The following is a 57671-nucleotide window of genomic DNA, read 5'->3' on the forward strand; positions in this document are numbered from 1 at the left end:
TTACCGTTCTCGGAACCATCCAGCTCCTGCTTATCGGCCAGACCATCGCCATCGGTATCAGCCTTCGTCGGATCGGTACCAAGCTCCTTCTCCTCGCCGTCGCTGAGGCCATCACCATCGGAATCAGCGTTCTTCGGGTCGGTGCCGTTCTTTACCTCGTCGCCATCATTGACGCCGTCACCATCAGAATCAGCCTCGAGAGGATCGGTACCACGCTCCTTCTCCTCACCATCAGTCAGGCCATCACCATCAGAATCAGCCTTATTCGGATCAGTACCGTCCTTGGCTTCCTGCTCATCGGAGACACCATCGTTGTCGGAGTCCTTCGCAGGCTCAGACTTGTTGTCGTCCTGATCCTTCTCGTGACCATTAACCGCAACCTCAGCAGTAACAGGCTGGTCCAAGGAGGGATCCTCAACAGTCACGGTAATCGGACCATCAACACCCTCACCCGGCGTCACCAGAACCTCACCGGTTGCCGGATCAATCTTGGCCGGAACGGCCTTGCCGTCTTCGTCCCTGGCAGTCACCGTGGTCTTACCCGTCGGGTTCTCCACCTTCACACCAGTCGACTGCTCATCATCAGTCGGCTCAACAGTGTTCGGTGTATCAGCACCGTCAATGGAGACCTTCGGCCGCTCGGGAGCATCCTCGTCCTCCGCGGTCGGGTTAGTGCCGGCCTTGACCTCATCACCATCATTGACACCGTCACCGTCGGTATCAGCGACGTTCGGGTTGGTACCAATCTCAATCTCAGTACGGTCAGTCAGACCATCACCATCAGAGTCAGCCTCCTTCGGATCCGTCGGCTCATTGCCGTACTCACCGTTCTTCGAACCGTCAAGCTCTTCCTTATCGGAAAGGCCATCACCATCGGTATCAGCCTCGGTCGGGTCGGTACCCAGCTCCTTTTCCTTGGCGTCAGTCAGACCGTCACCGTCGGTGTCAGCCTTGGTCGGATCAGAACCAAGCTCCTTTTCTTCACCATCGCTTAGGCCATCGTCATCAGAGTCAGCCTTGAGCGGATCACTGCCATCGGAGACTTCCTGGCCATCCTCGACACCATCGCCGTCGGAATCAGACTTCGTCGGATCGGTACCACGCTCCTTCTCCTCACCATCAGTCAGGCCATCACCATCGGAGTCGGCCTTGTTCGGGTCAGTACCGTCGGCAGCCTCCTGCTCGTCGGAGACACCGTCACCATCCGAGTCCTTCACAGGCTGTTCAGGAGTCTCCTCCTCCGCGGTCGGGTTAGTGCCGGCCTTGACCTCATCACCATCATTGACACCGTCGCCATCGGTATCAGCCTCATTCGGGTTGGTACCAATCTCAATCTCAGTACGGTCAGTCAGACCATCACCATCGGAGTCAGCCTTGGTCGGATCCGTCGGCTCGTTGTTGTACTTACCGTTCTCGGAACCATCCAGCTCCTGCTTATCGGTCAGACCATCACCATCGGTATCGGCCTTAAGAGGATCAGTACCCTTCTCCTTCTCTTCACCGTCGCTGAGGCCATCGCCATCGGAATCAGACTTCAGCAGATCGGTGCCATCCTCGATTTCCTGGGCGTCATTGACACCGTCACCATCGGAATCAGCCTTGTTCGGATCAGTACCGCGCTGCTTTTCCTCACCGTCGCTCAGGCCGTCACCGTCGGAGTCAGCCTTATTCGGATCGGTGCCGTCGGCTTTCTCTTGCTCGTCGGAGACACCGTCACCATCGGAGTCCTTCACAGGCTCCTCAGGGGTCTCGTTTGCGACAGTCGGGTTAGTGCCGGCCTTGACCTCATCACCATCATTGACACCGTCACCATCGGTATCAGCAACGTTCGGGTTGGTACCAATCTCAATCTCAGTACGGTCAGTCAGACCATCACCATCAGAGTCAGCCTCCTTCGGATCCGTCGGCTCATTGCCGTACTCACCGTTCTTCGAACCGTCAAGCTCTTCCTTATCGGAAAGGCCATCACCATCGGTATCAGCCTCGGTCGGGTCGGTACCCAGCTCCTTTTCCTTGGCGTCAGTCAGACCGTCACCGTCGGTGTCAGCCTTGGTCGGATCAGAACCAAGCTCCTTTTCTTCACCATCGCTTAGGCCATCGTCATCAGAGTCAGCCTTGAGCGGATCACTGCCATCGGAGACTTCCTGGCCATCCTCGACACCATCGCCGTCGGAATCAGACTTCGTCGGATCGGTACCACGCTCCTTCTCCTCACCATCAGTCAGGCCATCACCATCAGAATCAGCCTTATTCGGATCAGTACCGTCCTTGGCTTCCTGCTCATCGGAGACACCATCGTTGTCGGAGTCCTTCGCAGGCTCAGACTTGTTGTCGTCCTGATCCTTCTCGTGACCATTAACCGCAACCTCAGCAGTAACAGGCTGGTCCAAGGAGGGATCCTCAACAGTCACGGTAATCGGACCATCAACACCCTCACCCGGCGTCACCAGAACCTCACCGGTTGCCGGATCAATCTTGGCCGGAACGGCCTTGCCGTCTTCGTCCCTGGCAGTCACCGTGGTCTTACCCGTCGGGTTCTCCACCTTCACACCAGTCGACTGCTCGGCGTCGGTAGCTTCCACCGGGGTCTTGGAGGACTCGTCGAGCGCTACCTGCGGCCCAGCCGGCTTATCGTTCGCGTTATTCGGATCGGTGGGGGCAGAGTTGCCGTCGGCATCGGTGTTGTTGACCTCGTCGCCGTCGCTAACACCATCATCATCGCTGTCCGCGTTGGTCGGATCGGTCGGCACGCCGTTGTTCTTGGAGCCGTCGAGCTCTTCCTTGTCGGTGAGGCCATCACCATCGGTGTCCGCCTTCTTCGGGTCGGTACCCTTTTCAGCCTCTTCCTTGTCAGTCAAACCGTCATTGTCGGAGTCAGCGGTTGCATCCTTAACGACGAGCGGGAAGGTCTGGGTACCAGTGCTGTCACCGTCGGTCACCTTGACGGTGACGTTGTATACAGCGTTGCCGTCCTCAGTTACGAGGTCCGCGGCGTCCTTTTTGTATGCCGGAGTACCCGTGATCTGGCCATTGTCGTCGATGGAGATTCCCTCCGGCGCACCAACGAGCTCGTACTTGGGGTTGGAAAGCTCGGCGCCGTCTGCAGTCTTAGCTTGAACCTTGATCGGAGTGATGTCCTCATCACTCCAAGATTCCTGGCCCTTAATCTTGTCGACTACCAGGTCCTTCGGAGCTGGCTTCTCGTCGCCAGCTGGTACCTGAACCACGATGGTGTCGGTGTATTCCTTGCCATTGATGGTAACGGTGACCGGCAGCTCGAAGGCCTTAGCTGGAGCACCAGGCTCTTGCTTTGGCACAGAAATGGAAGCAACACCCTTGTCATCGAAGGTGACCTTGGTGCCCTCAGGAGCATTGGAGGTATCTGCCGTGAACTTGGATCCCTCAGGCAAGGTATCCACGGGCTCACCGTTGAGGGTCAGCTTCGGAGAAACCTTAGAGGTGGCATTCTCGCCGTCGACGGCAAGGTTCTCCAGTGCTGGGTAATCAACGCCGTAGTTCTCCTCAGCACCCGGGGTCTCCGGATCGGTAGGAGTCTCCGGCTCCGATGCGTCCGCAGCCGTAACCTTTACGGTTGCCGGCTTCGACGGCTTCTTGCCATCCTCAGTTGCCACGGCCTTGATCTCATCATCGGCCTTGAGTTCTTCGCCCTCAGGAATATCTGCAGTGAAGGTACCCGGATTATCCGGATCCTCCTTTGCGGTGACTTCCTTACCAGACGGCAGGGTTACTTTCACCTCGCTGCCTGCAGGAGCCGTGACAGTGACCTTGGTGTCATCAGCCTTCACCGGATCGATGGTCGGGGTCTCGGTTACTTCGGTCGGGGCATCCTTGGTGGCCTTGAAAGTACCACCCTTGGTGCGCTCGCCATTCGGGGACTCCGCAACAAGGGTGTACTCCGTACCGTCTTGCAGTTCAAGCTTGCCGGATTTGAACTCGCCCTTTTCGATGGCGGCGGCGTCGTCAAGCGATGCAACGTCGATAGCGTCATCAGCCTCATAGTTCAGGTTGCCGTTTTGGTCTTCGTTCAGCTTGTCAGTCGGCACAGCGACAATCTTGACCGGTGCGGCGTCAGCATTCGTGACATCAAGCAGCGGGATGTCCTTGCCCTGAGTGTCCTTATCCTGCTCACGCTTAATGGTGCCCGACAAAGATTCGATCTTCGGGAGGACTTCCTTCTCACCCGGCTGCGGAGCAGCAGGCTTGAAGGACTTCGCGTCTACCGGATCGGTGCCATCGGTAAGGACCTCGACATCGTCGCGAATACCATCGCCGTCGGTATCTACAGCCGACGAGTCGGTACCAAGTTCACGCTCGTAGTCGTTAGTGAGCCCATCCCCATCGGAATCCGCAATGTTGAGGAAGTCGGACTTGAGCGTGTTCCTCAGCAGCGTCGGCTCAGCACCGCCGTCTTGCTTTTCGTCGTTCGGCAGGGTCTTAGGCCACTTGTCCGTAAAGTCCACCGAGATCCAGGAGGTGGTGTCGATACGCTTACCGTACGGGGAATTGGCAAGGTTTTCGGCCCCCTTCTCAAGCTGGTACTCGATGGTAAAGCTGCCGGTGGCGTTAGACGGGAAACCCACGATGTTGCTCGTGTTGACCCACACTTGGTCCTTAGTCTTTGCGTCAATGTCGGTCCCGTGTGGGACGTAGGACAGTTCGGGGCGAGTTGCGGTAGTTGCGAGCCCTGTCTCCTTGTCGAAGTCCATCTTCCACTTCTTCGCGCCCTTAAGTGGATTGCCTTCCATATCAGACTTGTAGACCGTGACGTCGGTAATGTGCTTCGCTACATCAGGGCTGATGTACTCGTTAAGAATCCAGTTCCAGTACCGGTTGCCAGAGTAATCAAAGAACGAGAACGTGCCGGTGGCGGTGGACTTGATAGACCTGTTCTCCTGGTCGTACTTCAGCTGCTTAGTGATACCGTTGTTGCCGAACACACTCTCTCCGGTGCCCTCGAAAGTGCTTGAGGGAATGCCATTCTTCCCCGCAAGCTGACTCTTGCTAACGAGGTTCACGTGCTGGACGGAATTATTGAAGATTCGACCATCCTTACGGACCCAGTAGTAGTCAACCTGCGAACCCTCTGCCGGGAGACCAAGATCCTCAATCTTCTTGCCATTCTTCAAGAAGATCTGAATATAAGAAGCATACGGGACACCAGATGCGCCAGGAAAGTTCCTAGTGTTTTCGAACTTCAGTCCCCACTCAGAGCCCTTCGGATCACGCTTGGTAAATGAACCCTGTTGGTCACCATTCTCACCCACCAGCTCAATGCGGGCGATCTGGGAGTAGAGGGCCTTGTCACGGAATCGGATGTACTGGCCGTTCGCATCCGTATCCCCCTCCGGGGTCTTACCGGTATTCCAAATCGCCTTCCTTAGATGCGGAACCTTGAAGACGTACTGCGGGTTGTTTTGCTGTGCGTCGGTGAACGCGGGCACAAGGCCGGCATAGAGAAGGCCGTCCTCCTCACCGTTGTCATTGATTCGCCCGGAAGCCGCCGGAATGTAGTTGCCGTCGGCGTCGGTAATTTCAGCCGCTTGCGCCATCTGAACGGTAGTCGGTGCAGCGATCGGCTGCGCAAATGGAGCGACAAGCGCAAGCGAAAGCGCTGCTGCTGCGATCGACGTCCCGCGACGGCGGGAAACATTATGCTTCTTCATGCTATGAAATCTTCCTTCCACGAAGATGTTCTGGACAAAGAGAAAGCCCGAGAGTGCGTAGGCAAAAACACCCACGTCAGCTAACAGTGGAAAGCGCCACGCCGACTTTCACACCGGTAAATCTAGTGAAAACACGCGTGTTACGTCCAGGCGTTTCCCGCCGGACGACGAGGCTCTAAGGTACAACTATTTGAACGTTCAATTAACCGTAAAGGGGCAACAATCGTCATTGAACTGCACCTTTAAGGCGAGGAAGCGGATTTGACAAAGGTCCACGAGCAACTTTCTCTCGGCTATCACCTAAGTCGAGTCCCACAAAAATTCTCAGCAAACCGCTCAGCTAGCATTGCAATATTGTTCGACAGGGCTAACCCTATCGTTCACGAGAGGGAAAATATAGCCCGCCTTAACGTTCCCCATACCCCCAGCTTAACTGCCACCATTGCCCACTGCGACGGTCCGCCTCGGACTTCATGGATACACAAATGTAGCAAAAATAGTTTTTCTGAACGAACGCTCAACATAAGAAGACTAGTCGAACTTAAATGTTGCCAATAATTGTCAATTCAGTCGCTGGTTATACCCCCCCCCTAAGGAGGGGGAGCAACGAGAGAATCGAGTGCCACCGCCTCTCTCGCAACACTCCGAAAAGGCGCGAGTTACCGCTCCGCTTCTAACTGCTTCGCCGCCTCTACGGCTCGCGCTTGGGCTTCGTCAATTGTGTCCGCGGTGGCGAGCACTATCACGGTGTCCTCGTGGACCTCGACCGTCACCTCGTCGACGGCCATTGCCTGTGCGATCTGTGCGGTGGTGGGGTTCACGCCGTGGAGGAAGGCGGCGGCGCCGGGTGAGGTGAGCGTGACGTCGATAGGCAAACCCGCGGTGGCGCGCGCGTGCAGATCGAGCTGGTTGACACGCTGGGTCACGCGCGTGAGCAGGCCGTCCGCGTCGGGGCGAGGGGTGGCCTGGGAGAAGTAGACCTCGTCGCCGTCGACAAACAGCTCGATCGAGTACACACCTCGGCCCGCGATCGCGCCGCTAATGCGCGCCGCGATCGAGCGGGCGTTATCAGCAGCGGCCTGCGACAGCGCCGCCGGCTGCCAGGTTTCCACGAGCTTGCCTTCCTCGTGGCGGGTGCCAATCGGCTCGCAGAACCAGGTGGCCAACTCCCCCGTCGCCGGGTCGATGGAACGGGCGGTGAGAATGGTGACCTCGTAATCAAAGTCAATGTACTGCTCCACCGCCACCGGCTCGGAGGCGCGCTCGGGACCGCAGGCCGTCTGCGCCTTGGCAAACGCCTCGCGCAGCTCGGAGGCCTCGCGCACCACGGACTGGCCTTCGCCGGCGGTGGAGCGCCCCGGCTTGACCACCAGCGGGTAGCCCACCTGCTCCGCGCACGCCTCGAGCTCTTCCACGGTGTCGACGAACTTGTACGCCATCGTCGGCAAGCCAAGCTCCTCGGCCGCGGTGCGACGCACGCCCTCGCGGTTGCGGGTCATCCGGCACGCCTCCACCGTCGGGAACAGCTCGCAGCCCGAGGTATCCACCAGCTCACGCAGCTTGGTCAAGTCCGTGCCCTCCCCCGCCACGGTAATGTCCGGGGTCATCGCACCCGGCGCGCCCTGCTCAAACGTGCCCACCTGCACCTCGTAGCCTAAGCGGCGGAAAGAGGTTGCAAGCTCCTCCTCCACCGCGGACGTGCCAAGGATGAGCACCTTCGAGCGCTTCGCCGTATTCATAGGCGCCTACTTTATGTCCCGGCACTGCCCTGGGCAAACAGGCGCGCTGGGGAAACGGTGACGAGTTACCGCGCCATGACGTCGTTGCGCACGATCGTCTGGTCGCGGCCCGGGCCAACACCGATGTAGCTCATCGGCGCACCGGAGAGCTCCTCCAGGCGCAGCACGTAATCCTTCGCCTTCTGCGGCAGCTCGTCGAACGTGGTGCAGCCGGTGATGTCCTCGTCCCACGCGGGCATGGTCTCGAAGATGGGCTCCGCGTGGTGGAACTGGGACTGGGTCAGCGGCATCTCGTCGAAACGCTCACCGTCGACGTCGTAGGCCACGCAGATCGGGATTTCACCAATGCCGGTGAGCACGTCCAGCTTGGTCAGGAAGAAGTCCGTGAAGCCGTTGACGCGGGCCGCGTAGCGGGCCACCACCGAGTCGTACCAGCCGCAACGGCGCTTACGGCCGGTGTTCACGCCGACCTCACCGCCGACTTCCTGCAGGTAGTCGCCCCACTTGTCAAACAGCTCCGTGGGGAACGGGCCCGCACCCACGCGGGTGGTGTAGGCCTTCACGATGCCGAGCGAGGCCGTGATCTTCGTCGGGCCGATGCCCGCACCCACACACGCGCCGCCGGCAGTGGGGTTGGAGGAGGTGACGAACGGGTACGTGCCGTGGTCCACGTCCAGCATGGTGGCCTGGCCGCCCTCCATGAGCACGTGCTTTCCCTCGTCCAGTGCCTTGTTCAGGGTGTACTCGGCGTCAATCACCATCGGCTTGAGCCGCTCGGCGTAGGACATGAAGTACTCGAAGATTTCGTCCGCCTCGATGGCCTTGCGGTTATACATCTTCACCAGCATCTGGTTTTTCACATCCAGCGCGGACTCGATCTTCTGGCGCAGGATCGACTCATCAAAGATGTCCTGCACGCGCAGGCCTACGCGCGCCACCTTGTCGGCGTAGGTGGGGCCGATGCCGCGGCCGGTGGTGCCGATGGCGCGCTTGCCTAAAAAGCGCTCCTGCACGCGGTCCAGCGTCTGGTGGTACGGCGCGACCATGTGGGCGTTTCCGGAGATTCGCAGGCGCGAGGCGTTGGCTCCGCGGGCCTCCAAGCCGTCGATCTCCTCAAACAGCGCCTGGAGGTTGACCACCACGCCGTTGCCCAGGATCGGGGTGGCGTTCTCGCTCAGCACGCCGGCCGGCAGCAGCTTCAACTCGTACTTCTCGCCGCCGACGACGACGGTGTGCCCGGCGTTGTTGCCGCCGTTTGGCTTGACCACGTAGTCAACCTTGCCGCCGAGAATGTCGGTGGCCTTCCCCTTGCCCTCGTCGCCCCACTGGGCGCCCACAATGACGATGGCGGACATGCTCACTCCTTATATCAGGCAGTAATCCGCGCTTATTGTAGCGTGAGCCCTATGCGTCTTATTCATTGCGCGTGCGCTACCAACCTCACTGTGCCGGGTGCTCAGCACCACCAACTCCCCGCCGTACCGACGCGCAAGGACCTGCGCTTCCTCGACGCTGCGGCGAAGCAGTGCCTGCCGGAGGACCCCACTCCGTCGCTCACGGAGATCCAGGCCTCCCCCAACGTCGCGCACCTTGGCCAGCCGGCGCCTGCGCCGCAGCAACCTGACGAGCGCCTGCGCATCGTCGTCTCCGGCACCGACAAGGCGCTCGCCGCCGTCCTCACCCGGATGATGCGTGGCGACTACCTGTGGGCGGAGGTCGCTTACCTCCCCGTCGATCCCTCCTCGCCCGCAGCGGTGTTGTGGGGATTGAGCGGGCTCGACCGCGACTCCCTCATCTCTCTTGCCACCTCTGGGCCCGTCGTGCCGTCGCCGTGCGTGCGCACCGACACCGGCGAGGTGGTCGCGGGGGCAGCCGCGATCTACCACGCCGACGGCGCAAGCGAGTACGTCGGCGAGATCGTCATCGACTCGGAGCGGCTCCTCTACCGCAGCGGCTCCGAGCCCTCGGCGCGCTTCCACGGACAATTTGGCGCGCGCCTGGTACCTACCCCCGGCGCCCCGGGAATTGCGTCCTCCGCCCTGACAACTCCGCTGGTCCCCACCGGGCCTGTCTCCAGGCGCTCACCGGCGCAACTCGAGCGGTTGCGCCGCCTCCCCCTCCTCCGCGGACTCACCCGCAACGCGGGCGTTGCGCCCGGTCAGACGGATTCCTCGCGCGTACTCACCGGCCGCGCCCTGCAGTCCGGCGGAGACGCCATCACCGTCGAGCTCGACGGGGTGGTACGCCCCCGAACGGTGGAGCGGGTGACCTTTTATCGGCACCTCCGCGACATCCAGAGCGTCAAAATGGGGGCAAATACAGAGCTGTGACACATCTCACATTGTCTATTTCTTTACGCCCATACTGAGGTGGCCGTTATCACTTCGAGATATTTATCCAGCGCGCACACAGCACCTTAAGTCGTTCAAACGTCACGTTCTTGCAGGTCACCGTTAGTGGCGCGGGGATTGTACCGATGGTCCGCGAATCCGTCATTAGTTCATTTGTTCGATCTGGCGAAAAAGGGCCGACCTGAGACGGCCGTTCAAGCGAGAATCTCAGATCCGCCCTACATTCGTTCTTGTTCGCAACGCAGCGAAGCGCGAGCCAAGTGCTCGCAGGCTTCGTCGCTAAGCGAGACAGTCCGCACAATGGGCTGAGTTAGATAGACCCCTGAACGAACTCGAATCACGAAGGAGCTTTTCAGCACCATGGCTAACACCAACCGCATCGAAGATCTGGCAAACGCCACCGCATACGACGTTGACGGCGACAAGATCGGCGGCGTCAAGGACGTCTACGTCAACGACACCTCCGGCCAGCCGGACTTCGTGTCCGTGAACCACGGCCTGTTCGGCGCCGGCACCTCCATCGTTCCGCTGCGCGGCCACACCCTGCGCGACGGCGAGCTGCACCTCGCATTCCCGAAGGGCCGCATCGAGGACGCTCCGGATCTGGACGAGAACGGCCACCTCACCACCGAGGACCAGGATGCGTTCTACCGCCACTACGGCCTGACCGACACCAAGGACGTCACCACCTACGACACCGGCCGCCACGCCGCTGCTGGCACCGGCACCGCTGCTGGTGCTGCAGGCGTCGCAGGTGCCGGCGCTGCCGCTGGTGAGCGCGAGGTGACCACCGACGAGACCGCTCGCGCAAACGCTGCTGCCGGCACCCGCGAGAACGTCGCTGACACCGACAAGGACGCGATCATCCGCTCCGAGGAGCAGCTGAACGTGCAGAAGGACCGCGTTGAGTCCGGCCAGGTTCGCCTGCGCAAGTACGTCGTGAACGAGACCGAGACCGTCGAGGTCCCGGTTGAGCGCGAAGAGGTTCGCGTTGTCCGCGAGCCGATCACCGACGCTGACCGTGCCAACTACGACGGCAAGATCGGTGAGCAGGAAGCTTCCGTCACCCTGCACGAGGAGCGCGTCAACGTCTCCAAGGAGTCCGTCCCGGTGGAGAAGGTTGCCCTGGAGAAGGACACCGTTCAGGACACCGAGCGCGTCTCCGAGGAGCTGCGCAAGGAGCGCTTCGACACCGACGGTGTCGAGGGCGTTGTCGACGGCAAGGACACCAAGAAGTAAGCCCCTTCGCCGGTAGGTAACCGGCACACCCTTTCACGAGAGCCCGGTGGGTACCACTCCCCACCGGGCTCTCGCACGTCTTCGGGTGGGCGCTATTCGTCGTAAAGCTCAGGCGGGTACTTGGGCGAGGAGGACGTCGGCGCGAGCACCGACGCCGCGGACTCGTGGGACATGCCGCTGACTTCGAGCAGGTCGACGATGAGCGAGCGCGTCTGCGCCAGGATGGCGTACGCCGAGAGCACCGCATCCTCCGGCACCGCGTCCATCGACGCGCGCTGGCCCGCCACGCGCAGCTCGTTGACGATGCGGGGGATGGCGATTGCCTGCGCGCGGCGCGAATCAACCCCGTACACCTCGGAGAACTCCTGGCAGATGTGCGAGAGCGTGTCGATGAGCTCCACCTGCTGCTCCGTCACCGCATCCCCGTCCTCGCACAGCACGTGCGCGCGGCGCGCCAGCACGCGGGTCGTGCGGACCGCGTTATCCACCGGCGGGATGACCAGCGAGAGCGAATTGATGTAACGGCGCACGCTCCACAGGAACGGGGAAATGCGGATCGACTCCTTGCCGGACTTCACCGCCGACGCCATCTGGTCAATATCCGTCTGCGAGCTACGGATGGCCTCGAAGGCTTCGTCGATGATCTCGGGATCGCGCTCGCGCAGCCCGTTCGCAACGTCGTTAAGCACCGAGCACAAAATGCCCATCACCTTCGAGATCTCCGACCTCGCGCTCTGCATCGGCGCCTGCGGAAGCAGCGCCAGCGTCACCATCGAGACCACGACGCCGACGATCGCGTCGAGCGTCCTATCAATGCCGGTGACCTCCGCGCCCGGCGGCATGATCGTGGCAATGAGGACCGAACCGATCGCCACCTGGTTAATTGCCAGCTGCGACTTGGTAAAGAACGACGCGATCGCGAGCGATCCGGAGACAATCAGCGCGATCTGCCAACCGCCCTCGCCCAGCCGGTAGAAGAGAAGGTCCCCCACCAGCACGCCGATCGTGCCGCCGATAGCCAGGTCCCACGCCTTGGAGAGGCGCTCTCCGCCCGTCATGCCGATCATGATGATCACGGAGATCGGGGCGAAGAACGGGCGCTGGTGGCCGAGCAGGTCCTTGGCAATCCAGTACGCGAGGCCCGACGCGATGCCGATCTGCAGGATGGGCAGTAGGCGCTTCCGCACGCGCAGCAGGCGCGACTGCACCGACTGGTCGACCTGTTTCAGCCGTTCTTTCGTAGTCAGCCGGTGCTTCGCGCTCCCGGCGTCCTTCTGTTCCTCCATGGTGCCTACATTAGCCACCGGGCGGGCGCACGCACGAGAAAACGCCGCCCCACCGCGACGAATCAGCGGGGACGGCGCTACTGGTCTGCGAAAGCCTTACTTGGACACGGTGTGACCCACGGAGCGCAGGTCCTGGCAAGCCTCGATGACGCGCTGGGTCATCGCAGCCTCTGCCTTCTTCATGTAGGAGCGCGGGTCGTAGACCTTCTTGTTGCCCACCTCGCCGTCGATCTTCAGGACGCCGTCATAGTTCTCAAACATGTGCGACGCGACCGGGCGGGTGAACGCGTACTGGGTGTCGGTGTCAACGTTCATCTTCACAACGCCGTAGCCCAGCGCCTGCTCGATCTTCTCCTTCTCGGAGCCGGAGCCACCGTGGAAGACGAAGTCGAACGGCTTGGAGCCAGCATCCTGGCCCAGCTTCTTCGCGGCAACCTTCTGGCCCTCGTCCAGGACCTCGGGGCGCAGCTCGACGTTGCCCGGCTTGTACACGCCGTGGACGTTGCCAAAGGTAGCGGCCAGCAGGTAGCGGCCCTTCTCGCCGGTGCCCAGGGCATCGATGGTCTTCTCAAAGTCCTCCGGGGAGGTGTAGAGGTTTGCACCGTGCTTTGCCTGCACGCCGTCCTCCTCGCCGCCGACGACGCCGATCTCCACCTCGAGGATGATGTTGGCGTTGTGTGCCTTCTCCAGCAGCTCCTGCGCGATCTCCAGGTTCTCATCGATCGGGATGGCGGAGCCGTCCCACATGTGGGACTGGAACAGCGGCAACTCGCCGCGGTCGACGCGCTCCTGCGAGATGGCAATCAGCGGACGGACGTACTCGTCCAGCACTTCCTTCTGGCAGTGGTCGGTGTGCAGCGCGATGTTCACGTCGTAGTGCTTCGCAATCTCGTGTGCGAATGCTGCCAGGGCCTGCGCACCCGCGACCTTGTTCTTCACGCCCAGACCGGAGCCGAACTCAGCACCGCCGGTGGAGAACTGGATGATGCCGTCGGACTCAGCCTCAGCAAAACCCTTGATGGCTGCGTTGATGGTCTCGGAGGAGGTGCAGTTGATGGCCGGGAATGCGTACCCGCCCTTCTTGGCACCGTCCAGCATCTGGTTGTAGATCTCGGGGGTTGCGATTGGCATGGGGAATGTCCTCCCTTGTTGCTCTTGGTAGTACGTAGCCCAGTATGCACCTTTTACAGTCCGGTTGCACGAGAAATTCTCGCAGCTGCCTCGAGCAGCATCCATCCCGACAGTTGCACGGAGAGATCGCGCTCGTCGATACGCACTAAGCCCACGGCCTCGCTTATCGACGCCGGCCCAAACCCATAGTTATGCGGCAGCAGCGCATCCTCCGTCCACTCCGCAGCGAACACGGGCAGGCCATCGACTTCCAGCCGGTGCTGCCACAGCGATTCCGCCGAAGCGCGGACCAGCCGCGCGGCGATCTTCCTCGTCGCAATGTTCTCCCGGCTGTCCCGCGGCAGGCGCACCGCCACCTCCGCCAGGTAGCGGGCGAGGATCCCCTTGAACAGGCCGCCGTCGCCGTCGCCCGACTCGTACTTCGGGCTGATGATCACGCCCTGCGGGGTGGCCAGGTGCAGGGCGATGGCCTGCACGATCGCGCGGATGTGCGTGATGTAGAACACGGAGGCGTCGGCGCGCTCCGAGTTGGCAAAGGAGTCGATCGGTTCGTCGTGGTCCAGCCCCGCATCGTCGCGAAGCGCAAGGGCGACCTCGAGGCTGGCGCCGAGCACCGTGCCCTGGTTGTAGGTGTAGATTTTCTCCACGACCTCGGGGCCGTGCATGCGCATACGGATCCCGTCCTCAAGCAGGCCGTTCTCGCGCACCAGGTTGTCAAAGATCCAGTCCAGGATTTCCCGCGACTTGTCCAGCCGGCCGGTGCGCGCGAACAGGATCGCTGCCGGGCCGTTGGACGGCACGTTGTAGAAGGTTTCGGCGCGGCGCCACGGCAGGACACCGGTGACGGGGTCGATGCCCTCGAGCAGGTCGAACTCGAGCTTGTCCAGCGCCTTCGACCGGTGAATGCCGTCGAGCTGGAGCGCGCGGTTCCAAGCGAGGGCCAGCCAGGCCTTGTCGTCGTAGTACTTGTTGGCGGTGAGCCGCCACACCGAGCGCACGCTCATCGCGCGCAGTGTGTCCTGCAGGCGGTGGCGGCGCTCCAGCGACGGCTGGCGCAGCGCCGCATCAACCTGGCAGTCGATGTAGTGTGCCTGCCACCAGAAGTGCCAGTGCCAGTACAGGCGGTCCTTCACTCCCGGCGGCCAGGTCACGACGGCGAGGTTGGTGCCGGGCATGCCCCACAGCTTCTGTGAGTGGCGCCTGTGAATGGCCTGCTCCGCCAGGTCGGCCCGATGTGGCCACACTGACCCGGATTCTGACACCTACTGCTCCAATCACGCGCGACTAGCTCGTACTCCCTATATATTGCCAGAGCACCCAGAAGCGTTTCAGGAGAATCGGAGAATACCTACCACGCCTGGCTCAGGTCCGCGTGCTGGCGCACCCACGCGTGCATCGCGATGCCCGCGGCGACGCCCGCGTTGATGGAGCGCGTCGAGCCAAACTGCGCAATCGAGCAGGTCATGCTGGCCGCGTGCGCCGTCTCCTCCGTAATGCCGGGGCCCTCCTGCCCGAAGACGAGGACGCAGCGCTCGGGCAGCTCCGCCGTCTCCAGCGGGACGCATCCGGGGGTGTTATCAATGGCCACGACCGGGATGTCCTCCGCGCGCGCCCACGCGGCAAAGTCCTCCACCGTCGCGTGGTGGTGGATGTGCTGGTAGCGGTCCGTCACCATCGCGCCGCGGCGGTTCCAGCGCTTGCGGCCAATGATGTGCACCTCCTTAGCCAGGAAGGCGTTCGCGGTGCGCACCACAGTGCCGATGTTCATGTCATTTTCAAAGTTCTCGATCGCCACGTGAAACGGGTGCCGCTTGCGGTCGAGGTCCGCGACGATCGCCTCCATGGACCAGTAGCGGTAGGCGTCGACCACGTTGCGGCGGTCACCATTGGCCAGGAACTCGGGGTCCAGGTGGGCGTTCTCAGGCACGGGCCCCTCCCACGGCCCGACGCCGTGGCGGCCCTCATTCCACTCGGTGGGTCCCTTCGCGGACTCCGTGTCCGCGGGATCAGGCAAGGCCGAGGTCCTCGAGGCCGAGGAGGAAGCGGTACTCAAGGCCGGCTTCCTTGAGCACGGCGTCCGCGCCCGTCGCGCGGTCCACCACGGTGGCGACAGCGACGACCTCGGCGCCCTCCTCGCGGCAGGCCTGCACCGCGGTGAGCGGGGAATTGCCAGTGGTGGTCGTGTCCTCGACCACAAGCACCTTCTTGCCCACGATGCTCGGGCCCTCAATGCGGCGCTGCATACCGTGCTTCTTCGCCTCCTTGCGCACCACGAAGGCGTCGATGTCGCGCCCGTCCGCGTGCATGATGGCGGTGGCGACCGGGTCCGCGCCCAGGGTGAGGCCACCGACGGCGTCGAACTCCAGGTCCTTGGTCAGCTCGCGCAGCTGCGCGCCGATGAGGCGGGACGCCTCGTGGTGCAGGGTCGCGCGGCGCAAGTCCACGTAGTAGTCGGCCTCCTTGCCGGAGGACAGCGTCACTTTGCCGTGGACGACGGCCAGTTCCTTGACCAGTTCTGCCAGCCTTGCTTTGTCACTCATCAGTGTTCCTTTCCATGTGCTGTTCAGGGTCTGTGTCCGGCCTGGTGCTCGGGCGCGAGTCGTCGAAGATGGACGGCGGCCGCTGCTCGCGACGCACCCGGGTGAGGTCCGCCGGCGCGTCGCCCTCGGCGGGGTGGCCGTCGGCGATGGGCGCGACCTCATCGCCGCCCAGGTCGCTGTAGTCAATGTCGCCGCGGCGCGCCCCGGTGATGCGGGTGGGCATCTCCAGCGGCTCGTCCGGCCGCTGCACGGACTCCGTGCTTGGCGACGCCTCCTCCACCAGCGCCGGAGCGGGAGCCGGCATCTCGCGGGTGGGGTAGCCGAAGCTGAGGGGTTCGGCGGATTCGGGCGGGAGGGTGCGGGCGGCGTCGGCAAGCAGCGCGAGCGGAGCGAGCGTTTCGTCCCACTCGTCGGCCGCGGAGGCGCGATCCATCTCCGCGAGCACCCAATCCGACTCGAACCAGGCGGCGGTGACGCTCTGCGGCAGCTTGGACAGTGCCGTGCGCACGCGGACGTCCATGAATCGCTCGACCGGGCCCGCGTGGGTGCCCAGCACCGTAAAGCCCTCGGCGTGTGTCACTTCCACCAGGTCAGCGGAGGAATCCGCGTGGAAGCCTTCGCGGCGCATGTCCACTACGACGTCGCTGACGCGACCGGTGTCCATCGCGATAACGGTCACGCCGCCCAGGTCCATGACGTGCACGGTGTGGCCGTAGATCGCACCTGAGGCGATGTCCTTGGGCACCGCACCTGCCGACGCCGCACCACGCTGCCACTCCCCCGCCAGCTCGTCGGAGTGCTTGGCAAAGTCGAAGCCGTGCCCCTCGGCCCACGCGCGGCGCTCGCGCCTCGACGCCCCGGGGAACTGCAGGCCAGACTTCCGGTGCGCCCGGCGCGCGGGCTGCGGTGCGGGTTCTGGTTCGGGCGCTGGTTCTGGTTCGGGCTCAGGCGCGGGCTCCGGTTCCGGTGCCGGTGCGGGTTCTGGCTCTGGTGCTGGCTCGGGCTCCGGCGCGGGCTCGGGTTCCTCGCGCGATTCTTCCTCGTGGAGCGGAACCCAGCGCTCCGAGGCGGGCTCGGCCGGCTCCGCTGGCTCCGCCGGTTCAGCGGGTTCCGCCGGTTCGGGGCGCTCGTGCGCGGGACCGGGGGCGGGTGCTGCGGCGCTTCCGCGATCGCTGGAATCGCGGGAGTCGGCGAACATGAGGTAGCCGCCGGCTGCGAGCGCGATCAACGCGAGAACAAAAAGTAAAGGTGCCATCGCGTCACGATATTACTGCGTCGGCCCAACATCCGGGCGGTTGAGGGGACGGCGCGGCCTACAGGTCCGTGGCCACCGGATTGGTCTTGTTAGCGCTCCACTGCGACCAGCCGCCGACGTAGTGGGTGACCACCGGCAGACCCACGTGCTCCATCACGGCGAGCAGGAGGGCCGAGTGGTTGCCGGAACCGGAGTAGGCGATGACCTGCGCAGGGTCCGTGTTCTGGGTCAGGCCCACCTGCGCGAAACGATCGCGGATCTGGTCCTCCGGCAGCAGCGTCTGCGACTCCTTGTCAAAGAGGTCGTAGACGGGCAGATTGATGGCACCCGGGATGTGGCCGGCGCGGAGGTCCAGGATCTCCCTGCGGCCGTCGAAGCGGTCGGCCCCGCGGGCGTCGATAAGCAAGCCCTCAAAATCGCGGACTTCCTGCATGGACGCGGTGGGAAGGTTGCCCGGCTGGACTGCCTTGCTGCGCTTGACCACGGGGCTGCCCGGGCCGGCGAGCGAGTCGAAGCCGTTGCGGTCCCAGGCAGCGAAGCCACCGTCGACGATGTGGACGTCCTCGACGCCCATCCAGCGCAGGATCCACCAGGCGCGGGCTGCGTAGAGGCCAATGCCCTGGTCGTAGATGAAGACGGGGCGGCCGTCCTCGATGCCCCAGCTGTGGATCGCGTGCTCCGCCACTTCCGGCTTGGGCAGTGGGTTGCGGCCGACGCGGCTGCCCGGCATGCCTGCGAGCTGCGCAGCCGGATCGCAGAACTGCGAGGTCGGGATATGCTCGGAGAAGTACTTCGACAGCGCCTTCCCCTCCTGCGGTTCCCACAAAGACGCCAAGATGGTGTACTTCCTGCCGGTCTGGATTCGTTGCCGAAGGTCGTCGGCGGAGACAAATACGCTCATGGGCGCCAGTGTAGCGCCGGGACGCGAGGCACACAGCGCGTAAGCGCGTTAGGCCATGTAGCCCGGCGCTTGTTGGATCGCGCCCTCCGCCTCGAGCCCGTCGAGCCACTCGCGGATCCCCTCGCGCGGGCAGTCCGGGCCGATGCTCGCGGCGAGCATGCCGCCGGGGCCAAGCTCGACGCGGCACCCAAACGCGAGCAGCGTCTCCGCAATCTCGTGCGGCTGCTGGGTCTCGGGCAGGATGCGCATTGTCGACGCCCCACCCCTGACCACCACGGTATCCACATGCCAGTTGCCGCCAACGCGCACGCACTCGACGATGTCGCCGACCGCCAGGGACGTATCCACAAACGGCACACTCGCCACAACGAAGTGGTTCCCGCCCAAACTGTGCGCGGCCAACTGCTCGTTTTCCACACCCGGCATGGCAACGCGGGCGAGGATCTTCGTTGGATACTGCATATCTCGGAGCCTACCGCCCGCGTCAAATGCGTGAGTGCGTTTTGGGACGAGCGAGTGCCGGGGGCACCGCGTTACCCCCAACACATATTCAGCCGTACAATGGTTCGTGTCACATCCATTCTCCGATCCTGAGGAGGCAGACCTTCATGACAACCGCTACTTCCATGCGCGCCGCCGTGGTCAAGGAATTTGGCCCCAAGTTGCACGTAGAAGACATCGACCTACCCACTCCGGGCCCCTTCCAGGCGCTGGTGAAGCTGCACGCCTCTGGCATCTGTCACACCGACCTGCACGCAGCGGAAGGCGACTGGCCGGTGAAACCCGCGCCGCCGTTCGTCCCCGGCCACGAAGGCGTCGGCGAGGTTGTCGAGCTCGGACCGGGCGAGCACCCCGTCCAAGTCGGTGACATGGTCGGCAACGCTTGGCTCTGGTCTTCGTGCGGGGAGTGCGAATTCTGCCGCACCGGGCGCGAGACCTACTGCGCTAAAGCCGAGTACGGCGGCTACACTGTCGACGGCTCCTTCGGTCAGTACATGCTGGTAGACACCCGCTACGCGCCGCGCATCCCCGACGGCGCAGACCCGGTGGAGGTCGCGCCGATCCTGTGCGCGGGTGTGACCGTCTACAAGGCGCTCAAGGTCACTGAGACCAAGCCCGGCCAGTTCGTGGTGATCTCCGGCATCGGCGGACTCGGCCACGTTGCAGTGCAGTACGCCGCCGCGATGGGCATGCGCGTGATCGCTGTCGACATTGCCGACGACAAGCTGGAGCTGGCAAAGGAGCTGGGCGCAGAGTTTGCGGTCAACGCGAAGGAACAAGACCCCGCCGAAGCGGTGCAGGCATACACCGAAGGTGGCGCGCACGGGATCGTGGTCACCGCCGTCCACCCGGACGCGTTCGGCCAGGCCATCGGTATGTGCCGCTCCGACGGCACCATCGTCTTCAACGGCCTGCCGCCGGGGGACTTCCCGGCGCCGATCTTCGACATCGTGCTGCGCGGCATCACGATCCGCGGCTCCCTGGTTGGCACCCGCCAGGATATGGCCGAGGCGCTGGACTTCTACGCGCGCGGCAAGGTGGCGCCGCATGTGACCGCCTGCGAGCTTGACGACGTCAACGATGTCTTCGAGCGCATGCGCCAGGGCAAGATCGACGGGCGCATGGCGATTAAGTACTAGGTGCGCCGCTGGCTAAGGCCCTTCGGGGCTTCAGCCGGAACTAAGCGTCACCCAAAATAGACTCGAGCCCGTGACTGATTATCTTGCTCCAACGAAAAAGGTCCGGGTCGCCGACCTTGCGCAGAAGAAGGCGTCCGGTGAGAAGTAGGCGATGCTCACCGCCTACGACTACTCCACCGCCCGCGCGTTCGCCCAGGCCGGCATCGAGTGCTTGTTAGTAGGAGACTCAGCCGCGAACGTGGTCTACGGCTACGAGTCCACCAACCAGATCAGCGTCGACGAGATGGTCCACCTCGGCGCCGCGGTCGTGCGCGGGGCAGGCAACGCGCTTGTCGTGATCGACCTGCCCTTCGGCACCTACGAGGCCAGCGACGAACAGTGCGTACGCACCGCCACCGACATAGTGCGCCGCACCGGCGCGCACGTAGTCAAGCTCGAGGGCGGCGTGCGCATCGCCCCGCGCATCCGCGCGCTCAAAAACGCGGGCCTCGCGGTATGCGCACACGTCGGATTCACCCCGCAATCCGTCGACAGCCTCAGCGGCTTCAAGGTTCAGGGTCGCGACGCGGGGGCGGAGCTTTTGCTTGACGACGTCCGCGCAGTCGTCGACGCAGGCGCCGACCTCGTCGTCTTCGAAATGGTTCCCGCCGCGCTCGCTGCTCGCATCACGCGCGAGTGCCCCATCCCCACCGTCGGCATCGGAGCCGGCCCGGACACGGATGCGCAAGTTCTGGTCTGGCACGACATGGCTGATCTGCCCGCAGGCGACCACCGAGCCCGCTTCGTCCGCCGCTTCGGCACTCTCGGCGCCGACCTCACGGCTGCTGCCGCCAACTACAAGCGCGCGGTACACACCGGCGAGTTCCCCGCCGAGGAGCACACCTTCGAGTAGCTGTTAGCCAATCTGGATCGGCGCGTTGTCGAGCAGGCGCGTCGAGCCGACCTTAGCGGCCACCAGCAGGCGAGCCTCTCCGGTAAATCCGGCCGGGAGCTCGGCGAGGTCTGGTGTGGTGGCGACGAGGTAATCGAGGTGGAGGTCGGGCGTGGCGTCGAGAAGCGAGCGAGCGGAATCGACGCTGCCAGTGGCGATTGCCCTGGGGATGGTGAGGGCGACCTCGCGCTCGGCGGCACTGAGGTAGCGGTTGCGCGACGACACGGCGAGACCATCGGCGTCGCGCACAATCGGGCACCCGTGGATACGGACCGGGAGATGCAGATCATCCACCATCTGGCGGATCAGCGCGAGCTGCTGGTAATCCTTCTCGCCGAAGAACGCGTCGCTAGCTCCCGTGAGCGCGAACAGCTTCGCCACCACCGTGAGCACGCCCGCGAAGTGTGTCGGGCGGGTCGCGCCCTCCAGCACCTCGCCGAGGGGACCCGGCTGGATCGTCGTGCGCGGGCCGTGGGGGTACATCGTCTCAGCCGAAGGCGCGAACACAGCCTCGACGCCCTCCGCTTCCAGCTTCTCTACGTCCTCGGCGAGCGTACGCGGGTAGGCGTCCAGGTCCTCGCCCGGCGCGAACTGCAGCGGGTTGACGAAGATGCTCACCACCACCGGGTTGCCCAGAGACTTTGCCTGCTTGACCAGAGCGAGGTGGCCCTCATGCAGCGCCCCCATCGTCGGCACCAGGGAAACAGGGCCGTGGCCGATGGCGTCGGTGAGGGACTCAGGGGTGTGGACCAGATGTGTCATGTAGATGATTATGGAACGTGCCAAGCAATTACGGGGATTTCTGCAGGTGCAAGGTGACGCCCGTCTCGCGCATCATCTCAAATGTGTCTGTTGTATCCACACCCATAGCCAAACAGGCATCCGGAATAAGAATCCTTTTCCGTGAGTGCGGTTGTGAGCGCTCATGGGTTACGACCGTATGTTGATGCTCACGAGCGTAAGCAACGAGAAGATAATCGGCGTGATTTCCTACAAAAGCGTTGATGGCTTCCTCCCGGTACGCTCCTGAAACAGCCCACTGAGAAAGCGGCTGGAAGTGCTTCGTCGTTGGCTAATCAATCGCCCTGAACAAACCAGGATTTGCACGCGTCCACTCAGCGAGCTCATCATTGCCCTGTAGGAGTTCATCCCGGACGGCTTCGATACTGCACACCAAATCTTGCCGATACGCGCCTTCGAGCCAATCCCAGAATCCCGGCGCGAGGTCGAAAGCGTAATACCGGTTCTTCGCCTCAATGAGGATGTTGGCGTCGATCAGGAACATCAGGCAACCCCCAATTCTTCCGCAAGATTCTCAAACGTTGCATGTTTTTTCGCACCAAGCAACTGGTACGCGTCCCGGTACGCAGTGGAGCCTTCCAAAGCGCTCGCGATCACCGCTCGAGAGAAACTGCGACTGAGGCGCAGTGGCTGGGTGTAGTAATAGTTGCCGCCGCCATCGCTGCGTCGCGTATCAAAAAAAGACATGACACGCCGCTTCTCTACTTCATACTCCTTGGTGTATTCATTCCAAGGAAGCACCTTGGCATCATAAAGACGTTTAAGGATCACCAGCGTACTGACGCGATAGGTCCTAGCAAGGCGTTCCAACTCCTCTACGTTCACGACGCCCTGAAATTCCTCAATCAAAGCATGCATCGGCACAAGCACCTCTGCAGCGACTTGGTTGCACCAGAGCTCAGCCTTAGGACCATCCTTAGCTGTCATGGCGGCTTCCGAGAGTGCGCTGCCACCTAACCAAATGTGTTCCAGCTCGTGAATCAGCGTAAAGATTTGGGCTGCTTTGGTGTCCGCTCCGTTGACAAAGATCAGTGGGGCGAGGGAGTCCGCTAAAGCAAATCCTCGGAACTCACTAGGATCCAGTCTCCGGTGCGGATCGGAACCAACGACACCACTTACCATGACCAAGACGCCGACTCCCTCGATCCGGTCAATCAACTGACGCAAAGCCTGTTCCCAATTGGGGAAGGTGGCGCGTGCATCAAGACCAAAATCTAACGCGTTCCGAATCTGGCTCGCGACTTTTTCAACTGGCGAATTCAACGTGGCAGCACCAACAAAGGAGACTTCGTCGAAATCGTTCATCAAGGCATGTTCGCGATACCAGTCTTGACGCTGCTGACACTGGTAGATCGTGTCAAGGAGATCTGCCGAGGGTTGCTGAACCCCAATGTTGCCCAACGTCCTCATATCCGGGATTGGAATCGCCTCTACCGGCGGTTCCGGAAGAAAAAGCAAACCCAAAGGCGTATGCGTAGCGTTTGCAAACTTCTTTAATTGTTTGAGTGTGGGGCGTTCTTCTTGAGAGAGCCATAAGTCAAGCTTCGGAGCACGACGAACAGTAGTGTCCTCATCCCAACCACTCCGCCGAACAGCCCAACGAAGAACCTCTGGGGCAACATCCACCCGCACTACCATTCCACTCACCTCCACCGACTTTGTGGATCGACTACGTAGGCATCATCATACGTTTCTTTGACATCCGCCCAGGGGGCCGCAGGCTCCTAAATGGAGCTAGCTCCATTTGACCGACCAGTCAAACCGCGACCTGCGGTTTTGCACTGCCACAGGGTGCAAATGGAGCTAGCTCCTTGTGGACGACAGACGGACTACGGCCCGGAGGCCTGCTCGGCCCCGCCGCCGACACCGACTTACGCAGCGTCGACGGTGAGGTGCTCCCCGCCCTCTGCGACGTCCACGTTGACGGTGTCGCCGTCGCGGACGTAGCCGGCGAGCAGCGCCTTCGCCAGGCGGTCGCCGATGGCCTGCTGGATCAGGCGGCGCAGCGGGCGGGCACCGTAGGCCGGGTCGTAGCCGCGCTCCGCCAGCCAGGCCTTCGCGGCGTCGGAGACGTGGAGCGTGAGGCGCCTGGAAGCGAGACGCTCCGCGAGCGAGCCGAGCTGGATGTCCACGATGCCGACGAGCTGCTCGGACGACAGGGCGTCGAAGACGACGACATCGTCGAGGCGGTTGATGAACTCGGGCTTGAAGTGGTGCTTCACCGCGTCCATGATCTGGTCGTGGCTGCCGCCCGCGCCCAGGTTGGAGGTGAGGATGACCACCGTGTTGCGGAAGTCCACCGTGCGCCCCTGGCCGTCGGTGAGGCGGCCTTCGTCGAGAACCTGCAGGAGGATGTCAAAGACGTCCTGGTGGGCCTTCTCCACCTCGTCGAAAAGCACGAGCGAGTACGGGCGGCGACGAACGGCCTCGGTGAGCTGGCCGCCGGCGTCGTAGCCGACATACCCCGGAGGGGCGCCGACCAGGCGGGAGACGGAGTGCTTCTCGCCGTACTCGGACATGTCGATGCGGACCATCGCGGAATCGTCGTCGAAGAGGAACTCAGCCAGCGCCTTCGCCAACTCGGTCTTGCCCACGCCGGTGGGGCCGAGGAAGAGGAAGGAACCGATCGGGCGGTTCGGGTCAGCGACGCCTGCGCGCGAGCGGCGCACAGCGTCGGACACCGCGTTCACCGCGTCCTTCTGGCCGACCACGCGCCCGGCCAGCAGCTCCTCCATGTGCAGGAGCTTCTCGGTCTCGCCCTGCATCATCTTGCCTGCCGGGATGCCGGTCCAGGAGGACACGACCTCCGCGATCACGTCCGGGGTGACCTCCTCGGTGAGCATCGTCTTCTGGGTCTCGCTGGCGCTCGCCTCCGCGTCCGCGAGCTGCTTCTCCAGCTCGGGGATGCGGCCGTAGCGTAGCTCGGAGACCTTGGCGTAGTCGCCGTCGCGCTCCGCGATCTCAGACTCGTTGCGCAGCCGCTCCAGCTCCTCCTTCGCGGACTGGACCGAGTCGATCTCCGCCTTCTCATTGGACCAGCGAGTTTTCAGCTCGTTCAGCTTTTCACGCTGGTCAGCGAGCTCCTGGCGCAGGTCCACCAGGCGCTGCTGGGACGCCGCGTCGGACTCCTTCTGCAGCGCGATCTCCTCGATCTCCAGTCGGCGGACCACGCGCTCGAGCTCGTCGATCTCCTGCGGCGAGGAGTCGATCTCCATGCGCAGGCGAGAACCGGCCTCATCCACCAGGTCGATCGCCTTGTCCGGCAGGAAACGGTTGGTGATGTAGCGGTTGGACAGCTCGGCGGCCGAGACCAGCGCGGAGTCCTGGATGCGCACGCCGTGGTGCACCTCGTAGCGCTCCTTCAGCCCACGCAGGATGCCAATCGTGTCTTCCACGGTCGGCTCGCCCACGTACACCTGCTGGAAGCGGCGCTCCAAAGCAGCGTCCTTCTCAATGTGCTGGCGGTACTCGTTCAGCGTGGTCGCGCCGACGAGGCGCAGCTCGCCACGGGCCAACATCGGCTTAATCATGTTGCCCGCGTCCATGGCACCCTCGCCGCTCGCGCCGGCGCCAACAATGGTGTGCAGCTCGTCGATAAAGGTGATGATCTCGCCGTCCGCCGACGTGATCTCGTCCAGCACGGCCTTCAGGCGCTCCTCGAACTCGCCGCGGTACTTCGCGCCCGCGACCATGGACCCCAGGTCCAGGGAGATCAGCGTCTTGCCCTTCAGCGACTCCGGGACGTCGCCCGCGACGATGCGGCGGGCTAGGCCCTCCACGATCGCGGTCTTGCCCACGCCGGGTTCGCCGATCAGGACCGGGTTATTCTTCGTGCGGCGGCTCAGTACCTGGACCACGCGGCGGATCTCCGAATCTCGCCCGATCACCGGGTCAATCTTGCCCTCACGGGCGCGTGCGGTCAGGTCGGTGGAGTACTTTTCCAGCGCTTGGAACTGGTCCTCCGGCGTCTCGGTCGTGACCTTCTTGTTGCCGCGGACGGACTGGAACGCAGACTTAATCGCATCGTACGTGGCGCCGCGCTTGGTCAGCAGCTCCGCGGCCTCATCGGTGCCGCGGGCGATGCCGGCGAGGAGTACCTCGGTGGACACGTATTCGTCGCCAAGCTCCCCGGCGAGCTCTTGCGACGCATTAAGCGCGTTGAGCGCATCGCGGTTGAAGTTGGGGTTGGCCATGTTCTGGCCCTCCGCCTTGGGGTAACCGGCGACCAGCTCGCCCGCCTCGCGCGCGACCGTCGCGGGGTCAACGCCCGTGGCTTTGAGGACGGGGGCGGCGATGCCGTCTTCCTGCGTAAGAATTGCCTGCAGCAGGTGCGCCGGGCGAATATCTGGATTCCCTGCCGCGGAGGCCTTCTGCAGCGCCTGCTGGATGGCCTCCTGCGTCTTTGTTGTGGGGGTAAAGGATGCCATGGTCAACATCGTCCTTTCCGTGTGCGTTTATGTTCGTCGTGTTTTATCTCCCGTTTTACTCGGGTCACTTCCTATAACGCACCGGAAGTTGAGTCTGTTCCACTCAACCCTGTTTTGTTGTTTACTCCCGCTTTGCCGGGACCCACTTCGAAGCAAAGGACAGAATCACCACGCCCACGGCCACCGCGAAGGCGATCCAGCCTAAGCCCGTGACAAAGCCGGCGATCACCGCGATGGGCGCGAGGATGGTCATGCCGATCTCAAACGGGGCGAAGCCGACGTACGCCACGCCGTACTCGTTGAGCGTGCCGGACTTCAGCTTCGGGTCGACCATCTTGAGCAGTGCGATACCGGTGGCCACTGCCGCGGTCGCCCAACCCCAGCCGAACAGGCCACGCTCGAGCCAGTTGGTGCCAAAGAACAGCGGGCCCGCCCACAGCATCCACACCACGCAGAACACGGTGCCCAGGACGAACAGGAGCAGGAGCGCCTGCCAGTACCCGGCGAGCGCCGCGGGCACGATCGACGCGATACCGAAGGCAATCATGTAGTCGGTGGCTGCGCCGGAGATGGAGCTAATGGTGTCGCGGTCCAGGTAGTTCGGCCGCCCGACAGCCTTCAGCAGGCCGCGGCCAATCAGGCCCACCACGCACGCCATCGCGAACAGGGGGATGGACACGTTTTCCCACTGCGACTTCACCAGCTGGTTCAGCATGTACGCAATGAGCACGGTAAACACCACGAAACCACCGTGCAGCGCCAGCGGCTCGATGGAGGACGGGTTGGTAGTCGCCTTGCCGATGGAGGGGCGCTCAGATTCGTCGTCAATATAGCCAGTGCGCAGCTCGCGGGGCAGGTCGCCGCTCAGCTCAGCCGCCTTGCCCTTGCGGATGCCCCAGTTTGCCACGATCACGCCGCCAACGATGGCCACCAGTGTGCCCACGGTCGCGGACGTAAAGCCGATGGACGAGGCGTTTTCCACCCCGACCCCCTCCAGCGCGGAACCGACCGCCGCCGCGGTGCCGAACCCGCCGACGAAGCCGACCGGCAGCATCATACCGAACCAGGGCTCCGTGCCAAACAGCGGCGCAAACAGGTACAGGCCCAGCAGGATGAACAGACCCCACTGCCCCATGAACATCGAGGTCGTATACGCCCACATGTTGCGCGCACCCGCGGCCACGGAGCCGCCGAGCTCCATCGAGTACGCCATTGACGCGAACACCACGGCGATCAACAGTGTCGTGTATGTGCCCACGCTGTCCGACCAGCTGATCACCCCGAGCACTTCCTGCCCGAGGACAAGACCGATCAGCCCCGCCGTGATCGGCGCAGGAAGCAGCAACGCCTGTAATACTTTCAGCCGGTTGCGGAGTACGTTGCCAATGATCAGAAGCACCGAGATCCAGCCAATATCAGTCAGCATTGTGTACGGCGTAAATTCCATTGCTGCCACCTACCTTTCCCATTGTTTTAGATGTCACATTACCCTGTAACGCATGAGCTCTTTCCGCACCGCCTCCCGCGAAGCAGCCCAAGTTTTGCTTAACGACGAATCGCTGTCCCGGTCCACACTCTGGACCTACTTCGTTGCTGAATTCCCTGAGGCAACCGGTCTTCTCCCGGCCGGCGTGACGGAAGCAACGCACTCCATGGTGTGCGTGCCGGGGAAGGCGCTGCTGCGCGTCGCCGACACCGCGCCGGACGACGAGTCGGTGGACCCCACCGCTCTCGCCCCGGCCGTCGAGGGGGGTCTGCGGGACTGGGCCCTGCACATGCGCAGGACCGGCTTTCCCTCCGCCGAGTACCCGCGCGCGGCAAAGCTGTACCAGGACCTGATCGCTTCCATGCTCGGCCACGGGCTCGACGAGCGAGTCGCCCGGACGCTGGAGGAGTTCGGCGAGGTCATGCGCAGCGCGGCCGAGCAGGCTGACCAAAAGGGCATTCCGGCGGCCTCCGCCGCCCAGGTCACCTCGGTCATCGCGGCCTCGTCCTTCGAGGGCGCTCCCGCCGCAGCGCGCACCCGCATCGTGCGCCTGGAAACCAGCACGCCCATTCCGCACGAGCCCGGGCAAGTGGTGCCGGTGCTGCAGACGAACCGCCAGGGCGTGTGGCACGACCTGGCGCCGGCGTTGCCGTACAACGAGCTCGGCCAGCTGGAGTTCCACGTCCGCGAGGAGTTGGACGTGGAAGTGGGCGACTACGTCACGCTCGGCGCAGCTTACGGGACTGCTCCGCTGCGTGGCGTCGATAAGCGCCCTGGCCACAGGCTCCTCATTGTCGCCGACGGCACAGGCCTGGCGGCGGCGAAGGCGATGGTGTTCGACCTGATGGAGCGCGACGAGCGTCCCGAGGTTGAGCTGATGATCGGCGTGGAGCACGAGGACGAGTTCTATGACCTGCACACGTTTGCTTCGCTGACCTCGAGCTCCGAGGTGCACGATTGGCTCACCATCACCTGTGTTGCGGAGCAGGTGATCGACCCGGAGGACCCGGAGTCGCCCGCGATTGTGGAGGGGCTGCGCCGCGTGTGGATCGGCGTCGAACGGCTCGCATCGGCGACGGGCACTTGGTGGGGCCGCGACGTCGTGGTCTGCGGCAGCGTCGCCCGTTGCACGCTGATCACGGACGCCATGAAGGAAGCTGGCGCGCCAGCACCGACCGTGGTTGCCATGGACGAGGAAGCCGATTGGTTTAACGAGCACTAGCCGAGCCTCTCGTATTCCTCAATCCACAGGTCCTCGTACTCCCTCATCGTCATCGCGTTGTCGTCGCGGTACGGCCGCTGGTACGAGGGCGAGATAAACCGCGTGCCGTCCGGGAAGACGAAGTGCACGTCGTCGGCGTCTTTGATAATCCGCGTGTGCCCCTCCGTCACCAGTGAATGACACGCAGAGCACAGCGGCAACAGGTTTTCCATGGTCGTTTCGCCGCCCAGCGCCCAGTCCTCCACGTGGTGAACCTCGATGAACCTGGTATGGGTGCACCCCGGCACCGCGCATTCACTGCCCCACATTGTCATGAGCGCGTTGAGCTGCGCGTCGTTGGCAAGCCGCGCCGACTTCGACGTGTTGATGATCAGCCCCTGGTCATTCACCTCGTTCACCCGCACGATGGCGTTCGACACGGCGTGGGCAATGCTTATCGACGCCTCTCCCACCCCATTCGGCATATAGGCCCGCCCATCCGTCGTCGTCACGATATTCACGTGCGCTCCCGGCGCGCGCAGTGGGTTCTTCGGCTTGCTGCGCACCACATTGACCATGCCCATAAACGCCGCGAGCATGGCTTTCCCCACCGGCAGGCCGAAGCCGGATTGGTTAGTCATCTCCTTCAGGGCCTCGTCGACGCCGTCCTGTTCCACCACCTCCGCGAGGTCGACGTCGTAGTAGGACAGTTCGCCGATCTTGAGGGCCGCGGCGACCTTCGCGCCTTCCAGCGGGCTGAGGTCCGCCCACAACCCGAATCTGCCGTTCTTCCGCTCCGCAATGCGGACATACGAGGAGGGGTTGCTCTCTCCCTCCTCGCCCTCACGCTGGCGCCACGCGAGCTCGGCTTCAAGCTCGTGGTAGCCGAGCTTGATGGCCAACTCGACGAGCTCGGCCTCATCATTGTGCTTGAGATACGGCAGGAGTAGCCGCACTTTGGAGTAGTTCACGTCTCCCTCGTTGAACGCCTCCGCGAGGAGCGAGTAGCACATGAGATCACGCGCGATGGAGACGTATTCGTGCGCGGTGGATTTTGAAATACCTAGCCGCCGAATGAGCCACTGAGCCGTCGTTGTTGCGCCGAGGCGACGCGCGAGTCGCAGCTTGTCAAAGATGCCGATGTCGCGCAGTAGCGCCGCCTTCTGCCGAGTCATTCGCCCGAAGGTCGATGCAATCCGGTCTGCTAATTGCGTGATTGCGCAGGAGCCAGTAGGCGATTCCTGTTCGACAGACTCATCATCAGCGATAGCATTTTCGATTTTTTCAGGACTGGGATGCTTTGGTGATTCGGTCATGATGCGTGGCTCCGTTCATGGGTTGTCGGGGTGTTGGCAATGAAGATAGCACCCCCACCGAACATCGCCCTGACCTGCACTTTTATCAAGTTAAGTACGTTAACAACGTTGACGTTCGCTAGCGCGTTGAGTCGCGGCAACCAACGACTGAAGGAAGTCCGCATTGCGGACTTTTCTCAGCATTCTACGTTCGAACAACATGGATTTCGCGCACACCCATTCCAACGTGACTGAACGGAGTCCGCATTGCGGACTTTTCTCAGACGGCGGGCTCTACGACATTCGCGTCGATGCCTCAATATCCACCACCGGAAGCGCGCGGCGGGTTGCGCCAACGGCATCGAGATCAATGTCCGCGACGAGAATTTCCGGTCCGTATCCCGCCTCCTCAACCACGACGCCATCCGGCGCGACGACCACCGAGTGCCCGATCCCGGTCGGCCCCGACTCCTGCCCAGCCTCTCGCTCGAAGTCGGGACGGGCCTGTCCCGCTGCTGCAATGAATACGCCCGAATCAAGTGCGCGCGCACGGGTGAGCAAGCGCCACTGCTCAAGCTTACCGCCCCCATCCGCCCAGCTCGTTGGCACGACGATCACCTCGGCACCGCGGCGGGCCAGCTCGCGGAACTGCTCCGGGAAACGAATATCAAAGCAGATAGCTACCCCTACGCGTACGCCATCGCAATCGAAAGTCACGAGCCGCTCCCCCGCTTTGACGGTGTCAGATTCGCGATAGTCGAACGCGTCGTAGGTATGAATCTTGTCGTAACCCAGGTGCACGCCTGCACCCGTAATGAGCGCCGTGTTGTAGACCCGGTTGATCGTCCTCCCGTTCACCTCGCGGGAATCCGCAGGCCGAAACATCCCCGCCACAATGGTTACCCCAGCGTCCGTCGCGAGCTGCCGGAGCGCGGTGGCGAACTCGCCATCCAGCTCCTCGGCCTGCTTATCCAAGCGCCCCTGCCCGAAGGCCTGGCTCGTCGCCTCCGGCAACACAATCAGGCTCGCCCCCTGCTCGGCCGCGTTTCGAATGAGCGGCGACACCTTAGCCAGGTTTTCGCGCACGTCAGGGCCGGTGGTGGTTTGAATGCAAGCAAGTTTCATGCACCCTATGCTAAACATTTTCAAATTTGTTTGCCGCACCCATTGATTCGTTTATTACGATTTTGTAGGGTTGCACCATGACCTTTTTACACCTTACGCAATCCACAGCTTCCACCGCCCGCGCTCACACCCCGCCGGACCTCACTCATTATGACCCACGCCTTTCCCCATCATCCACCGCAACCGCGTTATCCACAGTATATTCGCACCACACGTTAGCCATGCAGCACACCACCGGCGGGATCCACGCACACCTCGACCAGGTTGCCCGGTTTGCCGACCACGTCTGTGACCTCGACAGTACCATCGCGGGGAGGCTCGATGCGCACCGATAGCGCCGTCTACCAGCCCGCCCTCTTCCCCGACGAGTTGCGCCGGGCGGCGGATGAGGTGTGGGAGGGGCTGTGTGGCGTCGATAGGCAACTGCTCAATGCGCGCCAGGCCAGCGAAGCTTTGGTTCGATCCGGCTTCGAAGGCCCTGCGGCGAACGCATCGAATGCGACCCTCAACGCGTACGCGGCTGAGCTGGAAACGCAACGGGCGGACCTCGAGCGGGTTCGTGCAATTCTGCAGGTTGCCGCGTTGGCACACGCCTGCTTGGACGCGGTGGCGGAGGTGGCGATTCGGGCGGGGCACCACCAACTCATCCAGTGGCTCAACCGCCGATCCCAGGCGCTCGACCGCGAAACCGCAGATGCGCTGCGCACGAACGTGCCGCTCCATACTATTGACGGACTCTTCGCCCACCCCGACGACTCACTCGAGCAGGTCCACGCGCGGCACACCGCGACCGTCCCCGCCGCGACGCTGCAGACCGTCGAAGCCAGCGGCGGCACCATCTTGGAAGCCGGTCCGGCGAGCACCACCGTGATGATTGGTAACACCGTCGCGCCCGAGCGGGTGATCACCATGGTCGCCGGCACGCACACCGGCAAGCCGGAGGACTTGGGCGGCGAGCTCGACAAGGCACAACGCATCGCCGCGCGCACCGGCGCGTCCGTCGTCGTCTGGCAGGGCTACGGCCCGCCCACCAACATCCCCGACGCGGGCGCGCGGATCAACGCCGTGCGCGGCGCGGACAACCTCGCGCAGTTCCAAGCCGCCCTCGAGTCCCGCTTCCCCAGCGCCCAAAAGACGATCGTCGCGCATAGCTACGGCACGCTCGTCCCCACACTTGCCGCCGCCGAGCATGGATTGCTTGTCGACGACCTGTGGCTCCTCGGCAGCGCCGGGGTCGCTGGCGACAGCGTGGACGACTTGGCACTCGCGGGGCCGGACTCCGCCGTGTTCGTTGTGGACTCGCCGGATGACATCATCCTCACCCTGCGTTCGGGTCCGGATGCTGCGCTGGGGGCCTCGCCGTCGTCGCCAAGCTATGGCGCCACCCCTATCGAGGGCGTGACCGGGAGCCATACAGACTATTTCACAGATCCGGCGTTCCTGTCTGCCTTAGCACAAGAGGGCGGACAATATGGGCGTTTTTAGGTATCATGTTTTGCGTTTAGTGATTCATCACCCAATAGGAGGGAATCCATGGCACAAAATTTTGCAGAAAACGTCGTAGCTAGGCTCGAAGAACTCGGCATCAAGCGCATCTACGGGCTGGTCGGCGACTCGCTAAATCCGCTGTCGGATGCAGTGCGCCAGAGCGACATCGAATGGGTCCACGTCCGCAACGAGGAGGCCGCCGCGTTCGCCGCTGGCGCTGACTCGCTCGCAGCCGATGAGCTCGCCGTGTGCGGCGCATCCTGCGGCCCGGGCAACACCCACTTCGTGCAGGGCCTGTACGAGTCGCACCGCAACGGCTCCAAGGTTCTGGCAATCGCTTCCCACATCCCGACCATGGAGATCGGCTCCTCCTTCTTCCAGGAGACCCACCCCGAGCTGCTCTTCCAGGAGTGCTCCTCCTACTGCGAGGTCGTCCACAACCCGGACCAGGGCATGCGCGTGTTCCACAACGCAGTACAGAACACCCTGGCCGGCAACGGCGTGTCCGTGATGGTCGTGCCCGGCGACGTCTTCGCCGCCGACGTCACCGACGGCCCGCACACCGCAGACTCCGTCTACGCCACCGGCGCCAAGAAGCGCGTGTTCCCGGATCCGCACGAGGCCGCTCGCCTCGTCGAGGCCATCAACAACGCCGAGAAGGTCACCATCTTCGCCGGCTGGGGCGCTCGTGACGCCCGCGACGAAGTCTTCGCCCTGGCGGAGAAGATCAAGGCGCCGATCGGCCACTCCTTCCGCGGCAAGATGTACTTCGAGCACGACAATCCGTACGACGTCGGCATGTCCGGCCTGCTCGGCTACGGCGCGTGCCTGGACGCCATGGACGAGTCCGACCTGTTCATCATGGTCGGCACCGACTTCCCGTACTCCGACTGGCTGCCGGACGAGAACGTCGCGCAGATTGACATCGACGGCAGCCACATCGGCCGCCGCACCAAGGTCGACTACCCGGTCGTCGGTGACGTGAAGAGCGTCATTGAAAACATTCTCCCGCACATCGAGGAGAACAAGGACCGCAAATTCCTGGACAAGATGCTCAAGCGCCACTACCAGCTGCTCGAGCACGTGGTGAACAACTACACCAAGAAGGCAGCCGAGTCCACGAAACCGATCCACCCGGAGCTGGCAGCCTCCGTGCTGGACGAGCTGGCTGATGACGACGCCTACTTCACCGTCGACACCGGCATGTGCAACGTCTGGTCCTCGCGCTACCTCACCCCGAACGGCAAGCGCGACGAGGCCGCGTCCTTCCTCCACGGCACCATGGCCAACGCACTGCCGATGGCCATCGGCGTGCAGGCAGCCTTCCCGGACCGCCAGGTCATCTCCTGGTCCGGCGACGGCGGCCTGGGCATGCTCATGGGCGAGCTGCTCACCATCAAGCTGCACCAGCTGCCGGTGAAGGTCATGTGCTTCAACAACTCCTCCCTCGGCATGGTCAAGCTCGAGATGATGGTTCAGGGCATGCCGTACTTCGGCACCGACCACGAGGAAGCCAACTACGCCGAAATTGCCAAGGGCGTTGGCATCAAGGCCTTCCGTGTGGAGGACCCGGACGACCTCAAGCCGGTGATCAAGGAGGCCCTGGAGTACGACGGCCCGGCCCTCGTTGACATTGTCACGGACCCGAACGCGCTCTCCCTGCCGCCGGGGATTACCTGGGACATGATGAAGGGCTTCACCAAGTCCGGCGCCCGCACCGCCTTCCTCGAGGGCGGCGTCGGCCGACTGTTTGACCTGGCCAAGTCCAACCTGCGCCACATCGGCGGCGCAGCGGCCATCGAGTTCGGCGGCTAGTCCGGACGCACGAAAAGAGGGGACGCAGTCAGATCGACTGCGTCCCCTCTTTTGCTGTCGCGGTTAGGGTTGTGCGCGGCGGCGTCGAGAAGCTGCGGGCTCCCACGTCACCACCGCTGTCGAGCGCGGCACGTGCACGAGCTCGCCGCCGCGGGCGGGGCGGGACTCGAGGCGCTTGCGCAGCTGGGTGTTCTCCTCGTGCTTCGCGGCCAGCTCTTCCTGCAACTCATCGATCTGCTCGGTGAGCTGGATAATCGTCTTGATGCCGGCCAGGTTCACGCCGTCCTCCTGGGACAGCTGCTGGATCCGGCGCAGCAACGAGATGTCCCGGCGCGAGTAGCGGCGCCCGCCGCCGCGCGTGCGCATCGGGGTGACTAGGCCCATCCTGTCGTAGGTGCGCAGCGTCTGGGCGTGCATGCCGGTGAGCTCCGCGGCAACGGAGATTACGAAGTACTGCTCGGTTTCCCTCGACACGTGGCTCACCTCCTACTGTGCGCCGGCCCACCCGGCGCGCGGGTCAAAGCCGGAGTCCCGCTCCGCCTGGTGGTAGGCGCGCAGCGCGCTGGTTGCGGCCGCATCCAGGTCGTCGGGCACCTTCACCTCGACGGTGACCAGCAGGTCGCCGGCCTTGCCAGACTTCTTCGGCACACCGCGGCCCTTCACGCGCAGGGTGCGCCCGTTCGGGGTGCCCGCGGGGATCTTCACGCGGACGCGCTTCTCCAACGTCGGCACCGTCACGGTGCCGCCGAGGGCGAGCTCGCCGAAGGACACGGGAACCGTGACTTCCAGGTCGTCGCCGGAGCGGGTGAAGACGGCGTCGTCACGCACGTGCACGCTGACAAACAGGTCGCCCGCTGGCGTGCCGTTCGGCCCGGCCTCGCCCTGGCCGGCCAGGCGCACCTTCTGCCCGTCGACCACGCCGGCGGGGATCCGCACCGTGATCGTGCGGGCCCGACGCACGGTGCCGGTGCCGCGGCAGGTGGTGCAGGGGTCCTCGATGATCTCGCCCGTGCCCTGGCACTCCGGGCACGGCCGGGCCATGCCGAACGCGCCGTTGTTCTCCCGGATGTAGCCCGAGCCGGAGCAGTGGCTGCACCGGTGGGTTTTTCCGTCCTTTGAGCCGGAGCCGTGGCAGGTGGTGCACGGCGCGTCGCCAGTCAGCTCGACGGGGAAGGTGGTGCCCTTCGCCGCCTCGCGGAAGTCGAGCGTTATTTCCGTTTCGACGTCGGCCCCCCGCGACGGCCGAGCGTTCCTGCCAGCACCGCCGCCGCGGTTAAAGAGGCCACCGAAGAGATCACCAATGCCGCCGTCTCCAGCTTGTCCAGCACCGGCGTTTCCGAAGATGTCTGAGAATCCGGAGTAGTCCGAGAAGTCCGTCTGCGTCGTGCGAAACCCGCCGGGAAACCCGGTACCACCTCCCCCGAAGCGCCCAGCACCCATCATGGACTTGAACTGGTCGTATTCCTTGCGTCGCGCCTCGTCACCGAGGACGTCGTACGCCTCCGCCACGCGCTTGAACTTCTCCTCCGCAGCTTTGTCGCCGGGGTGGGAATCTGGGTGGTTTTCGCGTGCGAGTTTGCGGTACGCCTTCTTAATGTCTGCAGCCGAGGCGCTTGAGGAGACCCCGAGGTCACCGTAGTAGTCCTTGCCTGCCCATTCCTGTTGCATTGCCATCTCGCACCCTCCTTTCACGCAATGTTAGTGCGTTGCTCTCGAGTCATTCTGTTGTTCTACGAAAAGGGCCGGGGAAGAGTCCGCTTCGTTATCGCTTCCTCGTTCCCCGGCCTCGAGCCGTTGGGCCGATCGTGGCCCTAGGCGTTATCTGCTGCGTTATCTGCTGCGTCGCCCTCAGCGTTTTCCGCAGGGTCCGCGATGATCACCATCGCGTTGCGGATCAGGCGCTCGCCGACGCGGTAGCCCTTGCGCAGCACCGTCCCGACGACCTGCTCGCCGCCGGAGGACAGGTCCTGCACCGCCTCGTGGATCTCCGGGTTGAAGGGCTCGCCCTCCGCGCCGAAGGCCTCGACCTTTTGGTTGGCCAGCACGCCGCGGAACTTGTCGGCGAAGGACTTCAGCGGCCCTTCTTTCAGGTCGCCGTGCTGGTCGGCCAGGTCAAGGTCGTCCAGCAGCGGCAGCAGCTCGCTGGCAAACTTCGCCTTCGCGTGGTCCGCGATCTGGCCGCGCTCGCGATCGGTCCGGCGGCGGTAGTTCGCGTACTCGGCGCTTACTCGCTGCAGGTCCTCAGTGCGCTCGGCCAGTTGCTTTTCGACGGAGTCGCCCTCCTCGACAACCTCCTCGGCGGCTTCGCCGTCGAGGCTGGCCTCAATGTCGGCGAGTTCCTCGTCGACGCTCTGGGCGCCCGCGGCTTCTTCCGCGGCCGCTTCAGCCTCGTCGGGGGTGACGAACTGCTCGTCGGTGTTCTCCGGTGCGCCCGGATCTTCCGGCATCTGCGGGTTCGGGTTCGTCATAACCTGACCACTCCTGACTTACTTGTTGTCGGAGTCGTTGGACTCCTCAGCGTCGTCCTCGACAACCTCGGCGTCAACAACGTTGTCGTCGCCTGCGGCGGCGTCGGCCTGGGTTGCGCCCTCGTTGGCCTGTGCCTCGTAGAGGACCTTGCCCAGCTCCTGGGACTCGGTGTTCAGCTTCTCCACGGCGGACTTCACGGCCTCGAGGTCGTCGCCCTTGAGCGCCTCGTCCACGGCATCTGCAGCCTCGGTGACGCGGGTCTTCAGGTCCTCCGGCAGCTTGTCGGAGTTCTCATCCATAAACTTGCGCGTCTGGTAAGCGGCGGTCTCCGCGTTGTTGCGGGTCTCCTGCTCCTCGCGGCGCTTCTTGTCCTCCTCCGCGTGCTGCTCGGCGTCCTTGACCATGCGGTCGATCTCCTCCTGGGACAGGCCGGAGCCGTCCTGGATCTTGATCGTGTTCTCCTTGCCGGTGGCCTTGTCCTTCGCGGACACGGAGACGATGCCGTTTGCGTCGATGTCGAAGGTGACCTCGATCTGCGGCACACCGCGCGGCGCCGGAGCGATGCCTGCCAGCTCGAAGGAGCCGAGCAGCTTGTTCGCAGACGCCATCTCGCGCTCGCCCTGGAAGACCTGGATCTGCACGCTGGGCTGGTTGTCCTCAGCGGTGGTGAAGGTCTCGGAACGCTTCGTCGGGATGGTGGTGTTGCGCTCGATCAGCTTGGTCATCACGCCGCCCTTGGTCTCGATACCGAGGGAGAGCGGGGTGACGTCGAGAAGCAGCACGTCCTTGACGTCGCCACGGAGCACGCCAGCCTGCAGGGCTGCGCCGAGGGCCACAACCTCGTCCGGGTTCACGGACTTGTTCGGGTCCTTGCCGGTCAGCTCCTTGACCAGGTCGGTCACGGCCGGCATACGGGTGGAGCCACCGACCAGGACGACGTGGTTGATGTCGCCGACCGAGAGGCCAGCGTCCTTGATCACCTGGTTGAACGGGGACTTGGTGCGGTCCAGCAGGTCAGAGGTGATCTTCTGGAACTCGGTGCGGGTCAGGGTCTCGTCCAGGAAGAGCGGGTTCTTCTCGGAGTCAACGGTGATGTACGGCAGGTTGATGGAGGCCTGCTGGGAGGAGGACAGCTCGATCTTTGCCTTCTCCGCAGCCTCGCGCAGACGCTGCATTGCCATCTTGTCCTTGGACAGGTCCACGCCCTGTGCGGACTTGAACTTGTCTACCAGCCACTCAACGATGCGGTTGTCCCAGTCATCGCCGCCCAGCTCGTTGTCGCCGGCGGTAGCGAGGACCTCAACGACGCCGTCGCCGATCTCCAGCAGGGAGACGTCGAAGGTGCCGCCGCCCAAGTCGAAGACCAGGATGGTCTGCTCGGAGTCGTTCTTCTCCAGGCCGTACGCCAGCGCAGCCGCGGTCGGCTCGTTGACAATACGCAGGACGTTCAGGCCCGCAATCTGGCCGGCCTCCTTGGTGGCCTGGCGCTGTGCGTCCTCGAAGTATGCCGGGACAGTAATAACCGCGTCAGTCACCTCGTCGCCCAGGTACGCCTCCGCGTCGCGCTTCAGCTTCATCAGCGTACGAGCGGAGATCTCCTGCGGGGTGTAGTCCTTATCATCAATGTTGATGGTCCAGTCATCGCCCATGTGGCGCTTGACGGAGCGGATCGTACGGTCAACGTTGGTCACCGCCTGGTTCTTTGCGGACTGACCAACCAGCACCTCGCCGTTCTTCGCAAACGCGACAACGGACGGGGTGGTGCGGGAACCCTCGGCGTTCGCGATAACGACCGGCTCGCCGCCCTCCAGGACGGAGACGACCGAGTTCGTGGTGCCAAGGTCAATACCTACTGCGCGTGCCATGTTGCATTCCTCCTGTAAACGTGGGGTTTATCAATAAGTTGATGTGCTGTGACTCAACTTCACGGCAACCACTGTAACAGATGATCTGCCGCTCTTGAGTCCGTCGCACTCAATCCTTACAACGGCACGCGGTATAAAGTTGTTCCCACCCGACTCAACTTTTTATATTGCAGCAGCTCAGGGGACGTTTCTCACGGCTGGAATTGCGCCAAAGCGTCGTCAACAAACGGTCGCGCCGCGTAGCCCAGGCCGACGAGCGCGAACAGACCGAGCACGATGCCCGTGATGCCGAGCCCGGTGGTCTGGCTCGACGTCATGGAGCTTGCTGGCAGGACCGAGCTGCCGCGCGTCTTGCCGTCGGCGCAGTCCGAAAACGCCTGACTGTAGGACAGGATCGGCGCGGCGAACTCGGGCGCGTGGGTCTTGGCGGCGTCGATGATTCCGTCGCGGATGTCCACAAGGCTCGTGCCAAACAGGATGCCGCCGACGGTCCCGCCGACCACGGGCCCGAAGTCCACGCCGTGGAGCGGCCCCTCCTCGCGCGCCTTGGCCGGAGTGATCGTGATCGTTTGGTCCGTAATCACGTCCTTCTTGGCGGCGTTGAGGAATCCGACCATGCGCCAGTACTTATCCTTTTGCGTCCCCAGCGCGAGCGCCGCCTGCGCGGCGGAGACCTTCTTGTCCGCGGGGACGGGCAGGTCGCTGGCGCTTGCCACGCCCTTCCGCGAGCCGTACTCCCAGACGATTTCGGCTTGCGCCCGGGCGTCGTCACCCTCAACACTGTCGCGGACCTGCTCGCCCAGCCGGGTGAACAGCGCGGAGTAGGCACCGTTGACGCGCTCGGTGTCCGTGCCCGTAAAAGTGATGGTGCACTGGTCTTTGTCGGAGTCGTAAGTGGTTTCGTAGGCGTTCGCGTGCGGGGCGACGAGCGCCGAGGCAGAAAGCGCAGCGGCGAGGGCGGCGCCGGCGCAGCGCCTGGTGGTGTAGTTCACGTAGAGTGCTCTTTTCTTGAATGCAGGTTGGCCCCGCGGTCCGCGCATGGGGAGCGGGACGGCGGGGCGTCGATAAGCGAGGGGCTCTTAGAACAGCCCAGTCTCGTTCTCGTCGTAGGAGACGAGCAAGTTCTTGGTCTGCTGGTAGTGGCCCAGCATCATGAGGTGGTTCTCGCGGCCGATGCCGGACTGCTTGTAGCCGCCGAACGCCGCGTGGGCCGGGTAGGAGTGGTACTGGTTTACCCACACGCGACCAGCCTGAATGGCGCGGCCGGCGCGGTAGATTGTGTTCTGGCTGCGGGACCACACGCCGGCGCCGAGACCGTAGATCGTGTCGTTGGCAATGCGGATCGCCTCGTCGTAGTCCTTGAAGGTGGTCACGGACATGACCGGGCCGAAGATCTCGTCCTGGAAGATCTTCATGTCGTTGGTGCCCTTGAACACGGTCGGCTCAATGTAGAAGCCGTTCTCCAGCCCCTCGAGCTTGTTCACGTGGCCGCCGGTGAGCGTCTCCGCACCCTCCTTCGGGCCGAGCTCCAGGTAGCTGGTGATCTTGTCCATCTGCTCCTGCGACGCCTGGGCGCCCATCTGCACGTCCGTATCCAGCGGGTTGCCCACCTTGATCTGCTTCACGCGCTGCACGCCGAGCTCGAGGAACTCGTCCGCGATGGACTCGTGGATCAGGGCGCGCGACGGGCAGGTGCAGACCTCGCCCTGGTTCAGCGCAAACATGGCGAAGCCCTCGATGGCTTTCTGCTTGAAGCTGTCGTCGCGCGCGAGCACGTCCTCAAAGAACAGGGACGGGGACTTGCCGCCCAGCTCCAGGGTGACCGGGATGATCTTGTCCGCGGCCGCCTTGTTGATGATCTTGCCCACCTGGGTCGAGCCGGTAAACGCGATCTTGGCAATGCGGTCGGAGCCGCTCAGCGCAGCACCCGCCTCGTCGCCGTAGCCGTTGACCACGTTGACCACGCCAGCCGGGATGAGGTCACCGATCAGGTCCATCAGGTAGAGGATGGAGGCCGGGGTCTGCTCCGCCGGCTTCATCACCACGGCGTTGCCCGCAGCCAGGGCCGGGGCGAGCTTCCACACCGCCATGAGCAGCGGGAAGTTCCACGGGATGATCTGGCCGACCACGCCGAGCGGCTCGTTGAAGTGGTAGGCGACCATGTTGTCATCGATCTGGCTGAGGCGGCCCTCCTGGGCGCGGATCGCGCCCGCAAAGTAGCGGAAGTGGTCAATCGCCAGCGGGATGTCGGCGGCGAGCGTTTCGCGCACGGCCTTGCCGTTCTCCCAGGTCTCGGCCACCGCGATGTCCTCGAGGTGCTCCTCCATGCGGTCCGCGATGCGGTGCAGCATGAGCGCACGCTCCGCTACCGAGGTCTTCCCGAACGCGGGTGCCGCCTTGTGCGCGGCGTCCAGCGCCAGGTTGATGTCCGCCTCCTTGCCGCGCGCGACGCGGCAGAAAGTCTCGCCGGTGACCGGGGTGATGTTGTCAAAGTACTCGCCGTCCACCGGCGCGAGCCAGTCGCCGCCAATGTAGTTGTCGTACTGCTCGCGGAACTTCACGCTGGAGCCGGCGGTGCCGGGGTTGGGGTAGACAGTCACGGTCTGTTTCCTTTCGCCAATCGAGGATCGAATGTGACCCACCCTACACCACAGGACAGACGAGAGCTAGGGCATAGCGCCTATCGACGCCCCGCCAACCCCTCACACCTGCTCAAAACGGGATGCACGCCCCTGCCCCTTCGGGACTATGTCGCCCCTGTCCGCTATCCCATCCAAGAGGCGCTTCGACGTCCCCCGAGCGACGCCGGTAAGACGCATAAAATCACCAGTAGTGATCGCTTCGTGGACGCTCAGCCAACGCTCGACAGTGCACGTCGCCTCCAACGGGTCAGTGGTTCGGTACGGCAGCAACTCGCGCACCGGATCTTCGTTGCGATGCCGCTCAATTCGGTCCACCGTGGTCTCCCCGAGCACCCACACATCGTTGTACTTGGCAACGATCGGGGTGGCGTCGACAAGCGTCTGCTTCGCCACATCGAGCGCTGCCTGTGCAGACTCCACAGAAGCCTGGAGCTGCTCTGCGAGCTGAGACGGAGTGATAAACGGGTGATAAAGAAGGTGGTAAAGCAAAATGCTCAGGCGATAATCCTCCTTGCGCTCCGCAGGCCGCAAAGCGTTCATAACCTCCAGCACGGGTGTGGAAGGCATGCCGCCACGCAACGTGACTTCAACGGAAACACCACTTACCTCTTCAATCTGCGGCGGGTTGTGCCCGAGCGCGATCATCGCCCGGTACATACGGTCAATGCCGACCCCCTGCTTATCCACAAGCCCGGTCGCGCGGAACAAGTCCGCAAGCGCCGGGTACCTCGCTTCACGCTGCGTGAGAATGTTTGACGCATTTACATGTCCTACGAATCCGCCCGGACTGTGGACTTCCAGCATCGCGTCCGAATCAGTCCACCGCACCTCCGTCGGCCCGGACCTGTTCCAATCTCGGTGAATAACACCGTTGAGGACCGCTTCACGCACCGCACTGCGCGGTAACTGCCGGATCGGCACGTGGCTAAAACCGTGTTCCACCGTGACCTGAGAGTTGAGCACATCCAGTGCGGTTTCTACTTGATAGATTTGCTCCGCCAACGACTGTTCCGGCACCGGCGCCACTCGGTTGCGCACGCTTCCACTTGGGACATCGAACTGCGTGAGCTCTAGGCCAACGGTTCCCAGGCTAGTTACCAACATCGCTGCAGCAGCAGAAAGTCGACCATCACTGCGGAGCGCCCCAAGAGAGCGGAGGAGCTCCTCATCGGTCTGCTCCCATGGTTCTGCCTGTCGCCACTTTCGCAGGATCGAAAGCGCCTCTGGTCGTGCGTCGGCAGCAGTGCGCTCGGAAGCAATAGCCGTTAGGTCGAAAGACTGCATCGACGCACGATGCTGCCACCACTCCGAGCGATCAACCAGCTGACACGAATCACCTACACGCCAGCGCAAACGATCAGACGTATCCTCAACAGGTGCCGGAGCCTGGCCGACAAGGATAACCAACAACCGAAACCCCTCGACTTGACGCGCCGAAATATCCGGAGCCACCCCGACCCGTGAGTTAATCTCCCGCCTCAGCCAATCAATGCTCAGCTCTGTGCCGAGTAAGCGCCCTGTGCCGTCTTCCACACCTACGATCAGGGCACCACCGCCGGGAGAATTCGCCATGCACGCCACTTCATCGGCAAGCTTGGTGGCAGCATCCGGATTCTCAGGCCGCCCCGGCAACAGCTCGCGCCCCTGCCTACGTCCAGCTTCTTCCTTAAAATCGATCGCCTGGGTTTCTTTTGTCCCCCTGAGACAGCCATCTTCTACCGAATCGAGAATCTGGGCAACCTCGCGCAGCAAGAATGCGCGGTGTTCCATTCCGCCGATCACTGCCATGTCCATCCTCCTCGTGTGCGAATCTCACAACAATCGCCAAAATAGCAAAAGATTGATAGATTAGACACCCCCTTAATCTGTCAATAATTCGCCAAATGACAAAACACTGACAGATTAGGCACCCCCTTAATCTCACAATGAATCGTCATTCCAAGAGACTCCGGATGATTCTGCGTTCAACTCGACGCCGCGCCCACCCCGGCCGACTCATGCGTTTCCGCGTATATCTGGCAGAATCAACGGGGTGAACAAGAAGAATTCCCACAACTTCGTCGGCGCGCTCGATACAGAGGCCCACGACGTCGACATGAAGCCCACCCCGGCCGACGCCGCCCAGGAGCTCTCCAAGGAGCCCACCGACCGCGGCGAGGTCATCGCCGCAGATGGTCGCACCGCCGCCGCGTGGGCGCTGCGCTTCATCATCATCGTCGCCGCCACCGCACTGGTGCTCTACCTGCTCAAGTTCGTCTGGATGGGCCTCCTGCCCATCTTCCTCGCGCTCATCGTCTCCACGGTCCTCTGGCCGCCGGTGCGCTGGCTGCGCTCCAAGAAGTTCCCCGCGGCCCTCGCCACCTTCACGGTGATCATCGGCTTCTTCGGCATCATCGGCGGCATCTTCGCTGCGATGGGCCCGACCGTGAAGAAGCAGGGCACGCAGCTCTACGACCAGGCCGGACAGGGCGTCTACCAGATCATCGCCTGGGTCAACGAGCGCGTCGACCCCTCCATCATTGACCCGAACAAGATCCGTGAGCAGATCTCGCAGGTGACCGACGCGCTGCGCGGGCAGGCGTCGAATATCGCTTCCGGCGTCTTCTCCGGCATCGGCGCGATCGCCTCGGTGGGCACCACCCTGGTGCTCACGCTGATCCTCACCTTCTTCTTCCTCAAAGACGGCGACGGCTTCCTCCCCTGGCTGCGCAAGTACGTCGGCGTGAAGGCCGGCTGGCACCTCACCGAGGTCTGCATGCGCTCGTGGAACACGCTCTCCGGATTCATCCGCACGCAGGCGATCGTGTCGGGCGTGGACGCCATCTTCATCGGCATCGGCCTCCTCGTCCTGGGCGTGCCGCTGTGGCCGGTCCTGGCTGTGGTGACCTTCTTCGCGGGCTTCATCCCGATCGTCGGTGCGTTTACCGCTGGCGCCTTGGCCGTGATCATCGCGCTTGTGTCCAACGGGTTCATGAACGCGGTCTTCGTACTCATCCTCATCATCGCCGTGCAGCAGATCGAGGGCAACGTCCTCCAGCCGATCCTGCAATCTCAGGCAATGGGCCTGCACGCCGCGATCGTACTGCTCGCTGTCGCACTCGGCGGCACCATCTTCGGCATCGTCGGCGCGTTCCTCGCGGTGCCGGTCGCCGCCGTGGTGGCAGTGTGGTTCCGCTACTGGGCTGAAATGGTCTCGCTACGAACCGGCGAAATCACCGCCGACGACATCCAAATATCCACCACGCAGAGCGAAACCCTGGACTCCAAGTCCGCGTTCCTCGCGGTCCGCGACCACATGATGCGCATCGCGAAGCGCGAGAAAAAGCCAGTTGGTGAGGCCTCGCTTGGCTCGACCAAGGTCCCGCTTGACGACGCCCCGTCGAAGGACTCCGACTAAAAGGTCGACAGATCACGCATCTGCTCCTACCCTCGGTCGCGCAAACGATTCCAAGACACAAAGGATGAACATGGCTGACCTGAACGGCAAGAACATCGCAATCATCTCAACCAACGATTTCGAGGATTCCGAGCTGACCTCGCCGAAGGAGGCCGTCGAGGCCGCCGGCGCGACCACCACCGTGATCGCACCGGAGACCGGCGAAATTACCGGCAAGAACGGCACGACCGTGAAGGTAGACATCACCACCGCCGAGGCCAACGCCTCCGATTACGACGCGCTGATCCTCCCTGGCGGTACCGGCAACGCCGACCAGATCCGCGTCGACGCCCCGGCCGTCGCACTGGTGAAGGAACTTAAGGCCGCGGACAAGGCAATCGGCGTGATCTGCCACGGTGGCTGGATTCTTACCGACGCCGACCTGCTCAAGGGCGTCAAGCTCACCTCGGTGGCAAACGTGAAGACCGACCTGGTCAACGCGGGCGCAAACTGGGTCGACGAGGAGGTCGTCGTCGACTCCGGCTTCATCTCCTCGCGCACCCCGGCCGACCTCGAGGCATTCAACGCGGCACTGGTCGAGGAGTTTGCCAAGTAGTCCTTAGGCCGCATGCACGGTAGCGGGCGCTGCCGGTTTCTCAACGGGAACCGGCGCGCCCGCTTCATTGTTTTTCGCCGCCCCCGCCCGTCGCGCGCCGCGCCACGACAGTGCCGCCCCCGCCGCGAGCACCGCAATGCGCGCGACCCAGAGACCCCAGTCGGGTGTGTCGAACGCGGCGAGCACCCTCGGGAGGTTCAACACCACGATGAGCGTGCCCACGACCCCTCCGAGCAGGATCGGGTTCAAGCGCGAGACCAGCCACGCCCCGATGGGTGCGGCGATCACCCCACCGACGAGCAGCGCACCTACGGCCGCGAGGTTGGCTACCAGGTCGTCCCACATACCGATGGCAAAGCCTGCGGTCGCGGCGGCGGTGACCAGAAACTCCGCGGTGTTGACGGTGCCCACGATGCGGCGTGGTTCACTGCGCCCGGCGGCGAGCAGCGTAGAGGTGGTCACTGGCCCCCAGCCGCCGCCACCGGTGGCGTCTATGAATCCGCCGAAGATTCCTAGCCCGCCCAGGAACGGGGTGGAGTGTGGTTTGGCGGAAAGTTTGCGTTGGGTGATGCCGCGGGAGAATCGGAGCATCAGGTTCAGACCAATGAGCGCCAGGATCAGCGACATGACCGGCTGCGCGGCGTCGGTCGCGAGGTTCGAGAGCACAGTGGCGCCAGCAAAAGCGCCGATCGCGCCAGGCAGGCCGATGGACGCCACGACCTTCCAGTCCACGTTGCCGAAGCGCCAGTGCGCCGCACCGGATGCCAAGGTGGTGCCGAGCTCGGCGGTGTGCACCACAGCGGAGGCACCGGCGGGACCGAGCCCAGCGAGCATGACCAGCATGGTGGTGGAGGTGGCGCCGAATCCCATGCCCAGCCCACCGTCGACAAGTTGCGCCGCAAGCCCCGCGACGGCAATGAGGAGAAGTGTGCTGAATCTATACATGGGTTGCTCCTTCAAGCGCCGCGCGGTAGCGGTTAGCCACAATGTCGGCGAGCGCCGTGGTGAGTGGTCCCGATGCCGTGGCCTCGGGGAATCGCTCCAGCGTGGCCGTCGCTGTATCAAGCAGCAGGCCGTTGGAAACAAAGAGTGGGAGTAGGTGGATGGGGGTCTGCCGAGCCAGCTCGGCGAGGGCCTCGGCCCCGCCGCGCGTCGCGGCTATGAGGGTTGTGGGGCGCCCAGTTCGCTTCTCGACGCCCGCCCGCACCCCTTCATAGCGCGCAGCCTGCGCGGCATTCGACGTGCCGACTGGGTAAACCACGAGTTGGGCCTGGGGCGGGGCGTCGACAAGCGCCTGCTCGGCGAGCAGCTCGATGAGGTCCTCGCCCAACCCGATGCTGGTGGCGCGGGTAAGTGGGAGGAACTCGGCGGCTGCCTGCATATGCGCGGGCACATCCTCGCTGGCGTGAAATGCATCGGTAAACAGCAGCGGAACCACGATCGCGTGGTCGGCGCCCTCGGCCGCGAGCAGGCGCGCGGCGTCCTCGAGGTTCGGCGTGTCGAACTCCAGGTGGGCGTCGACGCCGCGCACACCAAGCTGGTGAGCTGCCGCCATGGTCAGCGCGCGCACGCCCTCGCGGGCCCGCGGGTGGCGCGAACCATGTGACAACGTGAGCAGGGCAACCATGGCGACATCCTCCTAGCGCAGGCGGGTGCCAACCAGGCCCGCAGCCAGCGTGTTGCCGGAAGCCTGGTCGATGAGCAGGAAGTTGCCCACCGCGCCGCGGGCGGCGTAATCCTCCACCGGGAGCTCGGCGGCGGTCTGGATGGTCACGTGCGCGATGTCGTTCAGGCGCACCGCGTCCGGGTCGAGGACATCCTTGTCCGCGGAGTCCAGGTCCAGCACGCGGTCCACGCTGACCACGCGGGCGCGCCCGAGCGCCGTCCCGTAACGCAGCTTCACGGCCTTGCCCGGGGTGACGTCCTTCTCCGAGAGGCCGACCACGGTGGCGGTGAACTCGCGCACCGGTTCCGGGCGCGTCCCGGCGGCGAGGAGGTCGCCGCGGACCAGGTCGATCTCGTCGGTAAGCCGCAGCGCGACGGACTCGCCCGCGCGGGCGGACTCCACCTCGCCGTCGGCGGTGTCGATGCCCGCGACGGTGGTGGTGCGGCCCTGCGGCGCGGTCACCGTGTCGCCGACGTGGATGGTGCCGGCGTTGATGCGGCCCGCGTACGCGCGGTAGTCGCTGGCGTGCTCGCGCAGCACGTACTGGATGTTGAAGCGGAAGTCCAGGTCAAGGGCGCGGCCGGAGTTCACCGGCACGTCCTCGAGCACCTCGAGCACCGTCGGTCCGGTGTACCAGTCCATGTTGGTAGAGCGCTCGGCCACGTTGTCGCCCTTGAGCGCGGAGATCGGCACCACAATGGGCTGCTCGATGCCCAGCTCGTGCGCCTTCGCTTCGAAGGTGTCCTTGATCTGGGTGAACGTGTCCTCGAAGTAATCGACCAGGTCGATCTTGTTCACCGCGAGGATCACGGTGCGCACGCCCAGGAGCTTGGCCACGGTGAGGTGGCGAATCGTCTGCTCGACGACGCCGTTGCGGGCGTCGACAAGCAGGACGACCACCTGGGAGGTGGACATGCCGGTCACCGTGTTGCGGGTGTACTGCACATGCCCCGGGGTGTCGGCGAGGATGAAGGTGCGCTTGTCGGTGGCGAAGTAGCGGTAGGCCACGTCGATGGTGATGCCCTGCTCGCGCTCGGCGCGGAGGCCGTCCACGAGCAGGCTCAGGTCCAGGCCCTCGAAGCCGCGGTCCGCTGAGCTCTGCTCAACGGAGGCGAGCTGGTCGGCGAGCACGGACTTCGTGTCGTGCAGGAGGCGGCCGACGAAGGTGGACTTGCCGTCGTCGACGGAGCCGGCCGTGCACAGGCGCAGCGTCTGGCGCGAGGCCAACAGGTCGGTGGCGGTGGTAGCGGTAGCGGCAGTCATCAGAAGTAACCTTCCTTCTTGCGGTCCTCCATGGCGGACTCGGACAGGCGGTCGTCGGCACGCGTTGCGCCGCGCTCGGTGAGGGTGGAGTTGGCGATCTCGGCGAGGACCTCGTCGATCGTGGTTGCGTCGGAGTCAACGGCGCCGGTGCAGCTCATGTCGCCGACGGTGCGGTAGCGCACGCGGCGCGTCTCAAGCGTCTCGCCCTCGCGGGGCCCGCCCCACTCGCCGGCGGTGAGCCACATGCCGTCGCGGTTGAACACCTCACGGTCGTGGGCAAAGTAGATCGGCGGCAGCTCGATGCCGCGCGCGCCGATGTACTCCCACACGTCCGCCTCAGTCCAGTTGGAGATGGGGAACACGCGCACGTTTTCGCCGGGCAGGGTTGCGCCGTTGTACAGGTCCCACAGCTCGGGGCGCTGGCGGCGCGGGTCCCAGCCGCCGAAGGAGTCGCGCACGGAGAAGACGCGCTCCTTCGCGCGGGCGCGCTCCTCGTCGCGGCGCGCGCCGCCGAGCACGGCGTTGTAGCCCACCTCGGCGATCGTCTCTACCAGCGGCACGGTCTGCAGCGGGTTGCGTGTCCCGTCGGGGCGCTCCTGCAGGTCACCGCGGTCGATCCAGTCCTGCACCTTGGCCACGCGCAGGCGGAGCCCATGCTTTTCGACGACCCTGTCACGGAACTCCAGCACCTCCGGGAAGTTGTGGCCCGTGTCCACGTGCAGCAGCTCGATCGGCGCCGTCGCCGGCGCGAAGGCGCGCAGCGCCAGCTCCAGGACGACGCAGGAGTCCTTGCCGCCGGAGAACAGCAGGCCAACCTTGTCGAATTGGCCAGCGACCTCCCGCAGGATGTGGATCGACTCGTCTTCCAGCTCTTTCAGGTGCGGTGAGAGCGCACCGCTGCCGGCGCGCTCCCCGTTCGTTGCAACAGTCATGTGGTCCTTCTACTCCTTGTCCCAGGTTCCAGCGATCTAGTCAGTGTGCAGGCCGCACTCGGTCTTCTGCGCAAACGCCCAGCGTCCCGAGCGGGGGTCCTCGCCCTCGGCCACCGGGAGCGTACAGGTCTCGCAGCCGATCGAGGGGTAGCCCTGAGTGGTCAGCGGGTGGACAATCAGGTCATTGTCGGCGATGTAGGCGTCGGTGTCCTCCAGCGTCCAGGTCACCAGCGGCGAAATCTTCAGCCGGCCCGTCTTGTCCAGGCTCAGCGCGGGCGCCTCGGCGCGGGTCGGGCCGTCGTCGCGGCGCACGCCGGTGATCCAGCCGACGTAGGGGCTCATGTGCACCGCCAGCGGCTCCACCTTGCGCATCCGGCAGCAGGCGGTGGGGTTCCGGCGGTACAGGTTCGGCCCGTACACCTCGTCCTGCTCGGCGCGGCTCAGCTGCGCGGTCGCACGGACCAGGCGGTTGTCCGGGTAGCGCTGCTCCACCTTGTCCGCCACCTCGAGGGTCTCCGCGAAGTGGTACTCGGTGTCCAGGAAGAGGAAGTCGGCGCCCGGCAGGAACTGCTTGGACAGCTCCGCCAGGACCGTGTTTTCCATGGACAGCGTGACTACGAGCGGGCCCGGCGCGTGTTCGTGGGCCCAGGTGAGGATGTCGGCCGCGGTGGCGTCGTAAAGCGATGCGGCGTACTTGTCCACGAGCTCGGCGTTGCGCGCGGCGGTAGCCTCGTCGAGCGGTGCGGTCGTGGTCGGGCCGTCGGGGCTGACCTCGGGGTTTTTGTACTGCGAGCTGTCGCCCTGCAAAAGGTTGATCATTTCGTGCCTCCAGTGTTGCGCGCCACCGCGGTGTGCCCGTGGCGAGCGAGTGAATCTTGCAGTGCCTGCGGGGTGGACGGCGCGGGCGCGGGGACGTGGTCCGGGTCGTCCTGCCCGTAGAACTTCACCTCGAAGATACGCAGGCAGGCATCGCACTTCCATGCGAACTCGGTCTCCTCATCCGGCCACAGCCCCTCGCCCGAGCAATATGCGCAGAAGGTCGGGTGGTTGCGGTTCGGGTTCGGCTGGCGACGAAAGCTCATCGCAGCTGCTCCTCGTCGGCCCGCAGCAGGTACTCGCGGAAGAGTTCGCCCTCTTCGCGGTTGTCCACGTAGTTCTGCACGACGCGGGTGACGTACTCGGTGAGCTCGGTCGACGCCACCTTGTGGCCGCGCAGCTTGCGGCCAAAGTTCGCGCCCTCGCCGACGGTGCCGCCCAGGTGCACCTGGAAGCCCTCGACGCGCTCGCCGTCCGCGTTGGTCACCGTCTGGCCCTTCAGGCCGATGTCGGAGACGTGGTGGCGAGCGCAGGCGTTGGGGCAGCCGTTGAGCGAGATGGTGATCGGGCTGTCCAGGTCGCCGAAGCGCTCCTCCAGCTCGTCTGCAAGCTCGATGGCGCGAGACTTGGTGGTCACGTGCGCGAGCTTGCAGTACTCCAGCCCGGTGCAGGAGAGCAGGCCGCGGCGGAACTCGCTGGGCTTGGAGTACAGGCCCAGGTTTTCCAGGTCCGCCTGCAGCGTCTCGACGCGCGCCGGGTCGATGTTGAGCACGAGCAGCTCCTTGAACGGAGTGAAGCGCATGGAGGTGGAGCCGTAGCGCTCGACCAGCTCGGCGATCTCGATGAGCTGCTCGCCGGACATGTGGCCCAGGGTGGGCTTGACGCCGACGTAGACGTTGCCGTCGCGCTGCTCGTGCACGCCGATGTGGTCGCGGTCGATGAGGTTGGTCGGCGCCTTCGGGCCGTCGGGAAGCGCGTAGCCCAGGTACTCGTTCTCCAGGACCTCGCGGAACTTGGACACGCCCCACTTGGCCACCAGGAACTTCAGGCGGGCGCGGTTGCGGAGGCGTCGGTAGCCGTAATCACGGAAGATTCGAACCACGCCGGCCCACACCTCGGGGACCTGCTCGAGGGCGACAAAGGCGCCGAGGGACTGCGCGAGCATCGGGTTGGTGGACAGGCCGCCGCCGACGTAGCACTCGAAGCCGGGGCCGAGCTCCGGGTGCTCGACGCCGATGAAGGCGAGGTCGTTGATCTCATGGACGACGTCCTGGCGCGCGTTGCCGGAGATGGCGGTCTTGAACTTGCGCGGGAGGTTCTGGAACTCCTCGTTGGTGACGATCTCCTGGATCTTGCGGATCGCCGGGGTGGCGTCGATGATCTCGTCCTTGGCAATGCCCGCGACCGGCGAGCCCAGGACCACGCGCGGCACGTCGCCGCAGGCGTCCCACGTGTTCAGTCCAACGGACTCGAGCTTCTCCCAGATAGTCGGCACATCCTCGATGCGCACCCAGTGCAGCTGGATGTTCTGCCGATCGGTGAGGTCCACGGTGGAGCGCGCGTAATCGCGCGAGATCTCGCCGACCACGCGGGCCTGCTCGGTGGAGCAGATGCCGCCGTCGAAGCGGATGCGCATCATGAAGTACTTGTCCTCCAGCACCGAGTTGTCCTCGCCGGTGTGCTCGCCGCCGAGGTTCTGCTTGCGCTGCGTGTACAGGCCGAGCCACTTGAAGCGCGGGTACAGGTCCTCGCGGTCGACCGAGTCAAACCCGCCCTTGGCGTAGGTGTCAATGACGCGCTGCTTGACCTCCAGGACGGGTTCACGCTGCTTGAGCTCCTCGTCGTGGTTGAGGGGCTCGGTGCCGTCGATAAGCCACTGCCCCTCTGGCTTCTTCGTGCGCTCCTTCTCGGCGCGGGTCGCCGTCGATGCTGGCATGCCTTCCTCCTTACTGCACAGACCGAACGGTCTATGGTGTGCGGCACTAAATTTCCGTGCGGTCGAGTTTGCCGTACTGAGCGGTCTACGGCAAGTACTATTTCCTTTTGCCATCTCATCCAGAGGTTTTTTCCTGAATGTTTTCCAAATCGCACCGAGCGGTTCGCTTATCGACGCCACGCCGCCCCCGCACCCCTTGACACCAACCCATTTTTAGACCAAGCTGTCTATACGCTATATTGGTCCAATATTAACGGTTCCCTACCTTGAAAGGACACCCTCAATGAGTTTGCGCGTCGCCGTCGTCGGCGCCGGCCCCGCCGGCATTTACGCCTCCGACCTCCTCCTCCGCAACGATGAGCACGACATCCACGTCGACCTCTTCGAGCAGATGCCCGCCCCCTTCGGGCTGATCCGTTACGGCGTCGCGCCCGACCACCCGCGTATCAAGGGCATTGTGAAGTCCCTGCACAAGGTGCTGGACAAGCCGCACCTGCGCCTGCTGGGTAACATCACCATCGGCCGCGACATCACCATTGATGAGCTGCGCGACTACTACGACGCCGTCGTGATCTCCACCGGCGCCGTGCGCGATCGCGAGCTGCGCATCCCGGGCGGCGAGAAGTCCATCGGCGCCGGCGAGTTCGTCGGCTTCTACGACGGCAACCCCCGCTTCGAGCGCGACTGGAACCTGGACGCCCGCGAGGTCGCCGTCATCGGCGTGGGCAACGTCGCACTCGACATCTCCCGCATCCTGGCCAAGACCGGCGACGAGCTCCTGGTCACCGAGATCCCGGACAACGTGTACGAGTCCCTGAAGAACAACAAGGCGGAGACGGTCCACATGTTCGGCCGCCGTGGCCCCGCGCAGGCCAAGTTCACCCCGAAGGAGCTGCGCGAGATGGACCTCTCCGACACCATCCAGGTGCTCGTCGACCCGGAGGACATTGATTATGACGCCACCAGCGAAGAAGTCCGCCGCGCCGACAAGTCCGTCGACCTGAACTGCCAGGTCCTGGAGCAGTACGCCATGCGCGAGCCGGACGACGCGCCGCACAAGATCTACATCCACTTCTTCGAGGAGCCGGTCGAGGTGCTTACCGACGACTCCGGCGCCATCACCGGCCTCCGCACCGAGCGCCAGGAGCTGGACGGCAATGGCGGCATCACGGGCACCGGCAAGTTCACCGACTGGCCAGTCCAGCAGGTCTACCACGCGGTGGGCTACCGCTCCGAGCCCGTCGACGGCGTGCCCTTCGACGTGGAGCGCAACGTCATCCCGAACGACGGCGGCCACGTCCTGGAGACCATCGAGGACGGCGCCGGCTTTGAGGACAAGCTCTACGTCACCGGCTGGATCAAGCGCGGCCCGATCGGCCTGATCGGCAACACCAAGTCCGACGCGAAGGAAACCACCGACATGCTCATCGCCGACGCGGACGCCGGCAAGCTGGCCACCCCGTCGCACACCGGCCCGGACGAGATCCTCGAGCTGCTCGACGAGCGCAACATCCCCTACACCACCTGGGACGGCTGGTACCGACTGGACGAGGCCGAGCGCAAACTGGGCGAGCAGTCTGCCCTGCCGCGCGAGCGCAAGAAGATCGTCGAGTGGGAGGAAATGGTCGAGCACGCCCGCAACGTGCCGCAGGTGCCCTAGGTATCTCTGGGAGGGCCGGCGAGTGCCGGCCCCTTGAGGTACAAGGCCCCGCCTGATCCGGTGCTAGCATTGCACCGTTTCTATTCGCCGTTGTCGTTTCCGCGCGCAAGGGGCCCAAATGCTTCTCATCCGTCTGCTCGGCAGGTATTCCAAGCAGTACTGGCCGGCCGCGCCCTTCTCAGGATCGGTTTCGGATCTCAAGCCCGAGGTCAGCTGCGAATACCCAACCTGGGGGATCTGCACAAAGTAGCAGAAGTCCAGAGGCCGAGGAATGTGGATAGGGCCGCACTTCAGATAAGCTCAGCTTCCCTCACCAAGAGTGCCAGTTGAACGCGGTTATTGATTCCGAGTTCATCAAAAATCTTCGTCAAGTGGGTTTTGACCGTAGCGGTTGATAACAACATCGCTCTCGCTATCTCCTGATTAGTTAAGCTCTGTGCAACTAAGATCGCTATTTCCGTTTCCCTTTCGCTAAGGCCCGCTAGGGCCTGTTGAGCTTGAACCCGCCGATTAACCTGGCCGTCCCGGGTGTACGCGTCAAGCAGGATGCGAGTATGACGAGGGGAAAGAGTGACCTTGCCAGCGGAGGTGTCCCTAATTGCTTGGATTACGGATTCAGGAGGCGCGTCTTTCAATAGGAACCCGATAGCACCGGCCTCAAGGACCTCCATGACGGTCGATTCGTTATCGAATGCAGTCATCATCAATATTGCTTGGCTATGCCCAGTCTTGAGAATCGATTCGGCAACTTGAAGGCCTGCAACGTTTGGCATCCGGACGTCCAGAACAACCACGTCGGGACGCAGACTCGGAAGCTGATCAATAGCCTCAGCACCGCTTCCTGCTTCGCCGACAACTTCGATATCGTCGGTCGCTTGGAGTATGAACTTCAAGCCCCGGCGAACCATCGGATCATCATCCACTAGGTACACACGTATCATCCGATGGTTTCCCTACGCGATCACCGATTTGGGCCAAGGGACTATAACGTGTAGTTCAAAGCGACCGGACCGTTCTCCAAACCGCACAACGCCACCGAACTTGCTTACTCGCCGTTCTACCCGTTTCAAACCCGTCCCACGGCGCTTCTTAACTAGATCTCCCGATTCAACCTCACGCACGGAGTTCTGGATATAGATTTGTAATTCGCCTCCTTCACTGCCACTCAGTTCAACAGAAATCGGGCTTTGTGGAGCATGAACACTAGCATTGGCTAGAGCCTCTCGAACTACTTGCGAGACGAGCTGGCGCATTTCCCGTGGCATTTCATCCACCTGGCGAAGCGATCTAGTGTTCAGCGTAATGTCGGCCCCGCTTCTCCGATTTTCAGCCACGATCGCAGCTAAATCTTCGGGGGCCTGGAAAGCCGACGCATCGTCCAAGCGGTCAATAAGAACTCTGAGGTCCGCTAACGTCTCTACCGCGGTCTCTCGTATCAATTGAGCGTTCTCCTTGATCACGTCGGGGCCAGCTTCGGAGTTGACCTCGAGGCCACCCGCTTGCAGTGACAACAACGCTAGCTTATGGCCAACATGATCGTGCGCTTCATTGGCGATCCGGGCTCGCTCCCTGAGGACGGCCTCTGTAGCCACCCTTTGCCGCTCTAGCTCTTTATGCTGCGCAATCACCCGGTACGACTCAACCAGATTTCTATTGTAGGAAATAACCAGCCCAGCCAGGAACGGCACAATGACGAGAACCGTGCCTTCAACCAGCCAGGCAATAGTTGGATCATTGGTTTCCTTCTCACCCGCCTGAACAGTGACGATCGTTTCCTTCTCCGACCACCCGACTCGGCAGAGGACGAAGGCAGCGACCACAGCCGCGAAACTGCCCCATCCTCGCTTACGCAGTGCCAAGTTGAACACGGTCGGAAGAAAGAAGACGTTAGTTGCAAAAAGAGCACAAACTGCTGGCGGAAAAAGAACCAGAAAGGGATGTCGTTTGCGTTGAAATTGCAGCGCGATCATCAATGCGATTAGCGCTATTAACGCCACCCGACTTTGCTCGCTAGCTCCGCTCAGTGAGACGAAACCGATCAGGCAGATTGACGCAAGGTAGATGAGGTCGCTCCACGTCTGACCCCCAAAAGGGACCGTCACCCGAATCTGAGACTACGCGCTCCAAAGTGACGCCCCCTTTTAGTCGCAAAGATCCTTGACCAGCAAGAAACAGGCGGAACATTGCGCAATTCTAGCTCGTCAACACACACTCGGGCAACTGAGGATTCATAGCTACTTGGCCAAATTTTTAAATGTCCAGTTGGCCGATACCCGGATCGGACCCGGTAATTTAAACTGAGGATGGCGGTCAAACGGTCGCCCTCCCCACTGAAGTCATCGGAAATAGAAAGGAGTACACGTTGGACAAGGAAAACGTTGCCCCGTTCGAAATGGAGCGGATCGACTACCCGGTAATCGAGGAAGACGCTCCAATGCTCCCATTGAGCCAGGAGATGGTCCGACAGGAAGCAAAGCAGGGGCTTCTCGAGATCAGAGATTTTGTGACCGGGGACGAGTTTGTCGCGATGCTGCAAGAACTGTATGCGCTACCGGTTCAGGAACGCGACGAGTTCGTTCGAGGCACGATCCTCGACGAAGATGAGTTAGAAGATCGAGGTATCCATGTGCCTGAGGGCCTGAAGATCCAACGTTCGCGGTTTGGCGACGGCCGACCCACTCTGTTTTGCGTGGCGAAACTCTTGTCAGACGGGGTCAGGAAAGTGACCTACACGTTCGACAGCGACGCGGCACTAGCTTAAGAGGTGCACCTGTGGAAGTGACTAAGAAATTCACGGATAGAGCCAGTTTTCACGGCGCAACTAAAACTGAGCTCGAGTCGAATGATGCTGGTCGACGACTGTTCGGGCTTGCGAATCAGGCGGCTCTTTTTCCGCACCAAGGCGAAATCTTTCTCAACGAGAAGAAATTGGTCCTTGGTGACTGGCTGACTCTGTGGCCCACTGATATCCAGGATGTTGACGTCGAGTTCACACCCGAGTATGGGCGCTTCACAGCGGGCGGTAGCCGAGGCGGATTTCCCTCTCTCGGATTCGTTAGGGATCTTGGTAAGCCCCTGAACCTCTATCTCACTAACGGAGACAGAATCTCACTTCTAGTGAACTTCAGACTCGTCAGTGGAACTAACGACAATAAGTCCTGGCTCGAGAAAATTCGCTCGTTCGCCAACATCGGATGACTCCCTTTGTTCACCCCAAGCAAATCATTGCAATACCAGAAAGGATTCACCATGTCCGTAAATACTTCACCATGTCCGTAAATACCACGTTCAACAAGATCGACAGCGAGATCGCCGAGGTAGAGCTTCGCATCAACAAGGAAACGATCACGAAGCAAATCGATGACTTCATCGAAGTTATCGCTTCTGATGGGTTCATCGGCTACATCAACGATGTCGCTCAGCTCCCCACCCATGCGAAAAGGAAGGAGCTTACTGCAAAGACCGCCAATCTCGAGACTTTGCGAGAGCGCGGAGTGCCAGTTCCTGACGGACTGCGATTCACAACGCGCGAATTCGAGCTACCCGAAGATGGTCGTGAGGCTGAGGGTCCCCTGCTCAAGGTTCGACCGGAACTTGATCCGCGAATGGGAGGCTGCATCAGCATCGGTTTCTACGTCTGCGCCAGCTACGGCAACTAGCTAAAGTTGCGCCCTAACCACCTACGAAGTAGCCCCGATTACAAGCGGGGCTACTTGCCTACGAATGGTACTTAGATGAAAACACCTCAAGTCGCTGTAAAACTTTCTAATCTTAGCAAGAGGTATGGTTCGACTCTCGCACTCGATGACATCAATGTAGAGGTCCCCGCAGGGACAGTAGTGGGTCTTGTGGGGTCGAACGGTAGCGGAAAGTCCACACTTCTACGCCTTATTGCCGGAGTCGAACGCCCTTCCCACGGGGAAATCGAGTTCTTCGGGAAAAACCTCGCCTCCAGCGAAACTATAGGGAGCGGGACTGGAGCTGCAATCGACGCAATGGCGCTTTGGCCGCGCTGGTCAGTCAAACGAACTTTGACATACCTTGGTCAACTGACTGGGCGAACGGACGAGGAAGTCAAGGACGTGATTAAATCCC

45 protein-coding genes and 3 pseudogenes (1 of these 48 running past the window's edge) are annotated in these 57671 nt (G+C 63.2%); 14 read left to right on the top strand and 34 right to left on the bottom strand.

Going from position 1 to position 57671, the window contains the following annotated elements; genetic code table 11:
* The 3 genes and pseudogenes from OVO38_RS08705 to OVO38_RS08715 all read right to left on the bottom strand — a co-directional run.
* A pseudogene (locus OVO38_RS08705) lies at positions 1-5684 on the bottom strand (hypothetical protein); the annotation flags it as partial.
* A gap of 659 nt (positions 5685-6343) precedes the next feature.
* A complete protein-coding gene (locus OVO38_RS08710) occupies positions 6344-7423 on the bottom strand; it encodes an ATP-grasp domain-containing protein (protein WP_267208266.1) in 1080 nt (359 codons plus the stop codon).
* Between the two features lie 65 nt (positions 7424-7488).
* Entirely contained in the window at positions 7489-8778 is a 1290-nt protein-coding gene (locus tag OVO38_RS08715) for an adenylosuccinate synthase (protein ID WP_267208267.1), read from the bottom strand.
* A gap of 51 nt (positions 8779-8829) precedes the next feature.
* Between OVO38_RS08715 and OVO38_RS08720 the strand changes: the two genes are divergently transcribed.
* A complete protein-coding gene (locus OVO38_RS08720) occupies positions 8830-9753 on the top strand; it encodes a hypothetical protein (RefSeq protein ID WP_267208268.1) in 924 nt (307 codons plus the stop codon).
* Between the two features lie 381 nt (positions 9754-10134).
* Complete coding sequence (locus OVO38_RS08725; protein ID WP_267208269.1) at positions 10135-11013, top strand: PRC and DUF2382 domain-containing protein; 879 nt, start codon at positions 10135-10137, stop codon at positions 11011-11013.
* A 92-nt stretch (positions 11014-11105) separates the two neighbouring features.
* Here the strand turns inward: OVO38_RS08725 and OVO38_RS08730 are convergent, their stop codons facing one another.
* The 8 genes from OVO38_RS08730 to OVO38_RS08765 all read right to left on the bottom strand — a co-directional run bounded on the left by OVO38_RS08730 (position 11106) and on the right by OVO38_RS08765 (position 18588).
* Positions 11106-12299 carry an FUSC family protein gene (locus OVO38_RS08730; RefSeq protein WP_267208270.1) on the bottom strand — a complete coding sequence of 398 codons (1194 nt, stop codon included), beginning with the start codon at positions 12297-12299 and terminating at the stop codon, positions 11106-11108.
* Positions 12300-12395: 96 nt separating this feature from the next.
* Positions 12396-13430 carry a class II fructose-bisphosphate aldolase gene (gene fbaA / locus OVO38_RS08735; RefSeq protein ID WP_095536080.1) on the bottom strand — a complete coding sequence of 345 codons (1035 nt, stop codon included), beginning with the start codon at positions 13428-13430 and terminating at the stop codon, positions 12396-12398.
* 53 nt (positions 13431-13483) lie between these two features.
* Entirely contained in the window at positions 13484-14605 is a 1122-nt protein-coding gene (locus OVO38_RS08740) for a glycoside hydrolase family 76 protein (protein WP_095547933.1), read from the bottom strand.
* Between the two features lie 173 nt (positions 14606-14778).
* The gene (locus OVO38_RS08745; protein WP_267208271.1) at positions 14779-15444 is read right to left on the bottom strand and encodes a TrmH family RNA methyltransferase; all 666 of its coding nucleotides are present in this window, start codon (positions 15442-15444) and stop codon (positions 14779-14781) included.
* On the bottom strand, positions 15437-15970 hold the full coding sequence (gene pyrE / locus OVO38_RS08750) for an orotate phosphoribosyltransferase (protein ID WP_095536078.1): 534 nt from the start codon (positions 15968-15970) through the stop codon (positions 15437-15439). Before pyrE ends, OVO38_RS08745 begins: the two co-directional genes overlap by 8 nt.
* Complete coding sequence (locus OVO38_RS08755; RefSeq protein WP_267208272.1) at positions 15963-17225, bottom strand: hypothetical protein; 1263 nt, start codon at positions 17223-17225, stop codon at positions 15963-15965. Before OVO38_RS08755 ends, pyrE begins: the two co-directional genes overlap by 8 nt.
* A gap of 58 nt (positions 17226-17283) precedes the next feature.
* On the bottom strand, positions 17284-18126 hold the full coding sequence (locus OVO38_RS08760) for a sulfurtransferase (RefSeq protein ID WP_267208273.1): 843 nt from the start codon (positions 18124-18126) through the stop codon (positions 17284-17286).
* Positions 18127-18174: 48 nt separating this feature from the next.
* Positions 18175-18588, bottom strand: a complete 414-nt coding sequence (locus OVO38_RS08765) for a DUF4265 domain-containing protein (protein WP_095536075.1) — start codon at positions 18586-18588, stop codon at positions 18175-18177.
* A gap of 146 nt (positions 18589-18734) precedes the next feature.
* Between OVO38_RS08765 and adhP the strand changes: the two genes are divergently transcribed.
* Positions 18735-19766, top strand: coding sequence for an alcohol dehydrogenase AdhP (adhP, locus tag OVO38_RS08770; protein WP_267208274.1), 1032 nt, complete (start codon positions 18735-18737; stop codon positions 19764-19766).
* Positions 19767-19836: 70 nt separating this feature from the next.
* Positions 19837-20658: pseudogene (gene panB, locus OVO38_RS08775) on the top strand (3-methyl-2-oxobutanoate hydroxymethyltransferase).
* A gap of 3 nt (positions 20659-20661) precedes the next feature.
* On the opposite strand, the gene panC reads toward panB, so the two are convergent.
* The 5 genes and pseudogenes from panC to OVO38_RS08800 all read right to left on the bottom strand — a co-directional run bounded on the left by panC (position 20662) and on the right by OVO38_RS08800 (position 27372).
* The gene (panC, locus tag OVO38_RS08780) at positions 20662-21459 is read right to left on the bottom strand and encodes a pantoate--beta-alanine ligase (protein WP_267208275.1); all 798 of its coding nucleotides are present in this window, start codon (positions 21457-21459) and stop codon (positions 20662-20664) included.
* 28 nt (positions 21460-21487) lie between these two features.
* A pseudogene (locus OVO38_RS08785) lies at positions 21488-21982 on the bottom strand (DUF4411 family protein).
* A complete protein-coding gene (locus OVO38_RS08790; protein WP_267208276.1) occupies positions 21982-23124 on the bottom strand; it encodes an ImmA/IrrE family metallo-endopeptidase in 1143 nt (380 codons plus the stop codon). Before OVO38_RS08790 ends, OVO38_RS08785 begins: the two are co-directional and overlap by 1 nt.
* A 245-nt stretch (positions 23125-23369) precedes the next feature.
* Positions 23370-25925 (bottom strand): ATP-dependent chaperone ClpB, encoded by a 2556-nt coding sequence (gene clpB, locus OVO38_RS08795; protein ID WP_267208277.1) that lies wholly within the window; start codon positions 25923-25925, stop codon positions 23370-23372.
* A 121-nt stretch (positions 25926-26046) separates the two neighbouring features.
* The gene (locus OVO38_RS08800) at positions 26047-27372 is read right to left on the bottom strand and encodes a sodium/glutamate symporter (protein WP_095536069.1); all 1326 of its coding nucleotides are present in this window, start codon (positions 27370-27372) and stop codon (positions 26047-26049) included.
* A gap of 52 nt (positions 27373-27424) precedes the next feature.
* Between OVO38_RS08800 and OVO38_RS08805 the strand changes: the two genes are divergently transcribed.
* Positions 27425-28633, top strand: a complete 1209-nt coding sequence (locus OVO38_RS08805) for a hypothetical protein (protein ID WP_267208278.1) — start codon at positions 27425-27427, stop codon at positions 28631-28633.
* On the opposite strand, the gene OVO38_RS08810 is transcribed toward OVO38_RS08805, so the two are convergent.
* A complete protein-coding gene (locus tag OVO38_RS08810; protein ID WP_267208279.1) occupies positions 28630-29787 on the bottom strand; it encodes an HNH endonuclease signature motif containing protein in 1158 nt (385 codons plus the stop codon). The two genes, OVO38_RS08805 and OVO38_RS08810, sit on opposite strands and share 4 nt — an antisense overlap.
* Positions 29788-30201: 414 nt before the next feature.
* Entirely contained in the window at positions 30202-31032 is an 831-nt protein-coding gene (locus OVO38_RS08815; protein ID WP_267208280.1) for a carbon-nitrogen hydrolase family protein, read from the bottom strand.
* A gap of 321 nt (positions 31033-31353) precedes the next feature.
* Between OVO38_RS08815 and OVO38_RS08820 the strand changes: the two genes are divergently transcribed.
* Both OVO38_RS08820 and OVO38_RS08825 read left to right on the top strand, forming a co-directional pair.
* Positions 31354-32517, top strand: coding sequence for an alpha/beta hydrolase (locus OVO38_RS08820; RefSeq protein ID WP_267208281.1), 1164 nt, complete (start codon positions 31354-31356; stop codon positions 32515-32517).
* 48 nt (positions 32518-32565) lie between these two features.
* Positions 32566-34335, top strand: a complete 1770-nt coding sequence (locus OVO38_RS08825; protein WP_267208282.1) for a pyruvate dehydrogenase — start codon at positions 32566-32568, stop codon at positions 34333-34335.
* A 63-nt stretch (positions 34336-34398) separates the two neighbouring features.
* Here the strand turns inward: OVO38_RS08825 and OVO38_RS08830 are convergent, their stop codons facing one another.
* From OVO38_RS08830 to OVO38_RS08860, 7 genes are all read right to left on the bottom strand, one after another.
* Entirely contained in the window at positions 34399-34809 is a 411-nt protein-coding gene (locus tag OVO38_RS08830; protein WP_095554003.1) for a heat shock protein transcriptional repressor HspR, read from the bottom strand.
* Between the two features lie 12 nt (positions 34810-34821).
* Positions 34822-36009 carry a molecular chaperone DnaJ gene (gene dnaJ / locus OVO38_RS08835; protein WP_095554002.1) on the bottom strand — a complete coding sequence of 396 codons (1188 nt, stop codon included), beginning with the start codon at positions 36007-36009 and terminating at the stop codon, positions 34822-34824.
* Positions 36010-36146: 137 nt separating this feature from the next.
* The gene (gene grpE / locus OVO38_RS08840; RefSeq protein WP_267208283.1) at positions 36147-36803 is read right to left on the bottom strand and encodes a nucleotide exchange factor GrpE; all 657 of its coding nucleotides are present in this window, start codon (positions 36801-36803) and stop codon (positions 36147-36149) included.
* Between the two features lie 18 nt (positions 36804-36821).
* On the bottom strand, positions 36822-38669 hold the full coding sequence (gene dnaK, locus OVO38_RS08845; RefSeq protein WP_095536061.1) for a molecular chaperone DnaK: 1848 nt from the start codon (positions 38667-38669) through the stop codon (positions 36822-36824).
* 191 nt (positions 38670-38860) lie between these two features.
* Positions 38861-39661: a hypothetical protein gene (locus OVO38_RS08850; protein WP_267208284.1), complete on the bottom strand. Its 801-nt coding sequence runs from the start codon at positions 39659-39661 to the stop codon at positions 38861-38863.
* An 87-nt stretch (positions 39662-39748) separates the two neighbouring features.
* Positions 39749-41269 (bottom strand): aldehyde dehydrogenase family protein, encoded by a 1521-nt coding sequence (locus OVO38_RS08855; RefSeq protein WP_267208285.1) that lies wholly within the window; start codon positions 41267-41269, stop codon positions 39749-39751.
* A 102-nt stretch (positions 41270-41371) separates the two neighbouring features.
* Positions 41372-43099, bottom strand: coding sequence for a DUF5635 domain-containing protein (locus OVO38_RS08860; protein WP_267208286.1), 1728 nt, complete (start codon positions 43097-43099; stop codon positions 41372-41374).
* Positions 43100-43406: 307 nt separating this feature from the next.
* Between OVO38_RS08860 and OVO38_RS08865 the strand changes: the two genes are divergently transcribed.
* Together OVO38_RS08865 and OVO38_RS08870 are read left to right on the top strand one after the other, a co-directional pair.
* The gene (locus OVO38_RS08865; RefSeq protein ID WP_267208305.1) at positions 43407-44708 is read left to right on the top strand and encodes an AI-2E family transporter; all 1302 of its coding nucleotides are present in this window, start codon (positions 43407-43409) and stop codon (positions 44706-44708) included.
* A gap of 70 nt (positions 44709-44778) precedes the next feature.
* Positions 44779-45303 carry a type 1 glutamine amidotransferase domain-containing protein gene (locus OVO38_RS08870; protein WP_095546646.1) on the top strand — a complete coding sequence of 175 codons (525 nt, stop codon included), beginning with the start codon at positions 44779-44781 and terminating at the stop codon, positions 45301-45303.
* A gap of 3 nt (positions 45304-45306) precedes the next feature.
* Here the strand turns inward: OVO38_RS08870 and OVO38_RS08875 are convergent, their stop codons facing one another.
* The 7 genes from OVO38_RS08875 to OVO38_RS08905 are packed head-to-tail and all read right to left on the bottom strand — an operon-like array spanning position 45307 to position 51916.
* Complete coding sequence (locus OVO38_RS08875; RefSeq protein ID WP_267208287.1) at positions 45307-46248, bottom strand: sulfite exporter TauE/SafE family protein; 942 nt, start codon at positions 46246-46248, stop codon at positions 45307-45309.
* Positions 46241-46930, bottom strand: a complete 690-nt coding sequence (locus tag OVO38_RS08880; RefSeq protein WP_267208288.1) for a sirohydrochlorin chelatase — start codon at positions 46928-46930, stop codon at positions 46241-46243. Before OVO38_RS08880 ends, OVO38_RS08875 begins: the two co-directional genes overlap by 8 nt.
* A 12-nt stretch (positions 46931-46942) precedes the next feature.
* Positions 46943-48232, bottom strand: coding sequence for a sulfate adenylyltransferase subunit 1 (locus tag OVO38_RS08885; RefSeq protein WP_267208289.1), 1290 nt, complete (start codon positions 48230-48232; stop codon positions 46943-46945).
* The gene (gene cysD, locus OVO38_RS08890) at positions 48232-49164 is read right to left on the bottom strand and encodes a sulfate adenylyltransferase subunit CysD (protein ID WP_095547863.1); all 933 of its coding nucleotides are present in this window, start codon (positions 49162-49164) and stop codon (positions 48232-48234) included. The genes OVO38_RS08885 and cysD overlap by 1 nt, the downstream gene beginning before the upstream one ends.
* 36 nt (positions 49165-49200) lie before the next feature.
* The gene (locus OVO38_RS08895; RefSeq protein WP_267208290.1) at positions 49201-49983 is read right to left on the bottom strand and encodes a phosphoadenylyl-sulfate reductase; all 783 of its coding nucleotides are present in this window, start codon (positions 49981-49983) and stop codon (positions 49201-49203) included.
* Complete coding sequence (locus OVO38_RS08900) at positions 49980-50246, bottom strand: hypothetical protein (RefSeq protein WP_267208291.1); 267 nt, start codon at positions 50244-50246, stop codon at positions 49980-49982. Before OVO38_RS08900 ends, OVO38_RS08895 begins: the two co-directional genes overlap by 4 nt.
* Positions 50243-51916: a nitrite/sulfite reductase gene (locus tag OVO38_RS08905; protein ID WP_267208292.1), complete on the bottom strand. Its 1674-nt coding sequence runs from the start codon at positions 51914-51916 to the stop codon at positions 50243-50245. The genes OVO38_RS08900 and OVO38_RS08905 overlap by 4 nt, the downstream gene beginning before the upstream one ends.
* Positions 51917-52199: 283 nt before the next feature.
* Here OVO38_RS08905 and OVO38_RS08910 point away from each other — a divergent pair, with 283 nt between their 5' ends.
* Complete coding sequence (locus OVO38_RS08910) at positions 52200-53576, top strand: FAD-dependent oxidoreductase (protein ID WP_095537495.1); 1377 nt, start codon at positions 52200-52202, stop codon at positions 53574-53576.
* Positions 53577-53866: 290 nt separating this feature from the next.
* Here OVO38_RS08910 and OVO38_RS08915 read toward each other — a convergent pair whose 3' ends face one another.
* Positions 53867-54517: a response regulator gene (locus OVO38_RS08915; protein ID WP_095537494.1), complete on the bottom strand. Its 651-nt coding sequence runs from the start codon at positions 54515-54517 to the stop codon at positions 53867-53869.
* A 12-nt stretch (positions 54518-54529) separates the two neighbouring features.
* Entirely contained in the window at positions 54530-55678 is a 1149-nt protein-coding gene (locus tag OVO38_RS08920; RefSeq protein WP_095537493.1) for a sensor histidine kinase, read from the bottom strand.
* Between the two features lie 260 nt (positions 55679-55938).
* Here OVO38_RS08920 and OVO38_RS08925 point away from each other — a divergent pair, with 260 nt between their 5' ends.
* From OVO38_RS08925 to OVO38_RS08940, 4 genes are all read left to right on the top strand, one after another.
* On the top strand, positions 55939-56337 hold the full coding sequence (locus OVO38_RS08925) for a hypothetical protein (protein WP_267208293.1): 399 nt from the start codon (positions 55939-55941) through the stop codon (positions 56335-56337).
* Positions 56338-56354: 17 nt separating this feature from the next.
* Complete coding sequence (locus tag OVO38_RS08930) at positions 56355-56774, top strand: hypothetical protein (protein WP_133064031.1); 420 nt, start codon at positions 56355-56357, stop codon at positions 56772-56774.
* Positions 56771-57235 carry a hypothetical protein gene (locus OVO38_RS08935; protein ID WP_133064030.1) on the top strand — a complete coding sequence of 155 codons (465 nt, stop codon included), beginning with the start codon at positions 56771-56773 and terminating at the stop codon, positions 57233-57235. The genes OVO38_RS08930 and OVO38_RS08935 overlap by 4 nt, the downstream gene beginning before the upstream one ends.
* Before the next feature lie 75 nt (positions 57236-57310).
* Positions 57311-57671, top strand: the 5' portion of a protein-coding gene (locus tag OVO38_RS08940) for an ABC transporter ATP-binding protein (RefSeq protein ID WP_095537489.1). It continues 539 nt past the right edge of the window; the window shows 361 of its 900 coding nt (coding positions 1-361); its start codon is at positions 57311-57313; its stop codon lies off the right edge, out of view.

The organism is Corynebacterium sp. Marseille-P8863, assembly GCF_946902955.1.
Taxonomy (GTDB): domain Bacteria; phylum Actinomycetota; class Actinomycetes; order Mycobacteriales; family Mycobacteriaceae; genus Corynebacterium; species Corynebacterium gottingense.

What these genes read in the sequence shown, in the direction of transcription:
- OVO38_RS08910 (WP_095537495.1), top strand. Translation starts at nt 52,200, where the DNA reads ATGAGTTTGCGCGTCGCCGTCGTCGGCGCCGGCCCCGCCGGCATTTAC.
- OVO38_RS08870 (WP_095546646.1), top strand. Translation starts at nt 44,779, where the DNA reads ATGGCTGACCTGAACGGCAAGAACATCGCAATCATCTCAACCAACGAT.
- OVO38_RS08825 (WP_267208282.1), top strand. Translation starts at nt 32,566, where the DNA reads ATGGCACAAAATTTTGCAGAAAACGTCGTAGCTAGGCTCGAAGAACTC.
- OVO38_RS08915 (WP_095537494.1), bottom strand. Translation starts at nt 54,517, where the DNA reads ATGATACGTGTGTACCTAGTGGATGATGATCCGATGGTTCGCCGGGGC.
- OVO38_RS08885 (WP_267208289.1), bottom strand. Translation starts at nt 48,232, where the DNA reads ATGACTGCCGCTACCGCTACCACCGCCACCGACCTGTTGGCCTCGCGC.
- grpE (WP_267208283.1), bottom strand. Translation starts at nt 36,803, where the DNA reads ATGACGAACCCGAACCCGCAGATGCCGGAAGATCCGGGCGCACCGGAG.
- panC (WP_267208275.1), bottom strand. Translation starts at nt 21,459, where the DNA reads ATGACACATCTGGTCCACACCCCTGAGTCCCTCACCGACGCCATCGGC.
- adhP (WP_267208274.1), top strand. Translation starts at nt 18,735, where the DNA reads ATGACAACCGCTACTTCCATGCGCGCCGCCGTGGTCAAGGAATTTGGC.
- OVO38_RS08740 (WP_095547933.1), bottom strand. Translation starts at nt 14,605, where the DNA reads ATGCCCGGCACCAACCTCGCCGTCGTGACCTGGCCGCCGGGAGTGAAG.
- fbaA (WP_095536080.1), bottom strand. Translation starts at nt 13,430, where the DNA reads ATGCCAATCGCAACCCCCGAGATCTACAACCAGATGCTGGACGGTGCC.
- OVO38_RS08865 (WP_267208305.1), top strand. Translation starts at nt 43,407, where the DNA reads ATGAAGCCCACCCCGGCCGACGCCGCCCAGGAGCTCTCCAAGGAGCCC.
- OVO38_RS08935 (WP_133064030.1), top strand. Translation starts at nt 56,771, where the DNA reads ATGACTCCCTTTGTTCACCCCAAGCAAATCATTGCAATACCAGAAAGG.
- OVO38_RS08805 (WP_267208278.1), top strand. Translation starts at nt 27,425, where the DNA reads ATGAGCTCTTTCCGCACCGCCTCCCGCGAAGCAGCCCAAGTTTTGCTT.
- OVO38_RS08730 (WP_267208270.1), bottom strand. Translation starts at nt 12,299, where the DNA reads ATGGAGGAACAGAAGGACGCCGGGAGCGCGAAGCACCGGCTGACTACG.
- dnaK (WP_095536061.1), bottom strand. Translation starts at nt 38,669, where the DNA reads ATGGCACGCGCAGTAGGTATTGACCTTGGCACCACGAACTCGGTCGTC.
- OVO38_RS08880 (WP_267208288.1), bottom strand. Translation starts at nt 46,930, where the DNA reads ATGGTTGCCCTGCTCACGTTGTCACATGGTTCGCGCCACCCGCGGGCC.
- OVO38_RS08710 (WP_267208266.1), bottom strand. Translation starts at nt 7,423, where the DNA reads ATGAATACGGCGAAGCGCTCGAAGGTGCTCATCCTTGGCACGTCCGCG.
- pyrE (WP_095536078.1), bottom strand. Translation starts at nt 15,970, where the DNA reads ATGAGTGACAAAGCAAGGCTGGCAGAACTGGTCAAGGAACTGGCCGTC.
- OVO38_RS08875 (WP_267208287.1), bottom strand. Translation starts at nt 46,248, where the DNA reads ATGTATAGATTCAGCACACTTCTCCTCATTGCCGTCGCGGGGCTTGCG.
- OVO38_RS08820 (WP_267208281.1), top strand. Translation starts at nt 31,354, where the DNA reads ATGCGCACCGATAGCGCCGTCTACCAGCCCGCCCTCTTCCCCGACGAG.
- OVO38_RS08725 (WP_267208269.1), top strand. Translation starts at nt 10,135, where the DNA reads ATGGCTAACACCAACCGCATCGAAGATCTGGCAAACGCCACCGCATAC.
- OVO38_RS08900 (WP_267208291.1), bottom strand. Translation starts at nt 50,246, where the DNA reads ATGAGCTTTCGTCGCCAGCCGAACCCGAACCGCAACCACCCGACCTTC.
- OVO38_RS08860 (WP_267208286.1), bottom strand. Translation starts at nt 43,099, where the DNA reads ATGGCAGTGATCGGCGGAATGGAACACCGCGCATTCTTGCTGCGCGAG.
- dnaJ (WP_095554002.1), bottom strand. Translation starts at nt 36,009, where the DNA reads ATGGCAATGCAACAGGAATGGGCAGGCAAGGACTACTACGGTGACCTC.
- OVO38_RS08755 (WP_267208272.1), bottom strand. Translation starts at nt 17,225, where the DNA reads ATGGCACCTTTACTTTTTGTTCTCGCGTTGATCGCGCTCGCAGCCGGC.
- OVO38_RS08760 (WP_267208273.1), bottom strand. Translation starts at nt 18,126, where the DNA reads ATGAGCGTATTTGTCTCCGCCGACGACCTTCGGCAACGAATCCAGACC.
- OVO38_RS08800 (WP_095536069.1), bottom strand. Translation starts at nt 27,372, where the DNA reads ATGGAATTTACGCCGTACACAATGCTGACTGATATTGGCTGGATCTCG.
- OVO38_RS08810 (WP_267208279.1), bottom strand. Translation starts at nt 29,787, where the DNA reads ATGACTCGGCAGAAGGCGGCGCTACTGCGCGACATCGGCATCTTTGAC.
- clpB (WP_267208277.1), bottom strand. Translation starts at nt 25,925, where the DNA reads ATGGCATCCTTTACCCCCACAACAAAGACGCAGGAGGCCATCCAGCAG.
- OVO38_RS08895 (WP_267208290.1), bottom strand. Translation starts at nt 49,983, where the DNA reads ATGATCAACCTTTTGCAGGGCGACAGCTCGCAGTACAAAAACCCCGAG.
- OVO38_RS08765 (WP_095536075.1), bottom strand. Translation starts at nt 18,588, where the DNA reads ATGCAGTATCCAACGAAGATCCTCGCCCGCGTTGCCATGCCGGGTGTG.
- OVO38_RS08815 (WP_267208280.1), bottom strand. Translation starts at nt 31,032, where the DNA reads ATGAAACTTGCTTGCATTCAAACCACCACCGGCCCTGACGTGCGCGAA.
- OVO38_RS08905 (WP_267208292.1), bottom strand. Translation starts at nt 51,916, where the DNA reads ATGCCAGCATCGACGGCGACCCGCGCCGAGAAGGAGCGCACGAAGAAG.
- cysD (WP_095547863.1), bottom strand. Translation starts at nt 49,164, where the DNA reads ATGACTGTTGCAACGAACGGGGAGCGCGCCGGCAGCGGTGCGCTCTCA.
- OVO38_RS08720 (WP_267208268.1), top strand. Translation starts at nt 8,830, where the DNA reads ATGCGTCTTATTCATTGCGCGTGCGCTACCAACCTCACTGTGCCGGGT.
- OVO38_RS08715 (WP_267208267.1), bottom strand. Translation starts at nt 8,778, where the DNA reads ATGTCCGCCATCGTCATTGTGGGCGCCCAGTGGGGCGACGAGGGCAAG.